General features: G+C 73.3%; 49 protein-coding genes and 1 riboswitch (1 of these 50 only partly in view). Of the genes, 25 read left to right on the top strand and 24 right to left on the bottom strand.

What is annotated here, in order from left to right; genetic code table 11:
- The coding region (locus M6G08_RS35430; RefSeq protein WP_272591212.1) for a LuxR C-terminal-related transcriptional regulator at window positions 1–1,689 on the top strand (1,689 nt) is incomplete at its 5' end.
- A gap of 398 nt (window positions 1,690–2,087) precedes the next feature.
- On the opposite strand, the gene M6G08_RS35425 is transcribed toward M6G08_RS35430, so the two are convergent.
- Window positions 2,088–2,969, bottom strand: coding sequence for an aminoglycoside phosphotransferase family protein (locus tag M6G08_RS35425; protein WP_272591211.1), 882 nt, complete (start codon window positions 2,967–2,969; stop codon window positions 2,088–2,090).
- A 130-nt stretch (window positions 2,970–3,099) separates the two neighbouring features.
- Here M6G08_RS35425 and M6G08_RS35420 point away from each other — a divergent pair, with 130 nt between their 5' ends.
- A complete protein-coding gene (locus tag M6G08_RS35420) occupies window positions 3,100–4,509 on the top strand; it encodes an NAD(P)/FAD-dependent oxidoreductase (RefSeq protein ID WP_272591210.1) in 1,410 nt (469 codons plus the stop codon).
- Window positions 4,510–4,554: 45 nt separating this feature from the next.
- Here the strand turns inward: M6G08_RS35420 and M6G08_RS35415 are convergent, their stop codons facing one another.
- Together M6G08_RS35415 and M6G08_RS35410 are read right to left on the bottom strand one after the other, a co-directional pair.
- Complete coding sequence (locus M6G08_RS35415; protein WP_272591209.1) at window positions 4,555–6,057, bottom strand: MFS transporter; 1,503 nt, start codon at window positions 6,055–6,057, stop codon at window positions 4,555–4,557.
- 94 nt (window positions 6,058–6,151) lie between these two features.
- Window positions 6,152–7,312 (bottom strand): NAD(P)-binding protein, encoded by a 1,161-nt coding sequence (locus M6G08_RS35410; RefSeq protein WP_272591208.1) that lies wholly within the window; start codon window positions 7,310–7,312, stop codon window positions 6,152–6,154.
- 165 nt (window positions 7,313–7,477) lie between these two features.
- Between M6G08_RS35410 and M6G08_RS35405 the strand changes: the two genes are divergently transcribed.
- Window positions 7,478–8,194 (top strand): pentapeptide repeat-containing protein, encoded by a 717-nt coding sequence (locus M6G08_RS35405; protein WP_272591207.1) that lies wholly within the window; start codon window positions 7,478–7,480, stop codon window positions 8,192–8,194.
- 30 nt (window positions 8,195–8,224) lie between these two features.
- Here M6G08_RS35405 and M6G08_RS35400 read toward each other — a convergent pair whose 3' ends face one another.
- Entirely contained in the window at window positions 8,225–8,725 is a 501-nt protein-coding gene (locus M6G08_RS35400; RefSeq protein WP_073729667.1) for a hypothetical protein, read from the bottom strand.
- A gap of 84 nt (window positions 8,726–8,809) precedes the next feature.
- Between M6G08_RS35400 and M6G08_RS35395 the strand changes: the two genes are divergently transcribed.
- The gene (locus M6G08_RS35395; protein ID WP_272591206.1) at window positions 8,810–9,799 is read left to right on the top strand and encodes a bifunctional GNAT family N-acetyltransferase/NUDIX hydrolase; all 990 of its coding nucleotides are present in this window, start codon (window positions 8,810–8,812) and stop codon (window positions 9,797–9,799) included.
- A gap of 24 nt (window positions 9,800–9,823) precedes the next feature.
- On the opposite strand, the gene M6G08_RS35390 is transcribed toward M6G08_RS35395, so the two are convergent.
- Window positions 9,824–11,230: a M1 family metallopeptidase gene (locus M6G08_RS35390; RefSeq protein ID WP_272591205.1), complete on the bottom strand. Its 1,407-nt coding sequence runs from the start codon at window positions 11,228–11,230 to the stop codon at window positions 9,824–9,826.
- Window positions 11,231–11,321: 91 nt separating this feature from the next.
- The gene (locus M6G08_RS35385) at window positions 11,322–11,909 is read right to left on the bottom strand and encodes a GlcG/HbpS family heme-binding protein (protein WP_272591204.1); all 588 of its coding nucleotides are present in this window, start codon (window positions 11,907–11,909) and stop codon (window positions 11,322–11,324) included.
- Between the two features lie 251 nt (window positions 11,910–12,160).
- Here M6G08_RS35385 and M6G08_RS35380 point away from each other — a divergent pair, with 251 nt between their 5' ends.
- Together M6G08_RS35380 and M6G08_RS35375 are read left to right on the top strand one after the other, a co-directional pair.
- Window positions 12,161–13,402 (top strand): sensor histidine kinase, encoded by a 1,242-nt coding sequence (locus tag M6G08_RS35380; protein WP_272591203.1) that lies wholly within the window; start codon window positions 12,161–12,163, stop codon window positions 13,400–13,402.
- Window positions 13,399–14,079, top strand: a complete 681-nt coding sequence (locus M6G08_RS35375; RefSeq protein ID WP_272591202.1) for a response regulator — start codon at window positions 13,399–13,401, stop codon at window positions 14,077–14,079. The genes M6G08_RS35380 and M6G08_RS35375 overlap by 4 nt, the downstream gene beginning before the upstream one ends.
- Window positions 14,080–14,170: 91 nt before the next feature.
- Here M6G08_RS35375 and M6G08_RS35370 read toward each other — a convergent pair whose 3' ends face one another.
- Window positions 14,171–14,746, bottom strand: a complete 576-nt coding sequence (locus M6G08_RS35370; RefSeq protein WP_077797970.1) for a TerD family protein — start codon at window positions 14,744–14,746, stop codon at window positions 14,171–14,173.
- Between the two features lie 158 nt (window positions 14,747–14,904).
- Between M6G08_RS35370 and arfB the strand changes: the two genes are divergently transcribed.
- Window positions 14,905–15,342, top strand: coding sequence for an alternative ribosome rescue aminoacyl-tRNA hydrolase ArfB (arfB, locus tag M6G08_RS35365; RefSeq protein WP_272591201.1), 438 nt, complete (start codon window positions 14,905–14,907; stop codon window positions 15,340–15,342).
- Between the two features lie 9 nt (window positions 15,343–15,351).
- On the opposite strand, the gene M6G08_RS35360 is transcribed toward arfB, so the two are convergent.
- Together M6G08_RS35360 and M6G08_RS35355 are read right to left on the bottom strand one after the other, a co-directional pair.
- Entirely contained in the window at window positions 15,352–15,822 is a 471-nt protein-coding gene (locus tag M6G08_RS35360) for a GNAT family N-acetyltransferase (protein WP_272591200.1), read from the bottom strand.
- 47 nt (window positions 15,823–15,869) lie between these two features.
- Entirely contained in the window at window positions 15,870–16,478 is a 609-nt protein-coding gene (locus tag M6G08_RS35355; RefSeq protein ID WP_272591199.1) for a flavin reductase family protein, read from the bottom strand.
- Window positions 16,479–16,800: 322 nt separating this feature from the next.
- Between M6G08_RS35355 and cdgB the strand changes: the two genes are divergently transcribed.
- Together cdgB and M6G08_RS35345 are read left to right on the top strand one after the other, a co-directional pair.
- Window positions 16,801–18,468 carry a diguanylate cyclase CdgB gene (cdgB, locus tag M6G08_RS35350; protein WP_272591198.1) on the top strand — a complete coding sequence of 556 codons (1,668 nt, stop codon included), beginning with the start codon at window positions 16,801–16,803 and terminating at the stop codon, window positions 18,466–18,468.
- A 118-nt stretch (window positions 18,469–18,586) separates the two neighbouring features.
- Window positions 18,587–19,588: a CBM35 domain-containing protein gene (locus M6G08_RS35345; protein ID WP_272591197.1), complete on the top strand. Its 1,002-nt coding sequence runs from the start codon at window positions 18,587–18,589 to the stop codon at window positions 19,586–19,588.
- A gap of 54 nt (window positions 19,589–19,642) precedes the next feature.
- On the opposite strand, the gene M6G08_RS35340 is transcribed toward M6G08_RS35345, so the two are convergent.
- The 3 genes from M6G08_RS35340 to M6G08_RS35330 form a co-directional block, all read right to left on the bottom strand.
- On the bottom strand, window positions 19,643–20,575 hold the full coding sequence (locus M6G08_RS35340) for a 1-phosphofructokinase family hexose kinase (RefSeq protein ID WP_272591196.1): 933 nt from the start codon (window positions 20,573–20,575) through the stop codon (window positions 19,643–19,645).
- 129 nt (window positions 20,576–20,704) lie between these two features.
- Entirely contained in the window at window positions 20,705–21,850 is a 1,146-nt protein-coding gene (gene nagA, locus M6G08_RS35335; protein ID WP_272591195.1) for an N-acetylglucosamine-6-phosphate deacetylase, read from the bottom strand.
- On the bottom strand, window positions 21,850–22,785 hold the full coding sequence (locus tag M6G08_RS35330) for an ROK family protein (RefSeq protein ID WP_443049029.1): 936 nt from the start codon (window positions 22,783–22,785) through the stop codon (window positions 21,850–21,852). Before M6G08_RS35330 ends, nagA begins: the two co-directional genes overlap by 1 nt.
- 219 nt (window positions 22,786–23,004) lie before the next feature.
- Between M6G08_RS35330 and M6G08_RS35325 the strand changes: the two genes are divergently transcribed.
- The 3 genes from M6G08_RS35325 to otsB are packed head-to-tail and all read left to right on the top strand — an operon-like array spanning window position 23,005 to window position 25,453.
- A complete protein-coding gene (locus M6G08_RS35325; protein WP_443048999.1) occupies window positions 23,005–24,270 on the top strand; it encodes an ABC transporter substrate-binding protein in 1,266 nt (421 codons plus the stop codon).
- A 53-nt stretch (window positions 24,271–24,323) separates the two neighbouring features.
- Window positions 24,324–24,548: a DUF3263 domain-containing protein gene (locus M6G08_RS35320; RefSeq protein ID WP_073729652.1), complete on the top strand. Its 225-nt coding sequence runs from the start codon at window positions 24,324–24,326 to the stop codon at window positions 24,546–24,548.
- A 35-nt stretch (window positions 24,549–24,583) separates the two neighbouring features.
- Window positions 24,584–25,453: a trehalose-phosphatase gene (otsB, locus tag M6G08_RS35315; protein WP_272591193.1), complete on the top strand. Its 870-nt coding sequence runs from the start codon at window positions 24,584–24,586 to the stop codon at window positions 25,451–25,453.
- Between the two features lie 220 nt (window positions 25,454–25,673).
- Here otsB and M6G08_RS35310 read toward each other — a convergent pair whose 3' ends face one another.
- Window positions 25,674–27,062: an alpha,alpha-trehalose-phosphate synthase (UDP-forming) gene (locus tag M6G08_RS35310; RefSeq protein WP_272591192.1), complete on the bottom strand. Its 1,389-nt coding sequence runs from the start codon at window positions 27,060–27,062 to the stop codon at window positions 25,674–25,676.
- Between the two features lie 162 nt (window positions 27,063–27,224).
- On the opposite strand from M6G08_RS35310, the gene M6G08_RS35305 reads away from it, so the two are divergent.
- Entirely contained in the window at window positions 27,225–27,863 is a 639-nt protein-coding gene (locus tag M6G08_RS35305) for a hypothetical protein (protein WP_272591191.1), read from the top strand.
- Between the two features lie 10 nt (window positions 27,864–27,873).
- Here the strand turns inward: M6G08_RS35305 and M6G08_RS35300 are convergent, their stop codons facing one another.
- The gene (locus M6G08_RS35300) at window positions 27,874–28,818 is read right to left on the bottom strand and encodes a glucosyl-3-phosphoglycerate synthase (RefSeq protein WP_272591190.1); all 945 of its coding nucleotides are present in this window, start codon (window positions 28,816–28,818) and stop codon (window positions 27,874–27,876) included.
- 134 nt (window positions 28,819–28,952) lie between these two features.
- Window positions 28,953–29,100: riboswitch (SAM riboswitch) on the top strand.
- A gap of 18 nt (window positions 29,101–29,118) precedes the next feature.
- On the opposite strand from M6G08_RS35300, the gene thrC reads away from it, so the two are divergent.
- The 6 genes from thrC (at window position 29,119) to M6G08_RS35270 (ending at window position 36,368) form a co-directional block, all read left to right on the top strand.
- Window positions 29,119–30,432: a threonine synthase gene (gene thrC, locus M6G08_RS35295; RefSeq protein ID WP_272591189.1), complete on the top strand. Its 1,314-nt coding sequence runs from the start codon at window positions 29,119–29,121 to the stop codon at window positions 30,430–30,432.
- A 135-nt stretch (window positions 30,433–30,567) separates the two neighbouring features.
- Window positions 30,568–30,843: a MoaD/ThiS family protein gene (locus M6G08_RS35290; RefSeq protein WP_019326649.1), complete on the top strand. Its 276-nt coding sequence runs from the start codon at window positions 30,568–30,570 to the stop codon at window positions 30,841–30,843.
- A 406-nt stretch (window positions 30,844–31,249) separates the two neighbouring features.
- The gene (locus M6G08_RS35285; protein ID WP_004929928.1) at window positions 31,250–31,453 is read left to right on the top strand and encodes a cold-shock protein; all 204 of its coding nucleotides are present in this window, start codon (window positions 31,250–31,252) and stop codon (window positions 31,451–31,453) included.
- Between the two features lie 331 nt (window positions 31,454–31,784).
- Entirely contained in the window at window positions 31,785–33,410 is a 1,626-nt protein-coding gene (gene groL / locus M6G08_RS35280) for a chaperonin GroEL (RefSeq protein WP_073729646.1), read from the top strand.
- 203 nt (window positions 33,411–33,613) lie between these two features.
- Entirely contained in the window at window positions 33,614–34,744 is a 1,131-nt protein-coding gene (locus M6G08_RS35275) for an NADH:flavin oxidoreductase (RefSeq protein WP_272591188.1), read from the top strand.
- Between the two features lie 97 nt (window positions 34,745–34,841).
- Window positions 34,842–36,368 carry a carboxylesterase/lipase family protein gene (locus tag M6G08_RS35270; RefSeq protein ID WP_272591187.1) on the top strand — a complete coding sequence of 509 codons (1,527 nt, stop codon included), beginning with the start codon at window positions 34,842–34,844 and terminating at the stop codon, window positions 36,366–36,368.
- A gap of 737 nt (window positions 36,369–37,105) precedes the next feature.
- Here the strand turns inward: M6G08_RS35270 and M6G08_RS35265 are convergent.
- From M6G08_RS35265 to M6G08_RS35240, 6 genes are all read right to left on the bottom strand, one after another.
- A complete protein-coding gene (locus M6G08_RS35265; protein ID WP_272591521.1) occupies window positions 37,106–37,315 on the bottom strand; it encodes a DUF397 domain-containing protein in 210 nt (69 codons plus the stop codon).
- Between the two features lie 151 nt (window positions 37,316–37,466).
- Window positions 37,467–38,051, bottom strand: coding sequence for a TetR/AcrR family transcriptional regulator (locus M6G08_RS35260; protein WP_272591186.1), 585 nt, complete (start codon window positions 38,049–38,051; stop codon window positions 37,467–37,469).
- A 3-nt stretch (window positions 38,052–38,054) separates the two neighbouring features.
- Complete coding sequence (locus tag M6G08_RS35255; protein WP_272591185.1) at window positions 38,055–38,627, bottom strand: hypothetical protein; 573 nt, start codon at window positions 38,625–38,627, stop codon at window positions 38,055–38,057.
- Window positions 38,575–40,059: a PTS transporter subunit EIIC gene (locus M6G08_RS35250; protein ID WP_272591184.1), complete on the bottom strand. Its 1,485-nt coding sequence runs from the start codon at window positions 40,057–40,059 to the stop codon at window positions 38,575–38,577. Before M6G08_RS35250 ends, M6G08_RS35255 begins: the two co-directional genes overlap by 53 nt.
- 15 nt (window positions 40,060–40,074) lie before the next feature.
- Window positions 40,075–41,010 (bottom strand): N-acetylmuramic acid 6-phosphate etherase, encoded by a 936-nt coding sequence (murQ, locus tag M6G08_RS35245; protein ID WP_272591183.1) that lies wholly within the window; start codon window positions 41,008–41,010, stop codon window positions 40,075–40,077.
- 114 nt (window positions 41,011–41,124) lie between these two features.
- The gene (locus tag M6G08_RS35240; protein WP_272591182.1) at window positions 41,125–42,039 is read right to left on the bottom strand and encodes a MurR/RpiR family transcriptional regulator; all 915 of its coding nucleotides are present in this window, start codon (window positions 42,037–42,039) and stop codon (window positions 41,125–41,127) included.
- 55 nt (window positions 42,040–42,094) lie between these two features.
- Here M6G08_RS35240 and M6G08_RS35235 point away from each other — a divergent pair, with 55 nt between their 5' ends.
- Both M6G08_RS35235 and M6G08_RS35230 read left to right on the top strand, forming a co-directional pair.
- A complete protein-coding gene (locus tag M6G08_RS35235) occupies window positions 42,095–42,478 on the top strand; it encodes a DUF8819 family protein (protein ID WP_073729636.1) in 384 nt (127 codons plus the stop codon).
- 19 nt (window positions 42,479–42,497) lie between these two features.
- Window positions 42,498–42,788: a DUF4031 domain-containing protein gene (locus tag M6G08_RS35230; RefSeq protein ID WP_272591181.1), complete on the top strand. Its 291-nt coding sequence runs from the start codon at window positions 42,498–42,500 to the stop codon at window positions 42,786–42,788.
- On the opposite strand, the gene M6G08_RS35225 is transcribed toward M6G08_RS35230, so the two are convergent.
- Window positions 42,770–43,858, bottom strand: coding sequence for a GNAT family N-acetyltransferase (locus M6G08_RS35225; protein ID WP_272591180.1), 1,089 nt, complete (start codon window positions 43,856–43,858; stop codon window positions 42,770–42,772). The genes M6G08_RS35230 and M6G08_RS35225 overlap by 19 nt on opposite strands.
- A 10-nt stretch (window positions 43,859–43,868) precedes the next feature.
- Window positions 43,869–44,534, bottom strand: a complete 666-nt coding sequence (locus tag M6G08_RS35220) for an HD domain-containing protein (RefSeq protein WP_272591179.1) — start codon at window positions 44,532–44,534, stop codon at window positions 43,869–43,871.
- Window positions 44,535–44,621: 87 nt separating this feature from the next.
- Between M6G08_RS35220 and M6G08_RS35215 the strand changes: the two genes are divergently transcribed.
- The 3 genes from M6G08_RS35215 (at window position 44,622) to M6G08_RS35205 (ending at window position 46,795) form a co-directional block, all read left to right on the top strand.
- Complete coding sequence (locus tag M6G08_RS35215; protein ID WP_272591178.1) at window positions 44,622–45,284, top strand: TetR/AcrR family transcriptional regulator; 663 nt, start codon at window positions 44,622–44,624, stop codon at window positions 45,282–45,284.
- 32 nt (window positions 45,285–45,316) lie between these two features.
- The gene (locus M6G08_RS35210) at window positions 45,317–46,009 is read left to right on the top strand and encodes a maleylpyruvate isomerase family mycothiol-dependent enzyme (protein WP_272591177.1); all 693 of its coding nucleotides are present in this window, start codon (window positions 45,317–45,319) and stop codon (window positions 46,007–46,009) included.
- Between the two features lie 96 nt (window positions 46,010–46,105).
- Window positions 46,106–46,795 (top strand): copper homeostasis protein CutC, encoded by a 690-nt coding sequence (locus tag M6G08_RS35205; RefSeq protein ID WP_272591176.1) that lies wholly within the window; start codon window positions 46,106–46,108, stop codon window positions 46,793–46,795.
- A gap of 242 nt (window positions 46,796–47,037) precedes the next feature.
- On the opposite strand, the gene M6G08_RS35200 is transcribed toward M6G08_RS35205, so the two are convergent.
- Window positions 47,038–49,083 carry a HelD family protein gene (locus M6G08_RS35200; protein ID WP_272591175.1) on the bottom strand — a complete coding sequence of 682 codons (2,046 nt, stop codon included), beginning with the start codon at window positions 49,081–49,083 and terminating at the stop codon, window positions 47,038–47,040.
- 312 nt (window positions 49,084–49,395) lie between these two features.
- On the opposite strand from M6G08_RS35200, the gene M6G08_RS35195 reads away from it, so the two are divergent.
- Complete coding sequence (locus tag M6G08_RS35195) at window positions 49,396–49,581, top strand: hypothetical protein (protein ID WP_007390268.1); 186 nt, start codon at window positions 49,396–49,398, stop codon at window positions 49,579–49,581.
- A gap of 15 nt (window positions 49,582–49,596) precedes the next feature.
- Here M6G08_RS35195 and M6G08_RS35190 read toward each other — a convergent pair whose 3' ends face one another.
- On the bottom strand, window positions 49,597–50,872 hold the 3' portion of the coding sequence (locus M6G08_RS35190) for a DNA repair helicase XPB (RefSeq protein WP_073729629.1). It continues 362 nt past the right edge of the window; 1,276 of the gene's 1,638 nt are visible here — the last part of the coding sequence; its start codon lies beyond the right edge, outside the window — the gene reads right to left on this strand; its stop codon occupies window positions 49,597–49,599.

Genomic DNA, 50,872 nt, shown 5'->3' with positions numbered 1-50,872 from the left:
CCGGCCGCCGGACCGCCCTGGGCGCTGCGCGTGCTGCGGGACGCGGTGACCGTCGCCGTCCACGACGGCCGGCCCGCCGACGCGGTCGCCTACCTGCGCCGGGCGCTGGACGAGCCGCTCGCCGACGACCTGCGGCAGCGGCTGCTGACGGAACTGGGCTCCCTGGAGTACGCGTCGGCCGACGCCCCCGCCGCCATCGCGCGCCTCGCCGAGGCCCAGCACCTGCCGGCCGAACCCCGCAACCGGGTCCGTACGGCCGTCGCCCTCGGTACCGCCCTCGCGGCCCGCGGGGAGATCCGTACGGCCATGGACGTACTGCGCCGCACGGAGGGCCGGCTGTCCGGGCACCCGGGTCTCGCCCGCACCGTGCAGGCCGCCGGAGCGCTGCTGTCCGACGAGGACCTGGCGACCCGCCAGGAGGTGTACCGGTCGCTGTGCGAGACCGGCGAGCACACGCCGGAGGTGCTGGGCACCGCCGGGCAGGTGCTGCTGGTGCGGTACGGGGCGACCGCCGGGCTGATCTCGGCCGAGGAGGCGATGACGCGCGTACGGGCCCTGCTCGCACTGCCCGGCGACCCGCTGGCGGAGCCCTTCCTGCTGGGTACGGCCGCCGCGGTCGCCCAGTGGGCGGACGAACTCGACGAGGCGGAACGGCTCGTGGAGCGCGGGCTGGCCGGGCAGCACCCCGCGCTGCTGCACCCGATGCAGCACGCCCTCCTCAACACCCGCGCCGACATCGCCGCCGCCCGCGGCGACCACGCCCGCCTGCTCGCCGACGACCGGCGCGGCGACACGGAGGCCTCCCGCACCGGGCCCACCAACCGGGACGCGCACGCCCTGATGGCGCTCGTCCACACCGGGCGCACCGAGGAGGCCGGACGGCTCGCGCACGCCTTCGACCTGCGCCGGGCGCCGGAGGGCTGGGAGGTGAACCGCTTCCTGTACGCGCGGGGCGTGCAGCGGGCCGCCGCCGGGGACCTGGTGGGAGCGGTGCACGACTTCCTGGAGTGCGGGCGGCGGCAGACGGCCCGTGACGTGGTCAGTCCCGTCGTCACCCCGTGGCGGACGGCGGTCGCGGAGTGCCGGCTGGCGCTGGGCGGCGGCCAGGACGCGCTGGCCCTGGCGACGGAGGAACTGCGGCTGGCCCGGGTGTGGAACACCCCGCGCACGGTGGGCCGCGCCCTGCGCGTGCTGGGCACCGCGACCGGCGGACGGCGCGGCCTGGAGCTGGCCGAGGACGCCGTACGGACCCTGCGGGAGGCACCCGTCGACACCGGCACGGAGCTGATCGAGGCGCTGCTCGCCCAGGGCCGCCAGCTCCTCGCCGCCGGTGAACGCGGCCGCGCCCGGAGCCGGCTGCGCGAGGCGGCGGAACTGGCCGAACGCAAGGGTGCCGTACGGCTGCTCGCCCTGGCGGGGCAGGCCCTGCGGGACAGCGGCGCCCGGAGTCCGGCGACCGCCGGGACCGGCTCCGGGGCGCTGACCGGCAGCGAGCGCCGGATCGCCGAACTGGCCGCCGCCGGCCGCACCAACACCGAGATCGCCGACCTGCTCCACCTGGCCCGGCGCACCGTGGAGACCCACCTGACCAGCACGTACCGCAAGCTCCGCATACGCCGCCGCACCGAACTCCCGGCCGCCCTGGGGTCCGCCCGGCCCCCCGAGGCCTGCCCGGTCACACGTGACTGAAGCCCTCCTCCGGCGCACACGGGCGCGCCCCGCGCTCACGGAAGCGCGGCCACCGTCCTGTGGACCGGGACGGACGCCAGGCCCTTGTCCGGGACGCGAACCGGCGCCGAGTCCCGCCACCCACCTCACCCGCCCCGCCCGCGGTTCACGGCGTGAGGCCCCTCCCCCGGCACCGACCCTCATCCTCGCCGGAGCGGGACGGGCCGGCGCTGAGGGGAGCCGGGCCGGGCCGTCGGCGGCGCCCGGGGGCGGTCGGTGTCGAGCCCCGTCCAGCGGCCGCCCGCGAGTTCACGGCGCCACGCTCGCCCGCCAGGAGCGATCCCGTTCCCCACCCCGAGCAGTGCGCGGCGGAGCCGCGGCCGGTCGCGTGCGGTGGTCGCCCGGCGATCGCCGACGGCTCACCGCGTGCGCAGCAACCGCCCGATCTCCAACTGCTCCGTCTCCAGCGGGTCGCCGTCCTCGACGTTCCACAGGCAGTTCTGCAGGACGCGGCCGAGGCTCCAGGCGCGGGCCCGTTCCCGGTCGAGACCGAGGATGTCGGTCATGGCGTCGAAGCGCCACAGGGTCTCGTCCGGGTCGTAGCGGTTGTCGAGGGCAGGCAGCAGGTCGAAGGCGGGGTCGCCGGCGAGCGGTTTGGGGTCGATGGCCAGCCACGGGGCGCGGTCGGAGCCGAGGACGTTGTCGTAGTGCAGGTCCCAGTGGAGCAGCCGGTCGCCCGGCTCGTCCACGACCTCCCGCACGGCGGCCGCGCAGTCGGCGACCAGGCGCCGGTCCGCGGGGTCGGGGATGCGCTCCAGGGTCCCCGGCGTCCGCTCCAGCATGCCCCGCGCGATGTCCCCGAGGCGGCGCAGGCCGGGCGGTGCCTCGGCGGCGGTGAGGTGGGCGAGCAGCCGGGCGATGACCTGGACGGCCTCGCGGGAGCCCGCGACGTGACCGAGCGTGCGGGCCGGGTCCAGCCGCTCCAGCAGCATGGTGCCGGTGGCCGGGTCGTGGTCCAGCAGCCGCACCGCGCCGTCGCCGTCCCACCGGCGCAGGGCGACGGGCTCGCCCTCGGTCTCCGCGTCGAGGAGCTGGAGCTTGAGTACGGCCGGGGCGCCGTCGCCGCGCACCACGGGCAGCACGAGGGCGGCCCAGCCGTGCATGGCGGGCCCGTCGAGGCGCAGCTCCCACCGGTCCAGGAACTCGGCCGCCAGCGCGGGCAGCGCGTCGACGAAGGCGCGGCCCGCCTCTCCGTTGTACTTCCTCTGCGAGGCCGCCAGCGCGTCCGGAACGTCGATCACGTCGGCCGACGCTACCGGCGTCCGGCGCCGCGGTCACCCGGATATCGGGCCGCCGGAAGCGTCCCGCGCCGGGAAATTCAACGGATTCCGAAGCAGACATCCCCCGCCCACCAGGGCTAACGTCCTGGCCATGAGCAGCCCGAGCAGCGGCGTCGTGAACGGCGGCATCTCCTACTGGTACGCGGACGACGGGCTTCCGGCGACGGTCCGGGAGCCGCTCGACGGTGACGCGTCGGCCGACGTGGTGATCGTCGGCGGCGGATACACGGGCCTGTGGACGGCCTACTACCTCAAGAAGGCCGCGCCCTTCCTGCGGATCACCGTCCTGGAGCAGAAGTTCTGCGGCTACGGCGCCTCCGGCCGCAACGGCGGCTGGCTCTACAACGGGATCGCGGGCCGCGACCGGTACGCCAGGCTCCACGGCCACGAGGCGGCCGTGCGCCTCCAGCGGGCGATGAACGACACCGTCGACGAGGTGATCCGCGCCGCCGGGGCCGAGGGCATCGACGCCGACGTCCACAAGGGCGGCGTGCTCGAGGTGGCGTGCACACCGGCGCAGGCGGCCCGGCTGAAGGCGTTCCACGAGGCCGAGCTGGCGTACGGCGAGAAGGACCGGGAGCTGTACGGCGCCCGCGAGACGGCCGAGCGGATCCGCGTCGCCGGCGCCGTCGGCTCCGCCTGGACCCCGCACGGCGCTCGCCTGCACCCGGTGAAACTGGTCAAGGGCCTCGCGGCGGCCGTCGAACGCCTCGGTGTCACCGTCCACGAGTCGACGCCGGTCACGGAGATCACCCCCCGGCACGCCACGACTCCCTACGGCACCGTCCGCGCACCCCACGTCCTGCGCTGCACCGAGGGCTTCACCGCCTCCCTCAAGGGCCAGAAGCGCACCTGGCTGCCCATGAACTCCTCGATGATCGCCACCGAGCCGCTCACCGACGAGCAGTGGGAGTCGGTCGGCTGGGCGGGCCGCGAGACCCTCGGCGACATGGCGCACGCCTACATGTACGCCCAGCGCACCGCCGACGGCCGGATCGCGCTGGGCGGGCGCGGAGTGCCGTACCGCTTCGGCTCCCGCACCGACAACGACGGCACCACCCAGGCGGCGACCGTCGACGCGCTGCGCGAGATCCTGGTCCGCTTCTTCCCCGCCCTCGCCGGGCTCCGGATCGAGCACGCCTGGTCGGGCGTCCTCGGCGTGCCCCGCGACTGGTGCGCCACCGTCACCCTGGACCGCTCGACGGGTCTCGGCTGGGCGGGCGGCTACGTCGGCTCCGGTGTCGCCACCGCCAACCTCGCCGCCCGCACCCTGTGCGACCTGGTCCTGCGGGACTCCGGCCAGGGCGGCCGCACCGACCTCACCGGCCTGCCCTGGGTGAACCACCGGGTGCGCCGCTGGGAGCCGGAGCCGCTGCGCTGGCTCGGCGTGCAGGGCATGTACGCCGTCTACCGCGAGGCCGACCGGCGCGAACGCGTCACGCACAGCGCCGGTTCCTCCCGGCTGGCGCGGATCGCGGACCGGGTGTCCGGCCGGAGCTGACGCACGTCGCGGGGGCCCCGCGTGGCGGGGCCCCCGCGACATCCCCTAGGCCACCGGTTCCGGCACCGGCCGGTCGGCCGGGGTGCCGTGCTTCGGGGCCTTCGCCGTCACCATCAGGCCCGCGACCAGGGCCGCCAGCAGCATGATGCCGGCGGCCAGCCAGATGGCGACCGTGTAGCCGTGGACGATGCCCTCCCGCACGACCTGCTCCCGCTGGGCCGGGTCGGAGAGGTGGGAGGTGATCCAGGAGGCGCTGGTGCTGGTCGCGACGGTGTTGAGCAGGGCCGTGCCGATCGAGCCGCCCACCTGCTGCGAGGTGTTGACCGTCGCCGAGGTCACGCCGGAGTCCTGCGGGGCGACCCCGGCGGTCGCGGTGGAGAAGACCGGCATGAAGGTCAGGCCCATGCCGAGGCCCATCAGGATCAGCGCGGGCAGGATCTCGGAGGCGTACGCCGAGTCCACGGTCATCTGGGTGAGGACCACCATGCCGCCGGAGGCGAGGAGCATGCCGGGGACCATCAGCATGCGCGGGCCCACGTGGCGCAGCAGCCGGGCCGAGATCTGCGTGGAGCCGATGACGATCGCCGCGGTCATCGGCAGGAACGCCAGGCCGGTCTTCACGGGTGAGTACCCGAGGATCTCCTGGAGGTAGTACGTCATGAACAGGAACATCCCGAACATGCCGATGACGGCCAGCATCATGGTCAGGAAGCACCCGGCGCGGTTGCGGTCCTTGATGACGTGCAGCGGCAGCAGCGGCACCGGCGCCCGGGTCTGCCACCACACGAAGACCGCGAGGAGGACGACGCCCGCGGCGAACAGCGCCAGCACCAGCGCGTCGGTCCAGCCGCGCGGCTGCGCCTCGCTGAAGCCGTAGACGAGGGCGACCAGCCCGCCGCAGCCCAGCAGCACGCCGGGCACGTCGAGGCGGGCGCCGGGCCGGCCGGGGCGGGTGTGCAGCAGGGCGAAGGCGCCGATCACGGCGGCGACGGCGACGGGAACGTTGACGTACAGGCACCAGCGCCAGTTCAGGTACTCGGTGAGCACGCCGCCGACGATGAAACCGACCGCGGCGCCGCTGGCCGCGAGCGCGCCGTAGATGCCGAAGGCCTTCCCGCGCTCCTTGGGGTCCGTGAAGGTCGTCGTCATCAGGGACAGCGCGGACGGCGCGAGGACCGCGGCGAAGACGCCCTGGAGGGCGCGGGCGCCGAAGAGCATCGCCGGGGTGGTGGCGGCGCCGCCGATCGCGGAGGCGACGGCGAAGCCGATCAGCCCGATGACGAAGGTGCGTTTGCGGCCCACCAGGTCCGCGATCCGCCCGCCGAGCAGCAGCAGTCCGCCGAAGGCGAGGGTGTAGGCGGTGATCACCCACTGCCGGTTGCCGTCGGACATGCCCAGGTCGCGCTGGGCGGAGGGCAGCGCGATGTTCACGATGGTCGCGTCCAGTACGACCATCAGCTGGGCCAGGGCGATCACCACCAGTCCCCACCAGCGGCGGGGGTCGGCTTCCGCGGGCGCGGCCGGCTCACCTGTCCGGGGGGCACTCATCTGGCCAGAAGACCACGAATCGGGTCGTACCGCATCCGCGTGAGGGCTGGGCCGGCGGTTGATTGGGCGGCAGCCGAAAGGCCGGACGGAGGCCTCAGGCATGCTTGAGATCAAGCTCGCGCCTGCCCAGTGCCAGCGACACCGCCGTCAGCGCGCTGTTGAACGACACCTCCGACAGCAGCCCCGGCGCGGCCACCTGGTCACCGGCGAGGTAGACCCCGTCGCCCCGGTCGACGGAGGGCCGGTCGCGCCACGTGCTGCCCGGCAGGTCCACGGCCCCGGTACGGCCGTTCGCGACCGCCTCCCGCCGCCAGGTCAGCCGCTCGCGCCAGCCGGGGAAGCCCAGGTCGAGCAGTTCCTCGGCGCGGGCGGTGCCGTCGGCCTTGGACTCGCCGGGCGCGATGGGGATCTGTCCCTGGATCAGCTGCTCGCCCGCCGGTGCCAGGGTGCGGTCCTGCGCGGTGAACCGCTCGATCCAGCCCGGCGCGTCCAGGTCCGAGACCGCGAAGGCGTCACCGCGCCGGGTCCGTACGGCCAGGTCGACCAGCGTGGTGCGCCCGCTCGGCCAGGTCAGCGAGGCGTCCCCCAGCAGGCGGCGGGCGGCGTCCAGGGAGGTGGCCACGACCACGGGGGTGTCGGTCGGGACCGTGTCGACGCGGGAGAGGGTCTCCATCCGGACGCCGAGGTTCCAGGCCAGGGCGGCCATCCGGTCGATCACGCCCGCCCAGCCGCCGCGCGGGTAGTGCGCCTCCGGCGGCAGTTTGGCGGCCCGGCGCAGCCGCTCCTGCACGAAGGCGGCGGACAGCGAACCGGGGTCGTGGTGGAAAAGGGCGACGGCGCAGTAGTGGGCGGCGGCCCGCGCGCCCTCCTCGCCCGCGATTCCCGACGCCCAGGTCAGGAAGTCGCTGTCCACGGGCGCCCGCCCCGCGCCCCGGCGCAGCAGCTTGAGCATGGCGAACGGCGGGGTGCGGCGCAGCACGCCCTTGTGGCGCAGCCGCAGCCGGGCCCCCTCCAGCGGCGGGATCGGCGCCAGCGGACCGATCAGGCCTCGCTGCTTGAGCCACGACCAGTGCGGGCCGCCGTTGTAGAGGGCGTGCGGACCGTCGTTGGTGCGGTAGGGGCCGTCGGCCGTCCGGGCCCGTCCGCCGAGCGTGTGGTGGGCCTCGTGCACGGTGACCTTGGCGCCCGCCTCGGCGGCGGTGATGGCCGCGGTCAGTCCGGCGAAGCCGCCGCCGATGACGGTGATGCGATGCATGGCTGTGGTTCTCCCTCGGGTCGGGGACGCCTGCGTGGTGCCTGTCCGTGAGTACGACGCCGCCGGGGGCGCCGAATGTGACATGCGGGCGTCCGCGCGGGCCGGGGCGGTCGGCCGGGGCGGACGGCCGGGTCGGTTGTCAGTGGCGGGGTGCAGCATGGGGGCATGGTGAGGAGAGCGGCGGGCGGTGGCGGTGCGGGTGCGGGTGCGGGGCCGGGTACGGCGAAGGTGCGGGCGGCCCGCCGCCCCGAGCTGCGGCTGCCGCCCCTGGAGCCGTACGACGGCGGCGGGCTGGCACCGGACGGGGACTACGACGGGCTGGAGTTCCGCGAGGCGGACTTCGCGGGCCAGGACGGCGCGGGCGCCCGCTTCATGGACTGCTCGCTGACGGGCTGCGCGCTGGACGAGACGTCGATGCCCCGCGCCCGGCTGCTCGACTCCGTCCTCGACGGCGTCCGGGGCGTCGGGACGAATCTGGCCGAGGCCACCCTGCGCGACGTCGAGCTGCACGACGCCCGTCTGGGCGGCACCCAGCTGCACGGCGCCGTGCTGGAACGGGTCCTGGTCCGCGGCGGCAAGATCGACTACCTGAATCTGCGCCGGTCCCGGCTCAAGGACGTGGTCTTCGAGGGCTGCGTCCTCGTCGAGCCGGACTTCGGGGGCGCCCGCCTGGAGCGGGTCGCGTTCGTGGACTGCGCCCTGAAGGAGGCGGACTTCAGCGCGGCGTCCCTCACGGACGTCGACCTGCGCGGCGCCGCCCCGCTGGAGATCGCCCGGGGCGTGGACCGCCTCTCCGGCGCGGTGATCAGCCCGGCCCAGCTGCTGGACCTGGCGCCGGTCCTGGCGGCGGAGCTGGGGGTGCGGGTACTGGCGGAGGAGTAGTCCGGCCTGGGAGCAGTGCGGCCGGGACGCTCAGGAGACGCGCGGGAAGCGGGCCTGGAGCGTCCAGATCGCCGGGTTGTCCGCCAGGTCCTCGTGCATGTCGGTGAGGTCGGCGATCAGGTCGTGCAGGAAGTCCCGGGCCTCCCGGCGCAGTTCGGCGTGGGAGAAGGACAGCGGGGGCTCGTCCGCCGGCACCCACTCCGCCTCGATGTCGACCCAGCCGAAGCGGCGCTCGAAGAGCAGGCGGTCGGAGGACTCGGTGAAGTCCAGCTCCGCACGCTGCGGCCGGGCGGCCCGGGAGCCCGCCGGGTCCCGGTCGACGCGCTCCACGATGTCGCACAGCGCCCACGCGAAGTCGAGCACCGGCACCCATCCCCAGGCTGTGGACAACTCCCGGTCCGCCTTGGTGTCGGCGAGGTACACGTCCCCGCAGAACAGGTCGTGCCGCAGGGCACGGACGTCCGCGCGGCGGTAGTCCGTCTGCGGCGGGTCCGGGAAGCGGGTGGAGAGGGCGTAGCCGATGTCGAGCACGCAGGAGATGGTGTCACGGCGGCGGACCGGGCGCGCCGTCGCGGGCCCCCGCGGGCGCCGGGGGCGTCGGATAGGTTGCCCGGCGTGATCATCACCCCGCTCCCCCTCACCCCCGACCGGGACATCCCCGGCCCCCTCCTCACCGAACTCACCGCCCTCTACGCCTCCAACCACGCTTTCCACGCGCTCGGCGGCGACTTCCCCGACCCGGACGACATCCGTCCGGAGCAGGTGGCGGCGGCGCTGGCCGACGAGTTGGCGCGGCCGGGCGCCGAGGCGCTGCTCGCCCGGGACGCGGGCCGGCTGGTCGGCGTCGCGGTCACCCTCGCCCGGCACCCCGACCCGGCCGACCCGGACCCCTGGATCGGGCTGCTGATGATCGACGCCGACCTGTGGGGGCAGGGGCACGGCCGCCGGCTCGCGAACCTCGTCGAGGACCGCTTGCGCGCCGCGGGCCGCACCGCGGTGCGCCTCGCCGTCCTCGACTCCAACACCGGGGGCCTCGCCTTCTGGAACGCCCTCGGCTACACGGCCGTGGACCACCGCCGGGACCACGCCCTCGGCCGGCCCTGCACGGTGCTGCGCCGCCCGCTGGACAGCGACCGGCCGCGCACCCCGCGCCGCGCCGCCCGGTTCGCCGTGCTCGACCCCCAGGGAGCGGTCTTCCTCTTCCGCTACGACAACACCGAGGTCGGCGTGTACTGGGCGATGCCCGGCGGCGGCCTGGAGGCGGACGAGAGCCCCCGCGAGGGCGCCCTGCGCGAGGTGCGCGAGGAGACCGGCTGGACCGACCTGGAGCCCGGCCCGCTGCTGTGCACCTGGGAACACGACTTCACCCACCCGAGCGTCGGCCCCGTCCGCCAGTACGAGCACATCTACGTCACCCGCGGGCCCCGCCGCGAACCCACCGGCCCGCACCTCGCCGCCTCCCACGCCCAGGACGGCATTCTCACCTGGAGGTGGTGGACCCGCGAGGAACTCGCCGACTCCCCCGACCCGCTCTGGCCCCCGGACCTGGCCCGGCTGCTCGACGCGTTCGAGGCACCCGAGGCGTCCGAGGCGCCGGGGGAGTGAGGCGGGAGGGACGGAGCCGGCCGCTCACGGGCTGTCCGGCCTGCCGTCCCCGTACAGCCAGTCCTCCCAGATCGCCGTGAAGTCCTCGTCGGGCGCCGACTTCTCCACGTAGGCGGTGAAGTCCTCGGTGGCCGCGTTGCCGTGGCGGTGCTCGGCGGCCCAGCCCCGCAGGAGGCCCGGGAACGCCTCGTCGCCGACCGCCTGGCGGATCTTGTGCAGGACCATCGCGCCGCGCTGGTAGACCGGGCTCGCCGAGATGTGCTCCGCGTCGGGCGGCTCGGCGGGCGGGAACGCCCAGATCGAGGCGTTCGCGTCCGCGTCGTCGTAGTAGGTCCCGTCGTAGAGCGCGTCGAAGGTCTCCTGGGCGGTGTCGCCGCCCTGGTCCTCCTGCCACAGCCACTCGGCGTAGGTGGCGAAGCCCTCGTTGAGCCACATGTCGCGCCAGGTCTCAGGGCTGACGGAGTTGCCGTACCACTGGTGCGCGAGCTCGTGGACGAGCAGGACGGTGTCGGGGGCGCCGGGGAAGTACGGCCGGTTCTGCGTCTCCAGGGCGTACCCGGCGTCCGCCACGCGGTCGACGATCGCACCGGTGGAGGAGAAGGGATACGGGCCGAAGTTCTCCACGGCCCACTCCATGACCTCGGGAATCCGCCCCAGCACCTCGCGGCTCGCCCCGGCCTGCCGCGGATCGACGGCCGTGTGGACCGGCAGCCCGGCGTCGGTGGTGAAGCGTTCCGTCTCCCATTCGCCGACGGCGACCGTCACGACGTGGCTCGCCATCGGCTCTCCGACGTGCCAGGTGGACGTCGTACGGCCGCCGTGGGTCGACTCGCCCGTCAACTCGCCGTTGGACACGGCACCGAGTCCTTCGGGCACGGTCACCCTCAGGTCGTACGTCGCCTTGTCGGAGGGGTGGTGGCTGCCGGGGAACCAGGCCATCGACCCCGTCGGCTGACCCAGCCCGACCGCGCCGTCGGCGGTGGGCAGCCAGCCCTCCTCCGAGTCGTCGGGGTCGGTGATGGTCACCGGTTCGCCGGAGTAGCGGACGGTGACGCGGAAGGTCTCCCCGTCGGCCAGCTCGTCGGCCGGGCGGACGGTCAGCTCCTGACCGGCCCGGTTGAAACGGGCGTCCCGGCCCTCGACGGTGACCTCCTCGACGTCCAGGCCCTTGAGGTCCAGGTTGAAGGCCGACAGGTCCTGGGTCGCGCGGGCGGTGATCGCCGCCGTTCCGGTGAGGTGCCGGTCGTCGGGGTCGTAGGCCAGAGTCAGGTCGTAGTGCCCGATGTCGTAGCCGCCGTTGCCCGCCTTGGGGAAGTACGGGTCGCGCACGCCCGAGCCGCCTGGAGCGCCGTCGACCGCGCCGCCACCGCTGCACGCCGCGAGGGCGGTGGCGGTGGCGGCGGCTACGAGCAGACGGGGGGTGGTGCGCACGTCGTGATCCTATGGGGCGTTTCACGTGAAACGCCCGTTGGGGCCGCCCGTTGGGACCGGCTGTGGGGACCGCCGGGAGGCGACCCGGGCTCTAGTCGATCGCCTCCGCGCCCGCCTGCGCGAACTTCTCGTCCAGGGTGCCGGACGGCGCGCCCGCCACACCGATGCCGGCGATCGGCGCCTTGCCCGACGTGACCGGGACGCCGCCGCCCAGGAACAGGGTGCCGGGGATGTCCTTCAGGTTCGGTGCGTTCTCCAGACGGCCCGCCAGCTCCGTCGTCGGGGCGTTCCAGGCGACGGCGGTGAACGCCTTCTTCACGGCCGACTCGTAGGACTGCGGACCGGCGCCGTCACCGCGCATGGTGAGGATCGTGTTGCCGTTGCGGTCGACGACGGCGACCGTGATCCGCTGGCCCTCCTTCTTCGCGGCCTTCAGCGCCGCCTGCGCGGCCTCGGTCGCGGCGTCGATCGTCAGGTGTGTGGAGGTGGTGGTGTCGCGCTTGCCGGCCTCGGCCGCGGCGGGGGCGGCGGCCACCGCGGAGCCCTGGGCCGCAGCGGGGGCGGAGGCGTTCGCCGCCACGGTGCCGAAGGTGCCGGCGGCGACCGCGGCGAGAACGGCGCCGCCGGTGGCGATGCGGGCGCGGCGGGAGAGGGCCTTCTTGATGGGCGTCTTCTTCATGGGTGTCTGCTCCTCGAAAGGGGGCGGGCTTCCGTCTGCTCTCCACCCTCCGTCCGGTCCCGGGGGTGCGCGGTCGCCGTTCCGGCTGCCGGTCGCGGACGGATCGGGCGACGGCGGGGTCGTCCGATCGGCTGACCCGCGGGCCGTCCCGAAGGGTCATCATGGGAGTGTTCGCGCAGCTCAGCGTCCTCCTGCGGCAGGTTGGAGAGGAGGGGCGGGCGCGGCCGCGGACGGAAGGAGGTGGGCGCCGGATGCCGAAGCCGTACGCCCCGGACAGCCGGTGGCTCGGCGCCGTGATGCACGCGGCGTTCTTCCTCCTGCTCGGCGGCGCCCTCGCCCGCTTCCTGCTGCGCCACCCCGGCGAGCCCCGCACCCCGTGGATCTTCGCCCTCTCCCTCACCCTCGCGGTGCTGCACCTGCTCGGGCCCGCCCTGACCGGCCCCGAGCCGTCCGGCTCCGTCACCCGGCCCGCCGGGCGGCGCCTGGCCTGGCTGGGCCTGGTGGTCGTGGTGTGGATGGTGCTGGTCGTCCTCGCGCCCAGCTTCGCCTGGTGCGCGGTGCCCCTCTTCTACACCGGCCTGCGCACCCTCCCGGCCCGGGCGGCGCTGGTGCTGGTCACCGTCCTGACGCTGTTCGTCGTCGCCGCGCAGCTCCGGCTCGCGGGGGGCTTCGACCCGAACCTGCTGCTCGCGCCGCCCGCCGTCGCCGCGATCGCCGCCGCCGTGTTCCTGCACACCGAACGGCAGGCGGCCCGGCAGCGGGCCCTGATCGACGACCTGATCCGCACCCGCCGGGAACTCGCCGCCTCCGAGCGCCGCGAGGGCACCCTCGCCGAACGGCAGCGGCTGTCCATGGAGATCCACGACACCCTCGCCCAGGGCCTGTCCAGCCAGCGGATGCTGCTCCAGGCCGCCGAACGGGTCTGGGAGACCGACCCGGACAAGGCCCGCACCCACGTCCGGGGCGCCGCCTCCGTCGCCGAGCACAATCTCACCGAGGCCCGCCGCTTCGTCCACGACCTGGCCCCCGCCGACCTCGCCCGCGGCGGCGGCCTGGACGCGGCGCTGCGCGCCCTGGCCGTGCGGGAGTCCGGCGACCACCTCACCGTGCGCGTCCACGTCGACGACGGCGGCCGGTCCCCGCTGCTGCCCGACCGCGTCCAGTCGGCCCTGCTGCGCATCGCCCAGGGCGCCCTGGCCAACGTCCGCGAACACGCGGGCGCCAGCGCCGCCGCCCTGACCCTCACCCTCCTCGACGACCAGGCCGTCCTGGACGTCACCGACGACGGCCACGGCTTCGACCCGGTGGCACTCCCCGACGCCCCCGCCGGGGTGCGCGGACACGGGCTGCCCGCGATGCGCGCCCGGCTGCGCCAGCTGGGCGGCACCCTGACCGTGGAGTCGGCGCCCGGCGAGGGCACCGTCCTGTCCGCCGCCGTACCTCTGGAAGCGCCCCGCCCCGACCCGGCCGACCGGCAGGAGACACCCCGATGACCCACCCGGCAGACGGCGGGCCCGTCCCCGTCCGCATCCTGGTCTGCGACGACCACGTCGTCGTACGGGCCGGACTGCTCGCCCTGCTCGACAGCGCCCCCGGCATCGAGGTGGTCGGCGAGGCGGGCACCGGCGAGGAGGCGCTGGCGCTCGCGGCGCGGCTGACGCCGGACGTGGTGCTGATGGACCTGCAACTCGGCGCGGGCATCGACGGCGTGGAGACCACCCGCCGCCTCACCGCCGCCCCCGCGACCGCCACCCCGCAGACCGGCTCCGGCCGGGTCCCGCACGTCCTGGTGCTGACCACGTACGACACCGACGCCGACATCACCCGCGCCATCGAGGCCGGCGCGACCGGTTACCTGCTGAAGGCCGAGCGACCCGAGGAACTCTTCGCCGCCATCCACGCCGCCGCCCAGGGCCGTACGACGCTGTCCGGTCCCGTCGCCGGCCGGGTCATGGCCAACATGCGCAGTCCGCGCCCCTCCCTCACCGATCGCGAACGCGACATCCTGGCCCAGCTCGCCACCGGCCTCGGCAACCGGGAGATCGCCCGCGCCCTGTTCATCAGCGAGGCGACGGTGAAGACGCACCTGCGCCGCATCTACGACAAGCTGGGCGTCGACACCCGCGCGGGCGCCGTCGCGGTGGCGAAGGAACAGCGCCTGCTGCCGTGACGGCTCGCCAGAAAACCCGTGCCGGGAACGCCGAAGGCCCCCCGGCCGGACGTCCGGGAGGCCTTCGTACCGCGAAACGCGCGGGCGAACGTCAGACGTTCACGCCGAAGTCCTGGGCGATGCCCACCAGACCCGAGGCGTAGCCCTGGCCGACGGCGCGGAACTTCCACTCGGCGCCGTTGCGGTAGAGCTCGCCGAAGACCATGGCGGTCTCGGTGGCCGCGTCCTCGGACAGGTCGTAGCGGGCGATCTCGGCGCCGCCGGCCTGGTTGATGATGCGGATGTAGGCGTTGCGCACCTGGCCGAAGTTCTGCGAGCGGTTCTCGGCGTCGTAGATCGAGACCGGGAAGACGATCTTGTCGATGTCGGCCGGGAGGGCGGCGAGGTTGACGTTGATCGCCTCGTCGTCGCCGGCGCCCTCGCCGGTGCGGTTGTCACCGGTGTGGACGATGGTGTTGTCCGGCGTCTGCTTGTTGTTGAAGAAGACGAAGTGGGCGTCGGAGTAGACCTTGCCCTGCGTGTTGACCGCGATCGCGGAGGCGTCGAGGTCGAAGTCGGTGCCGGTGGTGGTACGGACGTCCCAGCCGAGGCCCACGGTGACTTCGGTCAGGCCCGGAGCCTCCTTGGTGAGCGAGACGTTGCCACCCTTGGACAGGCTTACAGCCATTGTTGGGAGTCCCTTCCCTCGTTTACGTACGGCAAGAAAGCTACAGCTACCTCCATGAACGACGAGAGGGGTCCACAAGGTTCCAGCTCTCTTTACTTTCTTTACCGAGGCCGGGGCCGAGGATAATGGGATGACGTGGACCGCACGGGGACGGGAACATGGACGGCATGTCCGGTCCCCATGTCATCCGCGGCTCCGTCTCCCTTCCCGAGGCCGAGCTCGTCTGGCGTTTCTCGCGGTCCTCCGGGCCGGGCGGGCAGCACGTCAACACCACGGACACGGCGGTGGAACTCCGTTTCGACCTGGCGCGCACCGAGGCGCTGCCCGAGGTGTGGAAGCGCCGCGCGCTGGAGCGGCTGGCCGGACGCCTGACCGACGGCGTCGTCACCGTCCGCGCCTCCGAGCACCGCTCCCAGTGGCGCAACCGCGAGAGTGCCGCCGTGTGCCTCACGGCCCTCCTCGCCGAGGCCACCGCCCCTCCGCCCAAGCCCCGCAGGCCGACCCGCATACCGCGCGGCATCAACGAACGCCGGCTGCGCGAGAAGAAGCAGCGCTCGCAGACCAAGCGCGGCCGCTCCCCGAAGAACTGGGACTAGAGCGGGCACCTAGGCCAGCTTCAGCACCCCCACCGTCTGCCCCTCGCTCGTCTCCCCGTCCGGCCTGAAGCCCAGCCCCAGATAGAAGCCCTCGGGGCCGTCCGGGCCCGGGTGCCAGGTGACGTAGCACTCCTCGCCGCCGCGCCGGCGGATCTCCTCCGCCACCGACTCCACCGCGAAACGGCCGTATCCCCGGCCCTGTTCACCGGCCGCGATGTTCAGCCGCCACAGCCCGGAGCGCCGCACGCTGCCGTCCTCGTACCAGTCGATGTCGAAGAAGGCCATGAGGAAGCCGACGGGGCGGTCGCCGTCGAGGATCAGGCGGGGCCAGGCGACGCCTGGGTGCAGGTAGGCCTCGGCGAGCGACGTCATCACCGGCTCGACGGCGAACTCCTGGTCGGGGCGGACCCGTATGGCGGTGGCGGCCTCGAAGTTCGCGCGGGTGACCTCCGCGAGGCGGAGCGTGGTACTGGTCGTCATGCGCGCACCTTAAGCGGGCGCCGCGCGGGCGACGAGCGATTAACGGGTCACCCCAACTGCCGGTACCGCCCCCGGAAGTACGCCAGCGGTCCGCCGTCCGCGCTCGGCAGCGAGGCGGTCAGCACGCGGCCGATGACCAGGGTGTGGTCCCCGGCCCGCACGCGCTGCTCGGTGCGGCACTCCAGGGTGGCCAGGGCGCCGCCGACCAGCGGGGCGTCGGTCGCCTCACCCCGCAGGTACGGGATGTCCGCGAAGAGGAGCCGGTCGCTGACGCGGCCCTTCATGGCGAAGCGCCCGGCGATGTGCCGCTGGCTCTCGGACAGGACCGAGACCGCCCACAGGGGCTGCTCGTCCAGCAGGTCGTCCATGCGGGAGCCCTCGCGCAGGCTGACCAGGACCAGCGGCGGGTCGAGGGAGACCGACATGAAGGCGGTGGCCGTCATGCCGACGTCCTCGCCGCTCGGCGCCTGCGGGTCGTCGGGGTCCAGCGGCGGCTCCTGCGCGGTCACCAGGACCACGCCCGAGGCCAGCCGGGACATGGCGGCACGGAACTCCTCGTTGCTCACCCCCTCAGCATGCCCGGCGGCGGGCGACGGCGACGGGAGCGCGGGGGACGCGGGGGGTGCGGGGGACGTGAGGGAAGGAGTGTTCGGCACGTCGTCACGCTAATCGCCGGGGCCGGGGGACGGCATCGGGCCCCGGACGGAACCGGGTCCTAGGACCACGGAAGGAGTTCGGCGCGAGACGTGCGGACGGACACGAAATTTGCGTTCAGTAAACGCACAGAGAAAACGCGGAAACACCACTCAATTGTTCATCTTTCGCTGTGACTTGAGTCACAAGAGGACGTAATTGTTGACCCTGTGTACCGAGTGGGCAGCGCGCTGTGATTCAGTGGCGGGGAACTGGAAGGGCACCATCAGTAAAGGCGCCAAGGCAACCCTTGATTCGCTGCGAGGTCTCGGGGGGAGGGCGAGCATGGAGACCGAGTCGGAGCCCTACGTCCGTCTTGCGTCCCTGCGGCAGCTGCACCAGGTCATGGCTGACATGAACAAGGCCCGCAGCCTGGCCGACACCCTGCAGGCCGTCGCCGACGGCGTCGTCCAGGCCCTCGGGTACGAGCTGGCGTGCGTCAACATGGTCCGGCCCGACGGTGACCTCGTCGTCGCCGCCTTCTCCGGTAACCAGGCCGCCGAGGCCCTCATCACCGGCCGGGCGGGCTCCCGCGAGTCCTGGGACCGGCGGCTGCGCATGGGCGAGCAGTGGGGCGACCTGATCTTCATACCCCACACCGAGGGCTGGGTCCTCGACGACGACGACGTCCCGCAGTGGTACACCGACGGGCCCGCGCCCCGCTTCGAGGACGAGTGGCACCCCTCGGACCGGCTCTTCGCCCCGATGTACGCCCCCGGCCCGCAGGGCGGCGGCAGCAGCGGCGAGCTGATCGGAGTCCTGTCCGTGGACCGGCCGCGCAACGGCCGCCGTCCGGGCGCCTGGGGCCGCGAGGCTTTGCAGATGTACGCCTTCCAGGCGGCCATCGCGATCAGCAACGCCCGGCTGCGCTCCAACATGCAGCGCGCCCTGGTCCGCCTCGAGCGCGACCAGCAGGCGCTGAGGGCCAGCGAGGAAAGCTTCCGGCAGGCCTTCGAGTACGCCCCCTCCGGCATGGCCATCGCCGAGATGGGCGGCGACCAGCACGGCCGCATCCTGCGGACCAACGACGCCCTGTGCCGGCTCCTGGGCCGCCGCGCCTCCGCGATGCGCCGCTACGCCTTCTCCGACCTCGTCCACCCCGAGGACATCGGCACCCTGCTGCGCACCTCCGCCGAGGGCGGCCGGGCCGAGCTGCGCCTGGGCCGCCGCGACGGCACCTATGTCTGGGTCTCCCTGCGCAACAGCGTCGTCGCCGACGCCGCCGACGGGCCCCGCTTCCTGCTCACCCACGTCGAGGACATAGAGGAGCGCAAGCGCCGCGAGCTCCAGCTCGCCCACCGCGCCTCCCACGACTCCCTCACCGGACTGCCCAACAGCGCCGAGCTGCGCTCCCGCCTCGCCGCCCGGCTGTGCCGGCGCCCGCAGTCGCCGCACGCGGGCGTGGTGGACGCCATGGACGCCGCCTACGGGGACTCCGCCGTCTTCGACTCCGGCGGCCACACCTTCGACTTCGGGGCGGCGGCCGCCGAGCCGTACGGCGCCTACGACCACCACGTGCACGCCGTCGCCCCGGAGGACGGCCGCGACGACGGCACCAAGGGGCTCGCGGTCCTCTTCTGCGACCTGGACGGCTTCAAGTCGATCAACGACCGGTTCGGGCACAACGCCGGCGACGCCGTCCTCATCGAGGTCGCCCGCCGGCTCAGCGGCGGCGTGCGCGACGGCGACACCGTGGCCCGGCTCGGCGGCGACGAGTTCGTGATCCTCGCCAACGGGCTCGGCCGGGCCGACGCCGAGGACCTCGCCGTACGGCTGCGCAACGAGATCATCCAGCCCATCCGGGCCGAGGGAAGGGCCGTCCGCGTGGGCGCCAGTTTCGGCATCGGGTGGGCCCACTGCGGCATGACGGCGGACGAAGTGCTGAAGTCAGCTGACGAACGGATGTACGTCGAGAAACGATCTCGTCCCAAACAGCACCGACGTGCCGGATGATCACCAGGTCAGGGCGCTGATGCGGTCCGAGTCACCCTTTCGGGTCAGTGCGAGCGGGTAGGCTCGCCCTCTCACGACCCGTACCGCACACGCAAGCATCTGGTTAGGAGACCAAGGGATGACGCCCGGCAACAACGGCGCGAGCACGCCCGAGGACGACGACCCCTTCGGCTACCTCTACGCCGACGGGCAGGCCAACGGTGCCCAGCCGCCGTCCGGTGGCTACGGCTACCCGAACTCCGTCAACCGGGTGCGTCCCGTCGGCACACGGCAGTACGGCGGCGCACCGCAGGGCCAGGCCGCCCCGACCGCCGCCTACGGCCAGGCCGCCCCGCAGCAGCAGGGCGCCTACGGGCAGCCCCAGGGCGGTTACGGGTACCCCCAGGCCGGCCACGGCTCGCCCAACGCGCACTACGCGGCGCCCGAGACGCTCCCCGGCGGCGGCGCGCCGAACGGCCCGCAGCAGCCGGGACGCGGCGCGGGCGGGGGCGGCGGGCGCCGCGGCCCCAACACCAAGGGTCTGCTGATCGGCGCGGTCGCGGTCGTCGCCGCGGTCGTCGTCGGTATCGCCGTGGCCATGACGAGCAGCAGCTCGGAGGACGACAAGGGCGGCAACGAGGCGGGGGGCGGCTCCACGCCCACCCAGTCCCAGAGCAGCGAGCCCAGCCCTTCGGCCAGCGACGACGCCGAGGAGGAGGTCGAGCTGCCGGCGACCGACGCGAAGGCGCTCAGGCTGTCGCCCGGCGTGTCGACCGCCTCGGACATCGAGGGCGCGAAGGCCGCCGGCGGGGTCTACGTCACGGGTTTCAACCAGGTCGGCGCGAAGGTCACCTGGACCGTCAACGGCATCGAGGAGGCCGGCGGCTACCGGCTGAACGTGCGCTACGGCACCCCGGGCACCGACGCCGACGCCACCCTGCTGGTCAACGGCAAGGCCCAGGCCCGCCCGCTGAACATGAAGAACTTCGGCGGCACGCCCGCCGGGGACTGGGAAAAGGGCTGGAAGTCCACCTGGGCCACCGTGAACCTCAACGAGGGCACCAACACGATCGAGCTGGCCTGCAACGCGGACAACAAGTGCGAGGCGGTCATCGACCAGCTCTCGCTCACGACGGGCTGACGGCCCCGTAGACCGGCCCGTGGACCGGCTGCGGGCCACGTCCGCCGCCCCGCGTCACGCCGCGTCGGCCTCCGTCGTCACCGCCACCCCGCGGCCGAGCAGCTCCTCGTACGCCGCCCGGTCGAACTCGCCCGCCACCGGCGCCAGCACGGTCGCCGCCGACAGGGCGACCGCGCGGGCCAGCCGGTCCGGCCAGGGCAGGTGCTCCACCAGGCCGGAGAGCAGCCCGGCGACCGCCGAGTCGCCCGCGCCGGTCGGATTGCCGCGCACGTGGGCGGGCGGGGCCGCGCGCCAGCGGCCCTCCGGGGTCTGGGCGAACAGCCCCGCGGCCCCCAGCGAGGCGACCACCGAGCGGGCGCCGCGGCGGCGGGCGGCCTGCGTGGCCCGCAGCGGCTCGTGCGAGCCGGTCAGCTCGGCCAGCTCGTCGGCGTTCGGCTTGATGATGTCCGGACGCGCGGCGATCCCCCGGCGCAGCGGCTCCCCGCTGGTGTCCAGCAGCACCGGCACGCCCGCCGCACGGGCGGTGCGCACCAGACCGGCGTAGGCGCCCACCGGGACACCGGGCGGCAGGCTGCCGCACAGGGCGACCGCGGCGGCCCCGGCCAGCAGGTCCTCGTACGCCTCCTGGAAGGCGCTCCACTCGGCGGGCGCGACGGCCGGGCCGGGTTCGTTGAGCTGGGTGGTGTCGCCGGTGCGCTCGTCCACGACGGCGATGGTGCGCCGGGTGGCCCCCGCCACCGGCACGAGCGCGTCCGCCACCCCGGCCACGCCGGTGAGTCCCGCGCGCACGGTGTCGCCGGTGGTGCCGCCCGCGAAGCCGGTGACCGTGACCTCGTGCCCGAGGGCGGCCAGCACCCGGGCGACGTTCAGGCCCTTGCCGCCGGGACGCTCCGTCACCTCCCTCACCCGGTGGGAGGCGTGGGGCCTCAGGCCCGGGACGCGGTAGGTGATGTCGAGCGCGGTGTTGAGTGTGACGGTGAGGATCACCGTGCCGACCTCCCCCGATCGTCTGCGGCTGGCGTGCCCGTGGAGCTGTGTTCCACGACACGATCATGCCAAAAGGGCGGCGGTCGGCCCAGCCCCCGGTCGGCCGTCGTGGCCGGGTTCCGGGACGGATCAGGCCAGTTGGGGATCGACCACCCATTCGCCCCGGCGCATTACGCCCACCAGGTCGAACGCGTCGTCCAGGACCACCAGGTCGGCGTCCTTGCCGGGTTCCAGGGAGCCGATCCGGTCGTCCACGCCCAGCAGCCGCGCCGGGTTGGCGGAGATCGCCGCGACGACGTCCCCGACCGGCAGCCCGTCCACCGTCACCGCCCGCTTGAAGGCGCGGTCCAGGGTGAGCGTGGAGCCCGCGATCGAGCCGCCCTCCACCAGGCGGGCCACGCCGTCCGCGACCTCGACCTCCAGCGGGCCGAGCAGGTAGCGGCCGTCGCCGAAGCCGGCCGCGTCCATCGCGTCGGTGATGAAGGCGACCCGGGAGGCGCCCGCGTGGTGGAAGGCCAGCTGGAGCGCGGCCGGGTGCAGGTGCGTGCCGTCGTTGATCAGCTCGACGGTGATCCGCTCGTCCTCCAGCAGCGCGGTGATGGGACCGGGGGCGCGGTGGCCGACCGGGGGCATCGCGTTGAAGAGGTGCGTGGCGACCGTCGCGCCCGCGTCGATGGCCTGCACCGTCTGCTCGTACGTCGCGTCGGTGTGCCCGATCGCCGCGATCACGCCGTGCTCCGCGAGCAGCCGTACGGAGTCCAGGCCGCCCGGCAGCTCGGTGGCGAGCGTCATCATCTTCGCGTGGCCGTGCGAGGCGTCGACCAGCTTGCGGACCTCGGCCGGGTCCGGGTCGCGCAGCAGCTGCTCGTCGTGGGCGCCCTTGCGGCACGGGGAGATGAACGGCCCCTCGAAGTGGATGCCGGCGACGTCGCCCTGCTGCGCCAGCTCGGCCAGCAGCCCGGCCTGCCGGGCGAGGAAGTCCAGGTCGCCGGTGACGGCGGAGGCGACCACCGTGGTGGTGCCGTGCCGCCGGTGGGTCTCGACGCCCTTGAGGACGTCCTCGGCGGTGCCGCCGGTGAAGGAGGCGCCGCCGCCGCCGTGGTTGTGGATGTCGACGAAGCCGGGGACCACCCAGTGGCCCGACACGTCGACGACCTCCGCCCCGGGGGGCGCCGTGTCCGCGATCCGCGTGCCGTCGACGATCACGCGGCCGTCGTCCACGGTGCCGGTGGGCAGTACCACCCGGGCACCGGCGAGAACCTTGCTTGGGGCCATCAGGTGGTTACCTCCGGAGGAGTCATGGTGGTCGTAGGGGTGGTGCCGTGCGGATCGGGGCCGAGCAGGTCCCAGGCCAGCAGCCCGGCGCCCAGGCAGCCCGCGGTGTCCCCGAGCGCCGCGGGGACGATCTCGGGCAGCTTCTGGAAGGTGACGCGCCGTCGGACGGCGTCCCGCAGCGGTGAGAACAAGGTTTCCCCGGCCTCGGCGAGGCCGCCACCGATGATCAGTACGCGCGGGTCCAGCAGAGTGAGCGCGGTGACCAGTCCGTCGGCGAGCGCCTCCACCGCGTCCTGCCACACGGTGAGCGCCCGCGCGTCCCCCGACTCGACGGCCTTGGCGCAGTCGGCGGCGTCCGCCTCCGGGTCGCCGCAGGCCTGTGCCCACGCCTCGCTGACCGCCGACGCGGACGCGAACCGCTCCAGGCACCCGCGCTGCCCGCACGGGCAGGGGACGCCGCCGGGGCGCACGACGACGTGGCCGATCTCGCCCGCGAAGCCGTGGGCGCCCGACTCGACCCGGCCGTCGATGCCGATGGCGCCCGCGATGCCGGTGCCCAGCGGCACGAACAGGAACCGGTCGGCGCCCTTCCCGGCCCCGACACGCCCCTCGGCGAGCCCGCCGGTGCGCACGTCGTGCCCGAGGGCGACCGGGACGCCGCCGAGCCGGTCGCCGAGCAGCGCGCGCAGCGGTACGTCGCGCCAGCCGAGGTTGGCCGCGTAGACGGCGGTGCCGTGCTCCTCGTCGATGATGCCGGGGACGGCCACGCCCGCGGCGGCGGCGGGCTCGCCGAACCGGTCGGCGCCCAGGGCGCGCAGCTCGGCGGCGAAGTCCAGGATGCCCGCGACGACCGCCTCCGGTCCGCGCTCGCGGCCGGTGGCCCGGCGGGCCTGGTGGAGCAGCTCGCCCCCCGGCCCCGCCAGGGCGGCCTTCATCCCGGTGCCGCCCACATCGAGGGCGATGACATGTCTCACGGGGACAGTGTGGCCCGTTGACCCGGGAGAGGTCTAGTCCACTGTCGTGGTGTAGACCTTAGTCCGTTAAACGAACAAGCGCGCAAGCGTGAATCAAGCGAACAACGACGAACAATCGAACAAGTGAACGACTGCGGCAAGCAGTGCATGACGTGTCGTCGGCAGGGTTGGGGAATCAGGGTGCAGCGGCGTAGGACAGGAACGATCGCGGTGGTGTCCGCACTGGGCATGACGGCGGTCCTCGGCGGCTGCGGGCTCACCGGCGACTCCGGCGAGGTGACGCTGAGGCTGGTCGCCGCCGACTACGGCGACAGCAAGGCCAACAGCTCCCAGGGCTACTGGGACGACGTCGCCGGTGCGTACGAGGCCAAGCACCCCGACGTGAACATCGACGTCACCGTTTACTCCTGGAACGACGTCGACCGGAAGGTCCGCGAGATGGTCGAGGCCGGCAAGGCTCCCGACCTGGCCCAGATCGGCGCCTACTCCGACTACGCGGACCAGGGTCTGCTCTACCAGGCCGGCGACGTGCTCTCCATCCCGGTCCAGGCGAACTTCGTCTCCCAGCTCGCCACCGCCGGCCAGGTCAACGGCGCCCAGTACGGCCTGCCCTTCGCGGCCTCCACGCGGGTGCTCTTCTACAACAAGACCCTCTTCGAGAAGGCCGACGTCACCCCGCCCAAGAGCTGGGACGACCTCGCCGACGCCGCCGAGGCGCTGAAGGCCGAGGGCGTGAAGTACCCGTACGCGCTGCCGCTGGGCCCCGAGGAGGCGCCGGCCGAGGCGATGCAGTGGATGCTCAGCGGCGGGGGCGGCTACACCGACGACGTCGGCACCTACTCCATCGACTCCCCGCAGAACGTCACCACCTTCACCTGGCTCAGGGACGAACTGGTCGCCAAGGACCTCACCGGCCCCGTCGCCCCCGGCAAGCTCGACCGCGCCGACGCCTTCGCCGCCTTCGCGAACGGTGACGTCGGCATGCTCAACGGGCACCCGACGCTGATGAAGACGGCGTCCGACAAGGGCGTGAAGTACGGCATGGTGACGACCCCCGGCACCGACGGCGCGAGCAAGAACACGCTCGGCGTCACCGACTGGATGACGGCCTTCAAGGAGAACGGCCACCAGGAGGAGATCGGCGACTTCCTCGACTTCGTCTACAACGACGAGAACGTCCTCGCCTTCTCCCGCCGCTACGACCTGCTCCCGGTCACCACCTCCGCCTCCCAGGTCATGAGCACGGCGAAGGAGGACGCGAACCTCAAGCCCTTCCTGAACGAACTCCTGCTCTCCGAGCTCTACCCGGTCGGCAAGGCCTCCTGGGCCTCGGTCAGCGCGGACGTCAAGAAGCGCATCGGCCAGGCCGTCGCCCCCGGCGGCAGCCCCAAGGAGGTGCTCGGCCAGATCCAGGCCACGGCGATGCGGGCGGGCAGCGCCGAGTAGCGGGGCGAGCGGGGGAGGGGCCGCTGTCGGTGGCGGGCGTTACGGTGCCGTACATGGACCTGGGACAGAGGGAGCGGGACGTCCTCGCGCTGGAACGCCGGAGCTTTCCCGGCCCCGGCGCCAAGGAGCGGGCGATCCGCGAGGAACTGGGCCTGGCCCCCGTCCGCTACTACCAGCTCCTGAACGCCCTCCTGGACGACCCCCGCGCGCTCGCCGCCGACCCGGTGACGGTCAACCGGCTGCGCCGGGTACGGGAGTCGCGCCGCTCGGAGCGGTGAGATTGTCCGCGGCTCCGGCGGGATAGGTTCGCGGTATGGGCAGCCACCAGGAATCCACCCGTGACGACTCCCCGGACCACCTGCCGACCCCCGCGACCGAGGCCGGACGCGCAGGCCTCGACGCCCTCCTCGCCGACCCCGGCCGCGCGGTGGTCGCCCTCGACTTCGACGGCACGCTCGCCCCGATCGTCGCCGACCCCGACCGGGCCCGCGCCCACCCGGACGCCGTGCCGGCGCTCGCGGCCCTCGCCCCGGAGGTCGCCGCCGTCGCGGTGATCACCGGCCGCCCCGCCGAGGTCGCCGTCCACCACGGAGGCTTCGCGGGCGTCGCAGGCCTCGACCACCTCGTCGTCCTCGGCCACTACGGCGCCGAACGCTGGGACGCCGCCACCGGCACCCTCACCGCCCCCGACCCGCACCCCGGCGTCGCCGCCGTCCGCGCGGAACTGCCCGGCCTGCTGGAGCACTCCGGCGCGGGCGAGGGCACCTGGATCGAGGAGAAGGGCCACGCGGTCGCCGTCCACACCCGCCGCGCCCCCGAACCCCAGGCCGCCTTCGACGCCCTGCGCGCCCCGCTGACCGGCCTGGCCTCCCGCAACGGCCTGATCGTGGAACCGGGCCGCATGGTCCTGGAACTGCGCCCACCCGGCATGGACAAGGGCGCCGCGCTCCGCGAGTACGTCCGCGAACTGGGCGCCGCGTCCGTCCTCTACGCCGGCGACGACCTCGGCGACCTCCCCGCCTTCGACGCCGTCGACACCCTCCGCACCCAGCACACCCCCGGCCTCCTGGTCTGCAGCGGCAGCGACGAGGTCCCGACCCTCCGCGAACGAGCCGACCTGGTGGTCGACGGCCCGGAGGGAGTGGTGAAGCTCCTCCGAGCTCTGGCGGCCTACGTCGCGTAGACCCCGCAGCCTGCGGGCATTCGTGCCTCCCCCAGTGCCTTGTCGGCCTGGGAGGTACCCCCAGGGCGATGGGGGTCCCCCCGCTCGAGCGAAGCCGAGAGTGGGGGAGGGTGGGCGGTGGGGGCACCTCCCGCTCATGGGGGCACCTCCCGCGCGAGCGAAGCCGAGCGTGGGGGAGAAGCCGAGAGTGGGGGAGGCACCCCGCCAGCGCCGGGCGCGATCAATCCCTCAACGCCTCCAACTGCTCCAAGAACCACCGCCCCGGCGGCAACGCCGTCCCCGCCGCGGCCAACCGCTTCGACCGCTCCCCCCGCTCCCCGGCCGGCAGGCCCAACGCCTCGTGCAACGCCTCCGCCGTCCCCGACACGTCGTACGGATTCACGACGACCGCGTCCTCACCCAGCTCCTCGTACGCCCCCGCCTCCCGCGACAGCACCAGCACACACCCCTCGTCGGAGACGACCGGCACCTCCTTCGCGACGAGGTTCATCCCGTCCCGGACGGGATTGACCAGGGCCACGTCCGCCATCCGGTACGCCGCCAGCGACCGCGCGAAGTCGTCCTTCACGTGCAGCACGACCGGCGTCCACCCCGCCGTACCGAACTCCGCGTTGATCGACTCGGCCACCCGCCGCACCTCGGCCGTGTAGTCCCGGTACACGGCGAGGTCCTGCCGCGACGGGTAGGCGAACGCCACGTGCACGACCCGCTCGCGCCACTCCGGCCGCCCCGTCAGCAGTTCCCGGTAGGCCAGCAGCCCCCGCACGATGTTCTTGGACAGCTCGGTCCGGTCCACCCGCACGATCGTGCGGCGGCCCTCCCCGATCTCCTCGCGCAGGTCCGCCATCCGCTCCTCGACGTCGGACTCGTGCGACCGCTTCCGCAGGAAGTCCCCGTCGGCGCCCAGCCCGTGCACGCCGATCTCCGTGCCGCCGAGCCCGCCCACCAGGGCGTCGCAGCACGCGGTGAAGGCGTCCGCCCAGCGCCGGGTGAGGAACCCGAGCCGGTCCGCGCCCAGCATGCCCCGCAGCACCTGCTCGGCGATGTCGTCCGGCAGCAGCCGGAAGTAGTCGACCGGTGCCCAGGGCGTGTGCGAGAAGTGGCCGATCCGCAGGTCGGGCCGCAGCTCGCGGAGCATCCCCGGCACCAGCGTCAGGTGGTAGTCCTGCACGACGGCGACCGCGCCCTCGGCGGCCTCCTCGGCCAGCGCCTCGGCGAACGCCCGGTTGTACTTCTCGTAGGAGGCCCACTTCAGCCGGAACTCCGCGTCGAAGACCGGCTCCAGCGGCGTCTGGTACAGCATGTGGTGCACGAACCACAGCACCGAGTTCGCGATCCCGTTGTACGCGTCCGCGTGCACGTCGGCCGGCACGTCCAGCATCCGCACGCCGTCCTCGCCGACCCCGCGCCGCACCGCCTCGCGGTCGCCGTCGCCGAGCGCGGAGCACACCCACAGCGCCCCCGCGTCCGGCCCGATGGCCGACAACCCGGAGACCAGCCCGCCCCCGCCCCGTTTGGCGTCGAGTGAACCGTCCTTGCGCACCTCGTACGAGACGGGCCCCCGATTGGAGGCGACCAGCACCTGTGCAGTACCGAAGCTTGCAGCCATACGCCTCAACGTAGCCCGGCCCCGAAAAGCTCAAACGTGCCCGGGGATCACTTCGGCCGCGATTCGGTCACACCACTTGTGTGGGAGATGTGAGCAGGTCGAGGATATGCGGTGCACATTTCAACTTTCTGGGGGGTGGGCCCGGTGCCCGTACGTGTACGCATGCGCGGACTCGCGGCCTCCGCGGCACTGGTCGCGGCCTCCGCGCTGGCGCTGGCCGGTTGCGGCGACTCAAGCACCGGTACGCAGGCGGACGAGCGGCCCGCGAGCGCCGCCGCCACCGCCGCGCAGAGCCCCAGTGCCACCCCCGAGGTGTCCGACAGCGCCGAGCCGCCCACGCCCGCCGTCACGCTGCCGGACCACACCGGCCGCGACGTCGGAGGTGCCGTGCTCGCGGCCAAGGCGGCCCACGTCGACTACACGGTCCAACTCCAGGGGACAGGGCGGCAGGCCTCCACCTGGGGCCTGGACGAGGAGGTCTGCGAGCAGACCGACGGCCCCGACGGCGTGACGTTCACCGTCCCCCGCGACGGCCGCGACTGCGCCGGACGCCTGCTGCGCACGCCGGAGCCGGACCCGACCCCCGAACCCGAGAGGACCAAGGACGCCGGCACCGGCGGCACCGGCAGCGGCACCGGCGCCTGCGAGCTGACCAGCCCCGCGGGCAACTGCTACGCCGACGGCCAGTTCTGCGCGAAGAAGCACCGCGGCCTGAGCACCCACGGCCGCGGCGGCGAGTACCTGACCTGCGAGCCGGACGCGGGCGGAACCTGGCGCTGGTCGGACGGCGTCACCGGCTGAGGCCCCTCCCTCACGCCACCCGGCGGGCCGCGTACTCGGCGATCTCCGTCATCGGGGGCCGCTCCTCCGTGTCCACGGAGTACGTGCGCGGCTCGAAGCCGTCGGCGCCCCGCTCGAACTGGGTGAGGGCGGGCCGGACCAGATGGCCGCGGGCCAGCCGGAGCTGGGCGGTGCGGTAGATCGCGGCGGACATCCGGCCCAGCGCCCGGCCGTCCTGGTGCCGGTGCCTGCGGACGCCGACGTCGACCTGGGCGAGGGCGTCCAGGCCCACCAGGTGCAGGGCGTCGACCAGCATCCCCAGCTCGACGCCGTAGCCGACGGGGAAGGGGAGCTGTTCGAGCAGGGAGCGGCGGGCCGCGTACTCGCCGCCGAGCGGCTGGACGAAGCCGGCCAGCCGCGGCCAGTGCATGTTGAGCAGCGGGCGGGCCATCAGCTCCGTCACCCGGCCGCCCTGACCGGGCGCCGCGTCGAGCGGCCGGTCGTACATGGCCTTGACCAGGTGCACGTCCGGATCGGTGAGCAGCGGGCCCACGATGCCGGAGACGAAGTCGGCGCGGAACTCGCGCAGGTCGGCGTCGACGAAGCAGACGATGTCGCCGTCGGTGACCAGCAGCGAGCGCCACAGCACCTCGCCCTTGCCGGGCACCGCCGGGATGCGCGGCAGGATCGCGTCCCGGTGCACGACCCGGGCGCCCGCCGCCGCGGCCACCTCCGAGGTGCGGTCCCGCGAACCGGAGTCCACCACCACCAGCTCGTCGACGAGCGGCACCCGCTCCATCAGCTCCCGGCGGATCACCGAGACGATGTCGCCGACGGTCGCCTCCTCGTCGAGGGCGGGCAGCACCACGCTGACCGTCTGCCCGCCGGCGTGCTTGGCGGCCAGGAGCCGCTGGAGCGGCCGGTCCGTCACGGACCAGGAGCGTGCGTCCAGCCAGCGCTCGACTTCTTCCAGCACGGTCGGTGGCTCCCTCTGTGATCCATCTCGCGGTTCGGACGACTATCTCAACTGTCATGGCCGTCGGTTACAGTCTTGAACAACGCGGGTGACCATCGCATGCCGGGGTCGCCGCGTGACCAACAACTGAACACCGCTCATCCAGAGGGGCAGAGGGATACGGCCCGATGAAGCCCCGGCAACCCTCCAGTCGGTTCTTGTCACACGGACGTGGCGAGGCTCCCGGCTAGGGAAGGTGCCAAATCCGTCTCACGGCGAGATGCGTCGTGAGGAAGATGAGGAGAAAGGGCCTCGCCTCACATGGCTGTGCAGACTGTCGCAAGCAACACCGACACCACCGCTTCCACCCCCTCCGCCGCCTCCCCGGTCGACCTCGGTCCCGCCGCGGCCCTCTCCTGCCGCGAGTGCGGTCACCGCGTGCCGCTCGGCCCGCTCTTCGCCTGCGAGGAGTGTTTCGGCCCGCTGGAGATCGCCTACGACTTCTCGGCGTACGACACCGAGGAGCTGCGGAAGCGCATCGAGGCGGGCCCCGCGAACATCTGGCGCTACGCGCCGCTGCTGCCCGTCCCCGCCGACGTGGCGACCAAGCCGAACATCAACCCGGGCTGGACCAAGCTGGTCAAGGCCGACAACCTGGCCCGCGAGCTGGGCGTCGAGGCCGGCAAGCTCTTCGTCAAGGACGACTCCGGCAACCCGACGCACTCCTTCAAGGACCGCGTCGTCGCCCAGGCCCTGGAGGCCGCCCGCGCCTTCGGCTTCACCACCCTCTCCTGCTCCTCCACCGGCAACCTCGCCGGTGCCGTCGGCGCCGCCGCCGCCCGCGCCGGCTTCCGCTCCTGCGTGTTCATCCCGCACGACCTGGAGCAGGGCAAGGTCGTCATGGCCGCCGTCTACGGCGGTGAGCTGGTCGGCATCGAGGGCAACTACGACGACGTCAACCGCTTCTGCTCCGAACTGATCGGCGACCCGGCCGGCGAGGGCTGGGGCTTCGTCAACGTCAACCTGCGCCCGTACTACGCGGAGGGCTCCAAGACCCTCGCGTACGAGATCTGCGAGCAGCTCGGCTGGCGGCTGCCCGACCAGATCGTCGTCCCGATCGCCTCCGGCTCCCAGCTCACGAAGATCGACAAGGGTCTTCAGGAGCTGATCAAGCTCGGGCTGGTCGAGGACAAGCCGTACAAGATCTTCGGCGCCCAGGCCGAGGGCTGCTCGCCGGTGTCCACCGCGTATAAGGCCGGGCACGACGTCGTACGCCCGCAGAAGCCGGACACCATCGCCAAGTCGCTGGCGATCGGCAACCCGGCGGACGGGCCGTACGTCCTCGACATCGCGCGCCGCACGGGCGGTGCCGTGGAGGACGTGACCGACGAGCAGGTCGTCGACGCGATCAAGCTGCTCGCCCGCACGGAGGGCATCTTCGCGGAGACCGCCGGCGGTGTGACGGTGGGCGTGACCAAGAAGCTCGTCGAGGACGGCGTGCTGGACCCGGCGCTGACCACGGTCGTGCTGAACACGGGGGATGGTCTGAAGACGCTGGACGCGGTGGCGGGTACGGGGCTCACCGCGACGATTCGTCCCAGCCTGGATTCGTTCCGCGAGGCCGGTCTCGCGTAGCGCTGCTCGTTCTTCGTCTGCGGGCCGGTGGGGGCTGGTTCGCGCCCGCGCGGCGGTAGCCGCATATTCGACACGGCCCCCGCGCCCCCGGGGCGCTGCCCCACCGTCTGTGAAAATCCGACCGGAGGTCTTGAAGTGAGCGTCACCGTCCGTATCCCGACCATTCTGCGCACCTACACGGGTGGGCAGGCCGAGGTCAGCGCCGACGGCGCGAACCTCGGGGAGGTCATCGCCGACCTGGAGAAGAACCACACCGGCATCGCCGCCCGCGTCCTGGACGACCAGGGCAAGCTGCGCCGTTTCGTCAACGTGTACGTCAACGACGACGACGTGCGTTTCGAGCAGGGCCTGGAGACCGCCACGCCGGACGGCGCGGGCGTCTCCATCATCCCGGCGGTCGCCGGCGGCTGACACGCCTCGTAGTGCCCATTGCCCCCTCCGTGAGAGAAGCGGAGGGGGCAATTCCATGTGATTGAGCGCGGTAGAGTTGGGGAACGCGCTCCCGATCGAAGATCCCGGAGCCCTGAGTTCCTGCTTTGCGTCCGACAAGATGCAGCCAAAATGCAGACGCATTTCGCGGCTTTTGCTCCTTTTGTGTCACCCGACTTGACCCGAATTCAGGCGAAAGCTCGCCATATTTCGGACCGGGTGCGTCCAGATTTCTCGTCCGATTGACCTGTTGCAGACGGCAGTTGGACAGATACATTCAGCCGCGGTCGACGCGTTCCGGCGCACGCCCCCAGTCGTGGGGGGTGAGGTCTGACCCGGGTCCGCGAAGTGCGGATCTGTGCAAGGGCCAGTAATAGGGGAGTTAGGCATGGCTCAGGGCACCGTCAAGTGGTTCAACGCGGAGAAGGGGTACGGCTTCATCGCGGTCGACGGTGGTGCGGATGTTTTCGTCCACTACAGCGCGATTCAGATGGACGGCTACCGCACCCTCGAAGAAGGCCAGCGGGTCGAGTTCGAGATCTCGCAGGGTCAGAAGGGCCCACAGGCCGACATGGTTCGCCTCAGCGCCTGAGACGTTCGGCCACCGCAAGCAACCGGTTCTTCTCCGAAGGGCCCGCACCTCACCCGGGGTGCGGGCCCTTCGGGCTGCCCGGACGGACGCCCCGGTTCCCTGTTCGCGGGTGGCTGAGCGTGCGGCCCGATCCTCGGTAGGCGCTTGCACTCGATGGGGGCGAGTGCTAATCATTGCGTTAGCACTCTGAAGGTGAGAGTGACAACGAAGGACCGGGTCGGTGAGGCCCGCGGGCCGGGTGGGGAAGGAACCACGAGGCCGGCGAGCCGTCCGTCGCGGGCGCGGGCGCGGTCCGAAGGAATCACCCCCAGTCCTGGAGGGACCACTTCACATGGCCAAGATCATCGCGTTCGACGAGGAGGCGCGGCGCGGCCTCGAGCGCGGCATGAACCAGCTCGCGGACGCCGTCAAGGTGACGCTCGGCCCCAAGGGCCGCAACGTCGTCCTCGAGAAGAAGTGGGGCGCGCCCACGATCACCAACGACGGCGTCTCCATCGCCAAGGAGATCGAGCTCGAGGACCCGTACGAGAAGATCGGCGCCGAGCTGGTCAAGGAAGTCGCCAAGAAGACGGACGACGTCGCCGGTGACGGTACGACCACGGCGACCGTTCTCGCCCAGGCCCTCGTCAAGGAAGGCCTGCGCAACGTCGCGGCCGGCGCCAACCCGATGGCCCTGAAGCGCGGTATCGAGAAGGCCGTCGAGGCCGTCTCCGCCGCCCTGCTGGAGCAGGCGAAGGACGTCGAGACCAAGGAGCAGATCGCCTCCACGGCCTCCATCTCCGCCGCCGACACCCAGATCGGCGAGCTGATCGCCGAGGCCATGGACAAGGTCGGCAAGGAAGGCGTCATCACCGTCGAGGAGTCCCAGACCTTCGGTCTGGAGCTGGAGCTCACCGAGGGTATGCGCTTCGACAAGGGCTACATCTCGGCGTACTTCGCCACCGACATGGAGCGTATGGAGGCGTCGCTCGACGACCCGTACATCCTCATCGCCAACTCCAAGATCGGCAACGTCAAGGACCTGCTGCCGCTCCTGGAGAAGGTCATGCAGTCGGGCAAGCCGCTGCTGATCATCGCCGAGGACGTCGAGGGCGAGGCCCTGTCGACCCTGGTCGTCAACAAGATCCGCGGCACCTTCAAGTCCGTCGCCGTCAAGGCCCCGGGCTTCGGCGACCGCCGCAAGGCCATGCTCGGCGACATCGCCATCCTCACGGGCGGCGAGGTCATCTCCGAGGAGGTCGGCCTCAAGCTGGAGAACGCGTCCCTGGACCTCCTGGGCCGCGCCCGCAAGGTCGTCATCACCAAGGACGAGACCACCATCGTCGACGGCGCCGGCTCGACCGACCAGGTCAACGGCCGCGTCAACCAGATCCGCGCCGAGATCGAGAACAGCGACTCGGACTACGACCGCGAGAAGCTCCAGGAGCGCCTGGCGAAGCTGGCCGGCGGCGTGGCCGTCATCAAGGCCGGTGCCGCCACCGAGGTCGAGCTCAAGGAGCGCAAGCACCGCATCGAGGACGCCGTCCGCAACGCGAAGGCGGCCGTCGAGGAGGGCATCGTCGCCGGTGGTGGCGTGGCCCTGCTCCAGGCCTCCCAGGTCTTCGAGAAGCTGGAGCTGTCGGGTGACGAGGCGACCGGCGCCAACGCCGTGAAGCTCGCCCTGGAGGCCCCGCTGAAGCAGATCGCCGTCAATGGTGGTCTCGAGGGCGGCGTCGTCGTGGAGAAGGTCCGCAACCTGACCGTCGGCCACGGCCTGAACGCCGCGTCCGGTGAGTACGTCGACATGATCGCCGAGGGCATCATCGACCCGGCGAAGGTGACCCGTTCCGCGCTGCAGAACGCCGCCTCCATCGCCGCGCTGTTCCTCACCACCGAGGCCGTCATCGCCGACAAGCCGGAGAAGGCCGCCGCGGCCGGTGCTCCGGGCGGCATGCCGGGCGGTGACATGGACTTCTGATCGACCGGTTCCGGTTGATCGACCGTCCAGTACGGACCGAGGGCGGCACTCCCGACAGGGGGTGCCGCCCTCGGGCGTTCGGTGCTGTGAGCTGAGCCACTGAGGCCGGGTGGCCGGAATGCGCGCGGCGGGCGGGCCTGTTGCCCCCGAAGGAACAACATGCGCATGCACATACCGACTGGTACCTCCGGAGGAGCCCCCACGTGACCGTCACCGCCGCCGACGCCGCCTCGCGCGCCGCCCAGACCCTCGCCCGCCCGGCCACCATCAACGGCCTGACCGTCCCCAACCGCATCGCGATGGCCCCGATGACGCGGATGTTCTCGCCGGGCGGCGTCCCCGGCGACGACGTGGTCTCGTACTACTCCCGCCGTGCCGCCGCCGGTGTCGGCCTGATCGTCACCGAGGGGACCTACGTCGGCCACCAGTCCGCCGGGCTCAGCGACCGCGTGCCGCGCTTTCACGGCGAGGAGCAGCTGGCCGGCTGGGCGAAGGTCGCCGAGGCGGTGCACGCGGCGGGCGGCACGATCGTGCCGCAGCTGTGGCACATCGGCATGGTCCGCAAGCAGGGCGAGCAGCCCTTCCCCGAGGCCCCCGCCGTCGGCCCCTCCGGTCTGCGCATCGGCGAGGACGAGGTCACCGGCAAGGCGATGACCCAGCGCGACCTGGACGACGTCATCGGCGCCTTCGCCGACGCGGCCGCCGACGCCGAGCGCATCGGCTTCGACGGCGTGGAGATCCACGGCGCCCACGGCTACCTCATCGACCAGTTCCTGTGGGCGGGCACCAACCGCCGCACCGACGCCTACGGCGGCGACCCGGTCTCCCGCACCCGCTTCGCCGCCGAGATCGTGGCCGCCGTCCGCGACAAGGTCTCGGCCGAATTCCCCGTCATCTTCCGCTACTCCCAGTGGAAGCAGGACGCCTACGACGCCCGCCTCGCCGAGACCCCCGAGGAACTTGAGGCCATCCTCGCCCCCCTCGCCTCGGCCGGCGTCGACGCCTTCCACGCCTCCACGCGCCGCTACTGGCAGCCCGAGTTCGACGACTCCGACCTCAACCTCGCCGGCTGGACCAAGAAGCTCACCGGGAAGGCCGCCATCACCGTCGGCTCGGTGGGCCTGGAGGGCGAGTTCCTGGGCTCCTTCCAGGGCCAGGGCGCCGCGCTCGGCAGCCTCGACAACCTCCTGGACCGCATGGAGCGCGACGAGTTCGACATGGTCGCCGTCGGCCGCGCACTGCTCCAGGATCCGCAGTGGGCCCGGAAGGTCCTGTCCGGCCGCTTCGGCGAGCTGGCCCCGTTCGACGCGGCGTCGCTGAAGACCCTCAGCTGACCCGGACCGCTCCGGCGGCGCACCGCGGCGTAAAGTCCGTGGGATCACCAACTACTGCCGTACGTACGTCCAACGGCGTCCAGTGAGGGAGTGATCCATGACGAACCCCGAGGTCCCGGAGCCCGTGGTGCGCACCGCCACCGGCGCGGTGCGCGGCCGAGTGGAGGACGGCCTGACCGTCTTCCGCGGCATCCCGTTCGCCGAGCCGCCCGTGGGCGAGGCACGGTTCGCCGCCCCGCGGCCGGCCCGCCCCTGGGAAGGCGTCCGCGAGGCGTCCGCCTTCGGCCCGCCGCCCCCGCAGGACACCGGGCTGGCGGGCCCGCCCGCCGCCCTCCCCGAGGGCGACGACTGGCTGACGGTCAACGTCTGGACCCCCGCCCCCGACCCGGCCGCCCGCCGCCCGGTGATGGTGTGGATCTACGGCGGCGCCTACCGTCTCGGCCACTCCGGCAGCCCCGGCTACGACGCCCGCCGCATCGCCGAGGACGGCGACCTCGTCGTCGTCACCCTCAACTACCGCGTCGGCATGGAGGGCTTCGCCCACATCGAGGGCGCCCCCGCCAACCGGGGCCTGCTCGACCAGATGGCCGCGCTGGAGTGGGTACGGGACAACATCACCGCGTTCGGCGGCGACCCGGGCCACGTCACGGTCTTCGGCGAGTCGGCCGGCGCCGGTTCCGTGGCCTCGCTCCTGGCCATGCCCCGCGCCGCCGGACTCTTCCACCGGGCCGTCGCCCAGAGCGTGCCGGGCACCTTCTTCTCCGACGAACTCGCCCGCGACATAGGCACCGTCCTCGCCGCCGAACTCGGCCTGCGCCCCACCGTCGCCGACCTGGCCGCCGTCGACCCGGCTCAGCTGGTCAAGGCGGGCCAGACCCTCACCCCGAGGATGTCCCAGTACCTCGACCGCTGGGGCCAGGCCGCGCCCACCTCCACCCCGTACTCCCCGGTCGTCGACGGCGACGTCCTCCCGGTCACCCCGTGGCAGGCGCTGGCATCCGGCGCGTCCCGTGACGTCGACCTGGTCGTCGGCCACAACCGCGACGAGAACCGCCTGTTCACCGCCATGGCGGGCAAGCTGGGCTCCATCGGTGAGGAACGCGCGGCCAAGGCGCTGCGGCTGTACGCGCCGGGCGGCGCGGAGGCCTACCGTGCCGCGTACCCCGGCTGGTCCGCGAACGACCTCTACGAACGCGTCCAGACCGACTGGCTGTTCGCCATGCCGTCCCTGCACCTGGCCGAGGCCCATCTCGCGGGCGGCGGCCGCTCCCACGTCTACGAGCTGACCTGGCCGGCCCCCGGCAGCGGCGGCGCCCTCGGCGCGTGCCACGCCCTGGACGTGCCCCTGCTCTTCGGCACCTTCGGGGCCGACCTGGGCCTGCTCCTCTTCGAGGGCGCGCAGCCGTCGGCGGAGGCGCTGGCGCTGTCGTCCCGTTTCCGGTCCTCCTGGACGTCCTTCGCCCGCACCGGCGACCCCGGCTGGCCGGCGTACGACACGCAGCGGCGCCTGGTCCAGGTCCTGGGCGCGGAGCCGGCCGTCGTGCCGTACCCGGAGGAGGCGTCGCGGCGCCTGTGGGAGGGCTACGAGTTCGCTGCGCTGCCTCTGCTGGTGCCGGGGGCGTGAGCAAGTGGCCGTGGGGCCGCCCGCTTCTTGGTCAGTGTCGTGTTTCCGCGAGCCGAGTAAAGGGCGCTCCCTGCGGTCGCGTCGGCTGCGCCGATGGGCCTGCGGCCCACCCTTGACTCGGCTCGCTCCAGCACGGGTGAGAAGCGTGCGGGCGGCCGGAGGGGAACGGGTGGCCCGGGTGCGTCGGTCCCTTCCGTCGGCTGCGTACGCGTCCGGCGTGCGGGGCGCGTCAGCGTCTCGCCGGCACGTCGCCTCGGCTCAGCGGCTTTCCGGTGGTGGGTGGTGCGCCCCGGCCCCGGTGGCGGCACGCCACGCCACGCGGTTTCGGCGACCGACGGCCGGGGGGTGGTGGTGTGGTCTCGGAAATGGATGACACTTCGGGTCGAAGTGTCATCCATTTTGGGAGGGTGGTCGGGGGCGGGGCTTTTGGCCCCTGCTGCTCGTCCGGCGGGTTGGCCGCCGAGACTGCGTGGCGTGCCGCCGCGGGGCTGGGGCGGTGTATGTGGCCGCGCCGGCCACCGGCGGTGAAGTCGCTGAGCCGAGGTGGCGTGCCGGCGAGGCGCGGGCGCGTTCCGCTGTCGCCGGGTGCGTATGCGGGGGGCGGCTGATCGTGAACCGGGTTTGGCCACCCGTTCTTCCGGGCCGCTCGCTCGCTTCTGACCCGTGGTGGAGCGGGCCGAGTCAAGGGTGGCCCGAAGGGTCATCGCCGAAGGCGACGCGACCGCAGGGAGCGCCCTTTACTCGGGTCGCGGAGGCACGACACTGGCAAGGAAGCGGGCGGCCCCAACGGTGCGTACGAACTCCGTCCAGGCCGCCGACCCCACGACGACCACCGGCCCGGCGGCCAGCTTGCTGTCCCGGACCGGCACGACGCCGGGGACTCCGCCGGCGACCTCTACGCAGTTGCCTCCGCTGCCTCCGCTGTAGCTGGACTTGTGCCAGTCCAGGTGGTGCTCAGGGATGCCACGTACGGCTGCGGCCGGTCGGTGGTGGCCGTGACTGGGACTGTCCGGTCGCGTCGCTGGCGGTGGCGGTGGCGCAGCAGGGTGAGCTGGTGCGGGCCCGGCTGCGCAGGACCAACCAGGGCAGTGTGCGGGGCTAGGGGCTGTCCGGCGCGACGATGCGCTCGACGGCGGCGGCCACCAACTCGTCCCGTTCCTCCTGGGAGAAGACGTCCGGCAGGGTGAGCTGTTCGACGATCAGCCAGTTCAGGGCGAGGTGGAGCAGCTTGACGGCCGTCGCGTCGCCGGGGAGGCCGGACGTCTCGTGGTAGGAGACGTTGGCGGCGACGTCGGCGCGGACGCGCTCGGTGAGGACGGCGCGCAGGCCGGGGCGACGGGTGGCTTCCAGGCGGAGTTCCAGCAGGGCGAGGTAGCCGGTGCGGAACGAGGCGACGCGGTCGACGAGTTCGCGCATCAGGGCGACGTAGGTGTCACGGTCGCGGCCCGCCGTGCGCTGGCGGGTGATGGTGGCCTCGTCGGGGCGGAGCCGTTCGTAGACGCGGGCGCCGGCCTGGGTGAGCAGGTCGTCGCGGTTGGCGAAGTAGTTGGACGCGGTGCCGGCCGGGACGGCGGCCGCCGTGTCCACCGCCCGGAAGGTCAGGCCCCGGGCACCCTCCGCCGCCAGCACTTCGATGGCCGCGTCGACGAGGGCGGCGCGGCGCTGGTCGTTGCGTCTCACCATGGCTCAGAGGCCGCCCATCGGCTCGATGTCCACCCGTACCGGCGTCCCCCACACCCGCAGCACCTCGTAGTCCGTGAACTCGTGGACCAGGCGGTACGCCATCGCCGCGCGGGGCGAGCGCAGTTGGGCCGCGATGTACAGCTCGGCCTCGCGGCGGTCGCGGCGCGGAGTGCCGCACAGCTGCCAGGCCTGGCCGTTCCACAGTTCGGGCAGCCAGCGCTGCTGCGGCTGCGGCCTCTCGCCCCGGACGCCGTAGCGGGACTGGACCGGCTCGGTGGCGGGCGGGGCGGGGAGCGGGCCGCCGTTGTACTCGGCGCGGCGGGCGGAGCGGCGGCGGGTCTCGCACAGGAGGCACAGGTCGGGGGCGGCCTTGTCGACCGGGCCGTTCGGGTGCTCGGGGCAGCGGGTGCTGGGGGCCGCCGACTCGACGCTCTCCTCCAGCAGGTCCAGCGCCCGCTTCAGGTCCGCGCGGACCTCGTGCAGCTTGGCGTCGGGGGTGTCGGTGCCCAGGGCCTCGCCGTGCTCACCGAGGAGACGCAGGGCGCGGCCCAGGGCGGTCAGCTGGGCGTGGTTCATGTTTCTCAGGGTCGCACACGGGGCGGGCGGCGCCGTCGGGAAGACCGAAGAAGTAGGTGGCCAGGAAGCCGGCCGCGTATCCGGTGAGCAGCCCGCCGCCGTACACCCCTGCCGTCACCGCCCAGCCTCCGCCGCTCGCGAGGAGCGGGAACAGCGCCCAGCCGGACGGGCCGATCGCCGTCGCGCCCACGTCCGTGCCGAGCATCGCGAACAGGCCGACGAAGGCGCCGCCCGCCGCGCCGCCCGCGCAGGCGGTGAGGAAGGGACGTCCGAGGGGGAGGGAGACGCCGTAGATCAAGGGCTCGCCGACGCCGAGCAGCCCGGCCGGGAGCGCCGATCTGATCGTCGTACGGAGGGAGGTGTCGTGGCGCAGGCGGATGTAGACCGCGGCCGCCGCACCGACCTGGCCCGCGCCCGCCATGGCCAGGATGGGGAGCAGGACGGTGTGGCCCTGCTGCTCGATGAGGGTGGTGTGGATGGGGATGAGGGCCTGGTGGAGGCCCAGCATCACCAGGGGGAGGAAGAGGCCGCCGAGGATCAGACCGGCCAGGGCGCCGGTGGTCGTCAGGAGCCAGTTCGCCGCCGTGCCGATGGCCGTGGCGATCTCGCCGGCCGTGTACATGAGGACGTAGAGGGTGACCAGGCCGGAGACCAGGACGGTGAGGGTGGGGGTGAGCAGGACGTCCAGGGTGCCGGGGAGGCGGGCGCGGCACCACTTCTCGACGCGGGTGGCGAGCAGGGCGGCCGCCAGGGCGCCGAGGACGCCGCCCTGGCCGGGGGCGAGGGCCGCCCCGAACGCCGTCACCTTCGCCACGCCCGGGTACACGACGACGGCGGCCACCGCGCCGCCCAGCACGGGCGTGCCGCCGAACTCCTTCGCCGTGTTGTGGCCGACGAACACCGCGATCAGCGCCATGAAGGCGGCGGAGAGGGCGGTCAGGGCGGGGGTGAGGCCGGGGAGCCAGCGCAGGTTCGTCAGCAGGCCCGCGAGGCCCGCGACGATGCCGCAGCCGATGAGGGCGGGGATGAGGGGGACGAAGATGTCCGCGACGCGGCGCAGGGCCGTCTTGAGCGGAGTGGCGTTGCGGGCCTGCTGCCGCGCCTTCAGCTCGGCGCCGCGCCGGGCGAGGGCGTCCGCCGTGCCGTCCGGCGCATCGTCCGCCGTGCCGGCTTCCTCCGCCGCGAGCAGGGCCTCGAAGGCCTCCGTCACCCGGCCGACCACTCCCGGGCCCAGCACCACCTGGTACGACTCGCCGTCCTCCACCACCCCGAGCACCCCGGGCAGCGCGCGCAGGGCGTCGTCGTCCACCCGGGAGCGGTCGGCCAGGCCCAGGCGCAGGCGGGTCATGCAGTGGGCGACGGAGGTGACGTTGGCGGGGCCGCCGACCAGGGGGAGGAGGGCGGCGGCCGTGGAGCGGGGATCCTTGATCACTCCCCGAGCGTGCGGTCAGCCCTTCGTCGCCGCCAGCGCGGCACGCAGGTGGCCGCCGGAGTCCTCCAGAAGGCGGGCGGCCGTCGGGCCGTCCACATCGGCCAGCAGGGTCAGGATCGCGTGCTTGACCTCGCCGTCGGTCGCGGTCAGGGCCCGCTCGATCTCGTCGTCGGCGGCGCCGGTGGCGAGGGCGACGATGCGGCGGGAGCGGGCGCGCAGCTTCTCGTTGGAGGCGCGGACGTCCACCATCAGGTTCCCGTACGTCTTGCCGAGGCGGATCATCGTGATCGTCGACAGCATGTTGAGGACCAGCTTCTGCGCCGTACCGGCCTTCAGGCGGGTCGATCCGGTGATCAGCTCGGGGCCGGTGACGACCTCGATGCCGTGCTCGGCGGCGGCGGCCAGGGCGCTGTCGCCGTTGCAGGCCAGCCCGACGGTCAGGGCACCGTGGGCGCGGGCGTGCTCGACGGCGCCGACGGCGTAGGGCGTGCGGCCGGACGCGGAGACGCCGACCACCGAGTCGTCGGCGGTGAGGCCGAGGGCGTCGAGGTCGGCGCGGGCCAGCTCCGCGGAGTCCTCGGCGCCCTCGACGGAGGTCACCATGGCCTCCGGGCCGCCCGCGATGAGGCCGACGACCTGTCCGGGGGCGGTGTTGAAGGTGGGCGGGCACTCCGAGGCGTCGAGCACTCCGAGCCGGCCGGCGGTGCCGGCGCCCGCGTAGATCAGCCGCCCGCCGCGCGTCATCCGGGCGGCGACGGCGTCCACGGCGGCGGCGATCTCCGGCAGCCGCTCGGCGACGGCGGCGGGCACGGCGGCGTCCTCGCCGTTCATCACGCGGGCGATGTCGAGCGTGGGCAACTGGTCGATCTCGGCGAGCTCGGGCCGGAAGGCCTCGGTGGTCAGCGTCTCCAACTGGGAGCGGAGGTTGGGGTGGTGGGGGGTTGCAGTCATGGCCAGCGACTCTTTCCGGTCTCTTCTCGATGCTGGGTGGTGCAGCGTCCTAGGGGCGCGGGGAACTGCGCGACCAGCCCCGACGGACCCGCAGTCGCGCACGGCGAACAACCCCTACGGTCTCCCCCGCGCCCCATGCCGATGAGCCAACGCCTCGTACGAAGCCGCCAGCGCAGGCGCCGCGGATTCATACGTCCGCTGCGCCACCCCCACGAACAGACAGTCCACCACCAGCAACTGACTCGTCCGCGACGACATCGCCGCCGGCCGCAACTCGCTCTCCCGGGACGTCGACGTGGTCAGCACGTGGTCGGCGTACTGCGTTACGGGGCTGTCCGGACGTCCGGTGACGGCGACGGTCGTCGCGCCCCGTTCGAAGGCGACCCGCAGCGGCTCGATCACGTCCCCGGTCGAACCGGAGTGCGTGATCGCGATGGCGACGTCCCCGGTCCGCAACTGCACCGCGTTGGTGACGGCGAGATGCGGATCGCCGGGCGCGTGGGCTATCAGCCCTATGCGCAGCAGCTTCTGCGTGAGGTCCTGGGCGACCAGCCCGGACGCGCCGATGCCGTACACGTCGGTGCGGCGGGCGGCGGCGAGCGCGGTGACCGCCGCGCCGAGCTGGACGGTGTCCAGTCCGGCCGCCGTGTCGGCGAGGGTCTGCTGCTCGTCGTAGGCGAGCTTGGCCACGACGTCGGCGATCGGGTCGTCGACCGCGATGTCGGTGGTGATGGCGGGCGCGCGGCCGGACTGCTGCTGGGCGGCGAGACCGGCGAGGGCGAGGCGCAGGTCCCGGTAGCCGGGGTAGCCGAGCAGCCGGGCGGTGCGTACGACCGTCGCCTCGCTGGTGCCGGTGAGCTCGGCGAGTCCGGTGACCGTGAGGGCCGCGCAGCCCGCCGGGTCTCCCGCGACGGCCTCGGCGACCCGCTGCATGGAACGGGTCATCGACGGTGCCAGCGTGCGCACCTTGGCCGCCAGTGCGCCGGGAGCGGGAGGAGAGGCGAAAGTTTCCTTCACGTCATCGGTCACTCGTGAAAGATATTTTCGTTTCGGTCCGTGGGTCAAGAGTGCGCACAATGGATGCATGGACCCCATCAGCCCCCTGGAGCAGGCGCTGCACGCCGCGCGCGCCCTGGTGCTCGCCGACCTGGTGGCGGGCCAGGTCGCCGAGCCGGACGTCGTGTCGCTGGTGGAGGAGTCCGTCGTTCAACGCCGTTGGTGGGTCGAGCAGTGGCCCGAGGGCGTCGAGTTCGTGGCCGGGCTGGTCGCGCAGGACGTGCAGGACGCCCTGCTGGAGCGGTACGGACGGTGGCCGCTGTGCCCGGTGTGCGGCTCCGGCGACCCGCACGCGCTGGACGTCGAGCCGGAGCTGGGCCCAGACCCGCACTGGGTGTGCGGCAAGGCGGGCGTGAAGGTCGCGGCGGTCGGCTCGCTGGGCGAGGCCGGCGGCGGCCCGCTGCCGTCGTGAGCGCGCCGGGGACGCCACAGTGACCGTCTACATCGATCCGCCGACCTGGCCGGGCCACGGCCGCATGTGGTCCCACCTGGTCAGCGACGTCTCCTACGCCGAACTGCACGCGTTCGCCGAGCGGCTGGGCGTCCCGCGCCGGGCCTTCGAACGCGACCACTACGACATCCCCGCCCAGCGGTACGCCGACGCGGTGTCCGCCGGTGCGCTGGAGGTCAGCAGCCGCGAGGTGGTGCGGCTGCTGCACGGGGCGGGACTGCGCCGGCGCAAGGGCGCCGGTGAGGGCGCGGGTCAGCCGCGCAGTTCGTAGGCGTGCTGCCCGGTGTCCTTCGCCGCGTCGGCGCCGTCGACCGCGACCCGGCGGAAACCGGCGCGGGCGATCACGGCCTGCGAGGCGGTGTTGTCCGGCTCGGTCGTCGCGAACACGGACGTCACCTCGTCCCGGGCCAGCGCCCACGCGGAGAGCACGCGCAGGGCCTCGGTGGCGTAGCCCTGGCCGCGGGCGGCCTCGGCGAGGTCGTAGCCGACCTCCACCCGGCCGTCCTCGTCCGGCGGCCCGTGGAAGCCCATGCCGCCGACGGCGAGGCCGTCCTCGCGGCGCACCAGCGTGAACACGCCCCACTCAGGCCGGTGCACACCCGTCTCGTACGCCTTCAGCAGCAACCCGGCGCCGACCCTCGTGCCTTCGTAGGGGCCGCCCTCGACCCACGCGAAGCCGCCGTCGCCGCCCGCGGCCAGGTCGGCGGCCGCGGCGGGGGTGACGCCCTGGAGGGTGAGGCGGTCGGCGTCGATCACCAGGTTGTTGCGCCAGCGCCACTCGGTGACCGCCGGGCGCCCGGGCAGGTCGCCGCGGCCGGTGGCCCACAGCAGGGTGCGCCAGGGGTCGGTACCGGGGCGGACGTGCGGGAAGATCCGGGTGAGGACGTCCGTGCAGAGCCGGGCGGGCGGTTCGTAGGTGAGGCCGAGGCCCTCGGCGACGTCGTGCGTGTGGAGCAGTACCTCGGTGATCCCCATCGCGGCGAAGCCCTCGCGGTTCGCGCTGCGGAAGGGGTACGGGTGGAAGGCGCGGACCTCGCGCGGGGTGGTGCGGAGGGTGGCGGCGAGCAGGGCGCCGGTCGTCTCGAAGACGTGCAGGACGTCTTCGTTGCCGGTGCCGTCGTCGAGGGTGATGTCGAAGGGGACCCACGCCTGCGTGGCGCGTCCGGCGAGCTGGCCCGCGTAGGCGACGAGGACGCCCGCGACGTGCTCGGCCGTCTGCCGGCAGTCCCAGTCCGTCCGGCCGGCCCGCGCCGTCGTCCAGTCCCGGTCCGTCGCCGTCCGCAGCAGCGCCACGGCGTCCGCGACGGCCTCCTCCACCTGTTCCCCGCCCAAGGTCAGCATGCGGGGCAGGCTACGGGGCCGCCTGCCCGCCGGGCGACAGCATTTCCAGCTCGCCGGTGAGGTTGTAGCGGGCGGTCGCCTCCCACTCGCGGCGGCCGTGCGGGGTGTGGAAGAGAGTGGGCAGGTCGAGGAGTTGGCGCAGGATCGCGGCGCGGCCCTCGCGGAAGGCGTCGTCCGGGACGAAGTGGTACTCCTGCCGCACGGCCGCCGTGTACGCGGCGTACGCCGACGGGGGCGAGGCGAGGATCGCCAGGTCGGCGTCGCACAGCACCTGCCCGTCGCGGTCGTCCTCGGCCGGGGCGTGGGTGACGGTGAGGCGGACCAGTCGGGCCACCTCGGCGGTCCTGTCCGCCGGGACGCCGGCCTCGGGCAGGGCGCGCTCGGCGAGGCGGGCCGAGCGTTCCTCGTTGGTGGACCGGTCGGGGAGGTAGACCGCGTCGTGGAACCAGGCGGCGAGGCGCACCACGGCCGGGTCGTCGGCGTACTCCTCCAGTACGTCGATGTGATCCAGGACCGCCGTGAGGTGCGCGAGCGTGTGGTAGCGCCGCTGCGGCTCCTGCCAGCGGGCGAGCAGGTTGTCGGCGTACGGCGCGGGGTCCGGACCGCCCCCGGGGCCGCGGGCCCCCTCCAGGGCGCGGGCGAAGCGGGAGCGCAGGGCGTCGAGGTCGTCGGCCATGGGCCCATTGTCGCAACGGGGAGGCGGGCGACTGCGGTGATAGCCTCTAACTGAATCTTTACTCCGTATCGGAGAGGGCGGCGGACCATGACGCAGGCGCGCACCGGGACACCGCGCGAGCGCTACCGCGCCCAGGTGCGCGCCGAGATCAAGGAGCACGCGCGGGAGCAGATCGCCACGGCCGGTGCCTCGGCGCTCTCCCTCAACGCGATCGCCAAGCGGATGGGGATGAGCGGGCCCGCGCTCTACCGGTACTTCGCCGGCCGCGACGAGCTGATCACCGAACTCGTCACGGACGCCTACCGGAGCCTCGCCGACGCCTTCCGGGCGGCCGCCGCGTCCGGCGCCGACCTGGCCGGGCTGGCGCACGCCATGCGCGCGTGGGCGCTGGCCGACCCCCAGCGGTACTTCCTGGTCTTCGGCACCCCCGTGCCGGGCTACCACGCGCCCGCCGACGTCACCCGGATCGCCTCCGAGACCATGACCGTCATCCTCGACGCCTGCGCCGCGCTGCCGTACGACGGCGACGGTGACGGCAGGGGGGCGACGGCGTTCGACGCGCACCTCGGAGGCCACCGGCAGTGGGCGGACGGCCATCCGGCTCCCCCCGCGGTCCTGCGCCGGGCGCTGTCCTTCTGGACCCGGCTGCACGGCGTGCTGTCCCTGGAGCTGGCCGGCCACTTCACCGGCATGTCCTTCGACCCGGCGCTGCTGTTCGACGCCGAACTGGACGATCTGACGGCACGCTGACCGAGGGACAGTCGCGCCCCTAACGTGGAGCCATGACGACTCCTGCTGACGTGCACGACGTACGCGATCCCGAGCGGCCCGGGCGGCTGCTGGCCATCGAGCGGGACGAACTGGTCCCGCTGATGCGGTCCCGGACGGACGGCGACTTCGCGCTGCCGGTGGCCGCGTGTCCCGGCTGGACCGTGCGGGACGTGCTGGCGCACTGCTCCTCGGCGCTGATGCGGACGGTGGAGAACCGTTTCGAGGCCGGCGTCTTCTCGCCCGAGTCCAACGACCGCGACATCGCCGAACGCGCCGACTGGACCAACGCCCGGATCCTCGACGAGCTGGAACGCGGCATGACCGAGGCCGGTGCGGTGATCGGCCGCGCGGGCGGCGCCCTGGACCTGCTGGCGCTGGGCGAATGGGTCCACGCGGGTGACGTACGGGTGGCCCTCGGCGAGCCGGGCGCCTACGCGGGGCGCGGGCTGCCGGAGGCGCTGGCGCTGCTGGGCACGCTCACCCGCGCCCGCGGACAGGCGCCGCTGCACGCGGACCTCGACGACGTGGACGAACCGCTGAAGCTGGGCGGCGCGAGCGGTGAGCGGCCGCCGGGGCGGTTCATCGGGGACGCGCCGACGCTGGTGCGGCTGTACGCGGGCCGGGCGGTCGAGGACGGCAACGGCTACGAGCTGGCCGGGGTGGAGGCGGAGGAACTGAACCTCTTCCGGCGACTGGACGGCTGAGCGGCGCCGGGTGGCGGCGTCGGGGAGCCCTGGCCTGCCCATGGGGCGTAGTCTTGGATTGGACTAGACCTGTAGCAGGCCGACGAATGGGGTCCCATGAGCAAGCGTGCAGTCCTGGAGGTGATCGCCCTCGACGTCGAGGACGCGGTCGCCGCCCAGGCCGGAGGCGCGGATCGCCTCGAACTGGTCACCGACATGGCGGCCGACGGACTCACCCCGTCGGCCGGGACCGTCGCCGCGATCCGCGCCGCCGTCGACATCGACCTGCGGGTGATGCTGCGACTGGCGGACGGCTTCGCGGCCGGGGACGTCGAGCGGCTGGTCGGGGTCGCCGGGCGGATGCGGGAGGCCGGGGCGACGGAGTTCGTGCTCGGCTTCCTCGACGCGGACGGTGACGTCGATCTCGGGGCGGTGGAGCGGGTCGCCGGGGCGCTGGAGGGGTGCCGGTGGACCTTCCACCGCGCGATCGACCGCGCCGCGAACCGGGACGCCCTGCGCAAGCAGCTCGCGGACTTCCCCGGGCTGGACACGTACCTGACGGCCGGGGCGGCCGGCGGGGTGGACGACGGGCTGACCGTGCTGCTCGCGGAGGCGCGGCGGCGGGGGGAGCCGGGGTACGAGCAGCAGCTGCTTGTGGGTGGCGGGCTGGCGTTGGAGCACGTGCCGGGGCTGTTGGACGCGGGGATCGACGGATTCCACATCGGCGGGGCGGCGCGGCCCTCCGGGTGGGGCGGGCCGGTTTCCGCGGAGGCGGTCGGAGAGTGGCGGCGGGTGTTGGGGGGCTGAGCGCGGGTTAGTCGGTGCGGCTGCGTTGGCGCTCGCGGGGGGGGGCGCAGCCCGGCGGCGCGGGGTGCCTCCCCCACTCCCGGCTTCCCTCGAGCGGGGGGACCCCCACCGCCCACCCTCCCCCACTCTCGGCTTCGCTCGAGCGGGGGGACCCCCATCGCCCTGGGGGCACCTCCCAGGCCGTTCAGGCACTGGGAGAGGCACGAATGCCCGCGGCTGGGGCGAGTACGACTGCCCGCAGCTCAGGTCAGCTGCGGTGGCAGGTCCGCCCCGTGGGTCACGATCAGGCCCGACACCGCGCGGGTCAGGCAGACGTACAGCCGCCGCAGCCCCGCCCGCTCGTCCGGTTCGCCGTCGACCACCGCACGCGGCTCGTCCAGGACCACGTAGTCGTACTCCAGGCCCTTGGCCAGCGAGGCCGGGACCAGGGTCAGGCGGGTGGCGCGGGTGGTCTCCTCGCCGGGGCCGACGAAGCCGATGCCCGCCGACCCGAGGGCCGCCGCCAGCTCCGGCACCCGCGCGTCGGCGGCGATCAGGCCGACCGAACCCTCCCGCTCCAGCAGCTCGGCGCAGGCCTTCACCACGTCCGCCGTACCGGCGTCCGTCCCCCGGACGTCGAAGAACCCCGGGTTCTCACGGATCGACGCCACCGGCGTCAGCCCCGGCGCGATGTGCGGCAGCAGCCGGGACGCGTACGCGATCACGTCCGTCGGCACGCGGAAACCGGCCGTCAGCTCCTCGACCACCGCCCCGTCCTTGCCCAGGTGGGCCAGCGCCTCGGCCCAGCTGCGGGTCGCCCACGGAGTCGTGCCCTGCGCCAGGTCGCCCAGGACCGTCACCGAGCCGGTGGAGCAGCGCCGGCCCACCGCCCGGTACTGCATGGGGGACAGGTCCTGCGCCTCGTCGAGGACCACGTGCCCGAGGGAGTGGGTGCGCTCGATCAGGTCGGTGGCCTCGTCGATGAGCACGGCGTCGGCGGGCGACCACTTGGCCGACTTCACCGAGCGGGCCGGCTTCGTCCACAGCACCGCCTTCTGCTCCTCCTCGGTGAGGACGCCGTCCGCGTGCTCGGCGAGGAACTCCGCGTCGGTCAGCAGGCGCAGGACGAGCTTGGCGGGGTCGACCTGCGGCCAGACGGTCTTCACCACCGCCTTCACGGCGGCGTTGCGCGCCACCGCGTTCTGCACCCGGTCGTCCGGCGCCTCGCCCGCCCGCTCCATCTGCACCAGCACGGCGTGCGCGACGCGCTGCGGAAGGGCCTCGCGGGCGGCGCCGTAGCGGATGTCGCGGGCGAGCAGTTCACGGACGATCCCCTCCAGCTCGTACGCCGCCACCCGCCAGCGCCGCGAGCCGCGCACCACGACGACGCCCTCGGTGGGCAGGGTGACGTGCGAGTACAGGGCCCGGCGCAGCACCCGCGCCATCCGCGCGTCACCCTTGATCACCGCCGTCGCCGCCTCGTCGACGCCGCGCACCTCGACGTGCGCCACCAGGTCGTCCACCGTGGCCTGGCGGACCGTCAGCTCGCCCAGCGCCGGGAGGACCTGCTCGATGTAGTGCAGGAAGGAGCGGTTCGGGCCGATGACGAGGGTGCCGGTGCGGGCCAGGCGCTCGCGGTGGGCGTAGAGGAGGTAGGCGACCCGGTGCAGGCCCACGGCGGTCTTCCCGGTGCCGGGGCCGCCCTGCACGCAGACCGACCCCGAGAGCCCGGCGCGCACGATCTCGTCCTGCTCGGGCTGGATGGTCGCCACGATGTCCCGCATCGGGCCGACGCGGGGCCGCTCGATCTCCTGCTGGAGCAGCTTGCTGGTGGTCTCGGCCTCGGCCGGGTCCGACAGGTGCTCGTCCTCGTACGCCGTGAGGTCGCCGCCGGTGTAGCCGAAGCGGCGGCGCAGGGCGACGTCCAGCGGGTTCTTCTTCGACGCCTGGTAGAACGGCTGCGAGACCGGCGCCCGCCAGTCGATCACCATCGGGTCGCCGTCCGCGTCGTGCACGTGCCGGCGTCCCACGTAGAAGCGCTCGCCGTCCGCGCCCTCCGCCTGCTCGGCACGGGGGGAGTGCAGGTAGTCGAGCCGCCCGAAGAACAGCGGCGTCTCGCTCAGGTCGGCCAGTGCCTTGATGCGCTCCTCGATCTGGCTCTCCAGCACGGCGGCGTTGACCCAGTTCGCGGTGACGTCGGTGATGTCGAGGGACTCGACGTCCTCCCGCATGGCCCGCAGGGCGGAGCGCGACGCGGCGAGGTGGGAGCGCTCTTTGGCGAGGGGGTCGTCGTGGACGGGCGTGGACAAGGGGGTGCCTCCGGATGACCTGCGGTATGACCTGCGGTGGTGGGCGCGGTTCCGCGCGCGGTGGACCGGCCGGTTTCCGTCCGGTCGGCGGCGCTCCGTGGGGAGGCGGGCAAGAGCGGAGATTCTAGGGGAGCGGCCGGGACACGGGCCAACGCTTTTTTCGTGCCCCGCCGTTTCACCTGGCCCGACCCCTAGGGGTTCGCGCCTCCCGCTCTCGGGGGACGCGCTCCCTCCACGGTCGTAGCGCGGGACGCCGGGGATTGGGCCCGCAGACCGATGCCGGTCGGGGGCGGGCAGTCGCACCATGGAGACATGAGTGCAGCAACCATCTCCCCCGCCCCGGCACCGGGCCGCGCGTCCGGTGCCACGCCCGTGGCCGGCAGCCACCGGCACCGGCTCGGCGACGCCGTGCGCGCCGTGCGGGTGTTCGCGGGTGCCGCCTTCGACGTCGTCATCCTCGGCGAGTACGGCGAGGAGGCCGGCGTCCGCCGCCGCTGAGACCGAGCCCGAGCGTCAGCCGAGGATGTCGTCCGCGTCCATGATCCGGTAGGCGTAGCCCTGTTCCGCCAGGAAGCGCTGGCGGTGGGCGGCGAAGTCCTGGTCGAGGGTGTCGCGGGCGACGACCGAGTAGAAGTGCGCCTGGTGGCCGTCGGACTTCGGCCGCAGCACCCGGCCCAGGCGCTGCGCCTCCTCCTGCCGGGACCCGAAGGTGCCCGACACCTGGATCGCGACCGTCGCCTCCGGCAGGTCGATCGAGAAGTTCGCGACCTTCGACACGACCAGCACGCTGATCTCGCCCTGCCGGAAGGACTCGAAGAGCTTCTCCCGCTGGGCGTTGGACGTGTCGCCCTTGATGACCGGCGCGCCCAGGTGCTCCCCCAGCTCGTCCAGCTGGTCGATGTACTGGCCGATGACGAGGATCTGCTGCCCGGCGAAACGCCGCACGATCGCCTCCGTCACCTTCCGCTTGGTGTCGGTCGTCGCGCAGAACCGGTACTTCTCCTCCGCCTCGGCGGTGGCGTACGCGAGCCGCTCGGAGTCGGTGAGGTTGACCCGGACCTCCACGCAGTCGGCGGGCGCGATGTAGCCCTGCGCCTCGATCTCCTTCCAGGGAGCGTCGAAGCGCTTGGGCCCGATCAGGGAGAACACGTCCGACTCGCGGCCGTCCTCGCGCACCAGGGTCGCGGTCAGGCCGAGGCGGCGGCGGGCCTGGAGGTCCGCGGTGAACTTGAAGACCGGCGCCGGCAGCAGGTGCACCTCGTCGTAGACGATCAGCCCCCAGTCCCGGGAGTCGAACAGCTCCAGGTGCGGGTAGACGCCCTTCCGCCGCGTCGTCAGCACCTGGTACGTGGCGATGGTGACCGGACGGATCTCCTTCCTGGTCCCGCTGTACTCGCCGATCTCGTCCTCGGTCAGCGAGGTGCGCTTGACCAGCTCGTGCTTCCACTGCCGGGCGGAGACCGTGTTGGTGACCAGGATCAGCGTCGTCGACTTCGCCTGCGCCATCGAACCGGCGCCGACCAGCGTCTTGCCCGCGCCGCAGGGGAGCACGACGACACCGCTGCCGCCGTGCCAGAAGTTCTCCACCGCCTGCTTCTGGTACGGGCGCAGCGCCCAGCCGTCCTCCGCCAGTTCGATCGGGTGCGCCTCGCCGTCGACGTACCCGGCGAGATCCTCGGCGGGCCAGCCGAGCTTCAGCAGCGTCTGCTTGATCTGCCCCCGCTCGGAGGGGTGCACGGCCACCGTGTCGGGGTCGATGCGGGCGCCGACCAGCGGCGCGATCCGCTTC

The sequence above is a fragment of the Streptomyces sp. M92 genome (assembly GCF_028473745.1).
Taxonomy (GTDB): domain Bacteria; phylum Actinomycetota; class Actinomycetes; order Streptomycetales; family Streptomycetaceae; genus Streptomyces.
The sequence above is the reverse complement of the archived record's forward strand: the minus strand, read 5'-3'. Positions and strand labels throughout refer to the sequence as shown.

Excerpts from the sequence above, each read along its gene's own strand:
- M6G08_RS35345 (WP_272591197.1), top strand. The coding sequence starts at position 18,587 with ATGACGCCCGGCAACAACGGCGCGAGCACGCCCGAGGACGACGACCCC.
- M6G08_RS35210 (WP_272591177.1), top strand. The coding sequence starts at position 45,317 with ATGACGACTCCTGCTGACGTGCACGACGTACGCGATCCCGAGCGGCCC.
- M6G08_RS35215 (WP_272591178.1), top strand. The coding sequence starts at position 44,622 with ATGACGCAGGCGCGCACCGGGACACCGCGCGAGCGCTACCGCGCCCAG.
- M6G08_RS35255 (WP_272591185.1), bottom strand. The coding sequence starts at position 38,627 with ATGAACCACGCCCAGCTGACCGCCCTGGGCCGCGCCCTGCGTCTCCTC.
- M6G08_RS35205 (WP_272591176.1), top strand. The coding sequence starts at position 46,106 with ATGAGCAAGCGTGCAGTCCTGGAGGTGATCGCCCTCGACGTCGAGGAC.
- M6G08_RS35285 (WP_004929928.1), top strand. The coding sequence starts at position 31,250 with ATGGCTCAGGGCACCGTCAAGTGGTTCAACGCGGAGAAGGGGTACGGC.
- M6G08_RS35320 (WP_073729652.1), top strand. The coding sequence starts at position 24,324 with ATGGACCTGGGACAGAGGGAGCGGGACGTCCTCGCGCTGGAACGCCGG.
- M6G08_RS35225 (WP_272591180.1), bottom strand. The coding sequence starts at position 43,858 with ATGCTGACCTTGGGCGGGGAACAGGTGGAGGAGGCCGTCGCGGACGCC.
- M6G08_RS35385 (WP_272591204.1), bottom strand. The coding sequence starts at position 11,909 with ATGAAGAAGACGCCCATCAAGAAGGCCCTCTCCCGCCGCGCCCGCATC.
- M6G08_RS35360 (WP_272591200.1), bottom strand. The coding sequence starts at position 15,822 with ATGACGACCAGTACCACGCTCCGCCTCGCGGAGGTCACCCGCGCGAAC.
- M6G08_RS35310 (WP_272591192.1), bottom strand. The coding sequence starts at position 27,062 with ATGGCTGCAAGCTTCGGTACTGCACAGGTGCTGGTCGCCTCCAATCGG.
- M6G08_RS35420 (WP_272591210.1), top strand. The coding sequence starts at position 3,100 with ATGAGCAGCCCGAGCAGCGGCGTCGTGAACGGCGGCATCTCCTACTGG.
- M6G08_RS35380 (WP_272591203.1), top strand. The coding sequence starts at position 12,161 with ATGCCGAAGCCGTACGCCCCGGACAGCCGGTGGCTCGGCGCCGTGATG.
- M6G08_RS35235 (WP_073729636.1), top strand. The coding sequence starts at position 42,095 with ATGGACCCCATCAGCCCCCTGGAGCAGGCGCTGCACGCCGCGCGCGCC.
- cdgB (WP_272591198.1), top strand. The coding sequence starts at position 16,801 with ATGGAGACCGAGTCGGAGCCCTACGTCCGTCTTGCGTCCCTGCGGCAG.
- M6G08_RS35405 (WP_272591207.1), top strand. The coding sequence starts at position 7,478 with ATGGTGAGGAGAGCGGCGGGCGGTGGCGGTGCGGGTGCGGGTGCGGGG.
- otsB (WP_272591193.1), top strand. The coding sequence starts at position 24,584 with ATGGGCAGCCACCAGGAATCCACCCGTGACGACTCCCCGGACCACCTG.
- M6G08_RS35260 (WP_272591186.1), bottom strand. The coding sequence starts at position 38,051 with ATGGTGAGACGCAACGACCAGCGCCGCGCCGCCCTCGTCGACGCGGCC.
- M6G08_RS35305 (WP_272591191.1), top strand. The coding sequence starts at position 27,225 with ATGCGCGGACTCGCGGCCTCCGCGGCACTGGTCGCGGCCTCCGCGCTG.
- M6G08_RS35220 (WP_272591179.1), bottom strand. The coding sequence starts at position 44,534 with ATGGCCGACGACCTCGACGCCCTGCGCTCCCGCTTCGCCCGCGCCCTG.
- M6G08_RS35410 (WP_272591208.1), bottom strand. The coding sequence starts at position 7,312 with ATGCATCGCATCACCGTCATCGGCGGCGGCTTCGCCGGACTGACCGCG.
- M6G08_RS35330 (WP_443049029.1), bottom strand. The coding sequence starts at position 22,785 with ATGAAGGCCGCCCTGGCGGGGCCGGGGGGCGAGCTGCTCCACCAGGCC.
- murQ (WP_272591183.1), bottom strand. The coding sequence starts at position 41,010 with ATGACTGCAACCCCCCACCACCCCAACCTCCGCTCCCAGTTGGAGACG.
- thrC (WP_272591189.1), top strand. The coding sequence starts at position 29,119 with ATGGCTGTGCAGACTGTCGCAAGCAACACCGACACCACCGCTTCCACC.
- M6G08_RS35195 (WP_007390268.1), top strand. The coding sequence starts at position 49,396 with ATGAGTGCAGCAACCATCTCCCCCGCCCCGGCACCGGGCCGCGCGTCC.
- nagA (WP_272591195.1), bottom strand. The coding sequence starts at position 21,850 with ATGGCCCCAAGCAAGGTTCTCGCCGGTGCCCGGGTGGTACTGCCCACC.
- M6G08_RS35270 (WP_272591187.1), top strand. The coding sequence starts at position 34,842 with ATGACGAACCCCGAGGTCCCGGAGCCCGTGGTGCGCACCGCCACCGGC.
- arfB (WP_272591201.1), top strand. The coding sequence starts at position 14,905 with ATGGACGGCATGTCCGGTCCCCATGTCATCCGCGGCTCCGTCTCCCTT.
- M6G08_RS35375 (WP_272591202.1), top strand. The coding sequence starts at position 13,399 with ATGACCCACCCGGCAGACGGCGGGCCCGTCCCCGTCCGCATCCTGGTC.
- M6G08_RS35415 (WP_272591209.1), bottom strand. The coding sequence starts at position 6,057 with ATGAGTGCCCCCCGGACAGGTGAGCCGGCCGCGCCCGCGGAAGCCGAC.
- M6G08_RS35370 (WP_077797970.1), bottom strand. The coding sequence starts at position 14,746 with ATGGCTGTAAGCCTGTCCAAGGGTGGCAACGTCTCGCTCACCAAGGAG.
- groL (WP_073729646.1), top strand. The coding sequence starts at position 31,785 with ATGGCCAAGATCATCGCGTTCGACGAGGAGGCGCGGCGCGGCCTCGAG.